Genomic DNA, 57007 nt, shown 5'->3' on the forward strand with positions numbered 1-57007 from the left:
GCCATGCCGCATGAGGCCGCCGCACCGCATACACCCCACTTGGCGCACGCCGCTCCCGGCACGCAGCATGCGCGGCTTACAAGCTCATCGAATGCGGAATCGAGCTCGAACTCACCCTCAACCGTCTGCGCGCACGCCAGCAACGCCGCACCGACCAGGACATGGTGCACGGGACCGAAGGCCGGGCATTCACCTTGAGCCATAAGATGCTCCAAGAGCTCTGCCGGGTCATTGCCCTCCCACGACGAGCACGTCTCGCGCACCCACTCGTATTGTGTCTCGGTCGTCATTATTGTCCTCCTTCATATATCGACCTATATCAATATGATTATATCGACAATAATCGATATAATGCAATCTATCAGGTGGAAGGAGTAGGTTCATGAAACGGCCGACCGTCGCATTCGTATGCACGCACAATGCGTGCCGTAGCCAGGTCGCACAGGCGATGGCGCAGGCCCTCGCGGCGGACGCCCTTATCGTCTATTCCGCGGGGACCAACCCCGCCAACCGCATCAACCCCGACGCGGCGCGCCTGCTTGCAAGTGAATTCGGCATCGCATCGGACGATCTTCGCCCCAAGGCGCTTTCCCAGATTCCCGAACCGGACATCCTCATCACCATGGGCTGCGGCGTCGAATGCCCCAACCTACCCGCCGCATACCGCGAGGATTGGGGGCTCGAAGATCCCACCGGCATGAGCGACCGCGCGTTCCTGCACGTGATGAGCGCCATTCGGCAGCGCGTCATCGGCCTGAGAGCGCGCGTCATCGCCGGGGAGTTCGATCGCGAACGACTTGCCAGCAACCTCAAGACGCTGGGAGACGCCAATCGCCTCCGTGTCATCGAGCTGCTATGGGACGGCGAGGAGCGCTGCGCCTGCAGCCTGCTCGAAAATCTTGATATCACCCAGCCCACGCTTTCACATCACATGGCGGCACTGCGCGATGCCGGCATCGTGCGCACGCGTAAGGACGGTCGCTGGATGCATTACCAACTCGACCATGACGTTCTCGATGCCATCGCGGCGCTCCTGGGTCAAAGCCTCGCGTACCGCGTCGAAACGAACGAGACGACGTAAACCTGATCGAGCACCCATCCCCTCCATTGCCTGTCGCAAGGTAGACCGCATCGATGCGGCATGATAGACTCGCAAATGTCCGCCCGATGGATTCGGGCCCTATGCGAGGACGCCGCCACTCAGAGATACGGACGCCATGCGCTTTTAGACATCCACCTCAACGCACCTTTTGACCTCCAGTTTGAACAAGGAGGGGATGTCTGTATGCAGCTCGCACTGAACCGCGTGACCTACACGCACCCCGCGGCGCACGACCCCATTTTGAATTCGATAACCATCGCGTTTCCCCGTGGTTGGACCGGCCTGTTGGGCGACAACGGATGCGGAAAGTCCACACTCGCACGCGTGGCCTGCGGCTTGCTGGCGCCCGATTCCGGCTCTGTGACCAGCGGCTTGCTCTGCGCGTACTGCCCGCAAGAAGCAAGCGACGCACCCGAGACGCTCACGGACTTCGCCTTGGACTTTGGCCGCGAGGCGCGTAGCCTGCGCGAGCGCCTGGCGCTCACCGACGACATGCCCTGGCGCTGGGACGAGCTCAGCTTTGGCGAGCGCAAAAAGCTCCAGATCGCATGCGCCCTCTGGCAACAGCCGGATGTGCTCGCAATTGATGAGCCGACGAACCATCTTGATTGCGAAGCCCGCTCGCAGCTGGAGGCCCTGCTCAAGAGCTTTAGCGGCATCGGCATCTTGGTGAGCCACGATCGAGAGCTGCTCGATGCGCTTGTCGACCGTTGCGCCTCCTTTGAGTCCAGCGGTGCGGATGGGAGCACGCGCGTTGTCGTGAGGCCAGGCGGCTATACACAAGCCCATGCACAAGCCGAGCGTGAGCTCACAGCCGTTGCCGGCGAACGCAGGCGCGCTAAAGATGAGCTCAAACGCCTGAGCGCCGAGCAGGATCAGCGCGCTCGCGAGGCAGCCCGCGCGGATACGCGCCGCTCCAAACGCCACCTCGACCCCAAGGACAAGAGCGCACGGGCCAAAATCGACCTTGCGATTTTTTCCGGGCAAGACGGTGCTCGCGGCAAACTGCTGCGCCAGATGGACGGACGCATGGCCGCAGCGCAGACACGAGTCGACGCCGCTTTTATTCCCAAGCGCTACGACGGCAGCCTGTTCCTCGACGCGCAACCGAGCCCGAGAAAAACCGTGTTCCACATCCCCGCAGGTCGTATCCCGTTCGATGCGAGCGCTGTAGAAATCACCGCAGGGTCACTGGACACTGCGGGCACGAGGGCCTCAGACGCTCCCGGGGCAACGCAAGCCAGGCCCTCCGACAGCACTGAATGTTCCGAAGTCAACGGACTGCTCCTACCGGACCTCTTTGTGGGAAACACTGAGCACATCGGCATTATCGGCCCCAATGGAGCGGGAAAGACGACGCTGCTCAACCACGTGCGGCGCCTTCTCGCTCGCGAAGCCCCTAAAGGGACCGCGCCGCTCACCGTTCTCGATATCCCGCAAGAGCCCACAAAGGCGGAGCGTGACCGCACGCTTGCAGAGGTGCGGCGCCTCTCCCCCGCCGATCGCGGGCGCGTCCTCAGTTGCGTGGCGCAACTCAACTCCGACCCCGCTCGCATTCTGGAAGGCGCCGTAACCAGTCCAGGTGAGCTGCGCAAGCTCATGATCGCGCAGGGACTTTTACGTAAGCCCGCCCTCATCATCATGGACGAGCCCACCAACCATTTGGACCTGCATTCAGTCGAGGCGCTCGAGCATGCCCTGACCCAATTTGCCGGAGCGTTGCTCTTGGTGAGCCATGACCGTGCGTTTCTACACGCCTGCACGAACGTAACGTGGGAAATTGAAAACGGAGTCCTCCACCAGAGGTAGAACCGCCATCGATACTGGCTTTGCGCGACTCTATAATCTTTAGTAATAGAACATTTGTTCGTGTATAATAAGAACATGTGTTCGCTATAAAGAGTTGCCGATACTTATCATATATGGTAACTTTAGGAGTGTGATTCCGTGGAGGTTCTGTACTACGAAGATGACAAAGGGCGTCAGCCGGCACGTGAGTTTATCGATGGGCTTGACCCAAAGATGAAAGCGAAGACCTTCGGTAGATTGCTCCTGCTCGAAGAATATGGCGAGAGGCTCCCCATGCCTTTCGCTCGGCACCTTGAAGACGGCATCTACGAACTGCGAACTCCCCAAGGATCAAACATCACGCGCCTGCTCTATTTCTTTTTTCTCGGCAACCGCGCAATTGTGACAAATGGGTTCATTAAAAAGACCCAGCGCACGCCGAGGAAGGAAATAGAAAAGGCAAAACACTATAGAGAAGACTGGAGGTCGCGCCATGACTAACATGAGAGAGCATCTCGAGGACGCCCTCAACGATTCCTCATTCCGCGCCGAGTGGGACGAGCAACAAGCCGAACGCGAAGTCATGAGAAGCATTGTTGAGGCGCGGCTTGCCGCAGGATTGAGCCAGAAAGAGCTTGCAGAACGCTGCGGAATGCGGGCCTCAAACCTATGCCGGCTGGAAAATGGCAACGGCAATCCTTCCGTTGCCACACTGGCAAAAGTTGCGCACGGGCTCGGGAAGAATCTTCGCATTAGCTTTGTGTAATCACACGCAAAAAGGCCGGCCCCATAAGGAGCCGGCCTGAGTTATATGCTCACGATGCGCATGCCAAGCGCGAAGCGATAATGTTACTCGAACTCGATCGTGCCGCAGGGCTTCGGAGTGAGGTCGTAAAGCACACGGCAGATGCCGTCGACCTCGGAGGCAATGCGATCGCCGATCTTCTTGAGAAGCGCCCAATCGAGCTCGGGCACCTCGGCGGTCATGGCATCGACAGTGTTGACAGCACGGATGAACGCCGGCCACTCGTAGAGGCGCTTGCCTTCCTTCACGCCGGTGACGCGAAAGTCAGGCACGGACACGAAGTACTGCCAAACCTTGCCCTCGAGGCCGGCCGCGGCGAACTCCTCGCGCAGGATCGCGTCAGCCTCGCGCAGGGCCTCCAGGCGATCGCGGGTAATGGCGCCGAGGCAGCGCACGCCCAGGCCGGGGCCCGGGAAGGGCTGGCGCTCGACCATATTCTCGGGCAGGCCGAGCTCGCGACCAACCACGCGGACCTCGTCCTTGTACAGCAGGCGGACGGGCTCGCAGAGCTCGAACTGCAGGTCATCGGGCAGACCGCCCACGTTGTGGTGGGCCTTCACGCCGTCGGACTCGAGGATATCGGGGTAGATGGTGCCCTGGGCGAGGAAGGAAACCTCGTCGCCGACCTTGCGGGCCTCCTCCTCGAACACGCGGATGAACTCGGCGCCGATGATCTTGCGCTTGGCCTCGGGCTCGGCAACGCCGTCGAGCAGGGACAGGAAGCGGTCGGTAGCGTCAACATAGACGAGGTTGGCGTCGAGCTGGTTGCGGAACACGTCGACGACCTGCTCGGACTCGCCCTTGCGCATGAGGCCGTGGTTCACGTGCACGCAGATGAGCTGCTTGCCGATGGCCTTGATCAGCAGGGCCGCGACCACGGAGGAGTCCACGCCGCCGGACAGGGCCAGAAGGGCCTTCTTGTCGCCGATCTGCTCGCGGCAGGCGGCGACCTGCTCGGCGATAAAGGCCTGAGCGAGCTCAGGGGTGGTGATGCGGACCATGTCGTCGGGACGCTTGTTGAGATCCATAGGGTCTCCTAGGACAAGATGAGGATATACGAGCCCTATTGTACTTGAAGAGGCAACGCGAACGGAGCTGCGACCCCATTGGCGAGCAAGCCCGTACCAGACCGGAACTCCGACCCATCGGGCACACCGTTACCAAGCCGATACCCTCTTGCAAACGAGTGGCAACGGCTCTGCAACGCCGGAGTTCTATACTCGCTGCAACGGGCGCGTGCGCCCACACGCATCAAGAGGGAGACACCCATGGAGAGCCACACCAACCGCAACTCAATCAACAGTGCAAACGAGCGTGCAGAGAACGCTGGCTCAAAGGAAATGGCCAAGCGCATCCGCCATCTCGAGCGGATGCTGGAGACGCGCATCGACATCGACCACGCCAAAGCCATCCTCATGCAGAAGGGTCTGTGCGAGAACGAGGCCTACGGGAGCCTGCGGCATGTGTCCATGATGACCCGCACGCCACTTCCCGAGATTGCAAAGGCCGTCATACTCGCCGATCTCGTCGAGCATGACGGCCTCCGTTAGTCGCAGGGCGCCCGCAGCGCCCGCCTCCGTAGGCATCCACAGGCATCGCGTCAGCGTTGAACATTCGCGAGAGCCCACCCCTGTGGACCTGCCGCACCTCGCCTCCGCGCCGTCTACAGCGCCTCGTCCCCTCGCTCGCCCGTGCGGACGCGGACCGCGTCCGTCACATCGCGAATGAAGATCTTTCCGTCGCCGAATGTCGCGCTCCCCAGCTCGGCGACCAGTCGATCGACGATCGGCTCGATTTTGTCGTCGCTCACCACCGTGCGCACCGAAACCTTGGGCAGCACCTTCACGCCGCGATTGTCGTCACGCGTGTATACCTGGTGGAATCCCTGCTGGTGCCCGTAGCCGAACCCCTGTGTGACAAAGATACCGCTGCGGCTGAACCGTGAGAGCAGCTGCTCCACACGGTCGAGCTTGTCACCGTTGATGATGATCTCGAGTTCCTTCACCGTATCCCCCTCTTATCCAAACAGCCTGAGATAACGCTTGACGAGACCCATCGTCCCCTCCAGGAAACCCTCCATGTACCCCTGGACGGGCGTCGAGTCCTGATGACTGCCGAGCCACGCCATCATCTGGATCCTGCGTTGCAGGATGAACGTGTCGATCTCGACGAAATCCGTGTCAGTGAACGGCAGAACCTTGCGGTAGCCGTCCAGCCAGGCGTTCACCAGATCGGGAACGTCCTCTCGATCCTCGATGAAGGAGAGCGCGCCGGCCAGGTCGTGCAGATGCCAGCCGAAGCCGAAGTCGTCAAAATCGATGACCTTGATGACGTCGCCCTCCACGATGATGTTCGTGTCGCGCAGGTCGGCGTGAATCACGCCGTAGTTCTGCGGCGTCTTGCCATAGCGTTCGAGACGTTTCCTGATGATCTCGCAGCACCGGGCAATCGCCACCTCCGCCTCGGGCGTCATCTCGGGGTAGTCGCGCCAGTCGCCCCAGATGCCATCGGGCCCGATCATGGTGTCCACATCCCAATGCGGGCGCTTAATGTCCTTGGTGCCGTTCCAGATCTCGGTCTGGCGATGCAGATAGGCCGTGGTCTCACCAAGAAGCTCAAAGTGGCGCGGTGCGGCATCCGGCGCGTTATCGTGCTCGAGCGTCTCGCCGGTCAGAAACTCCGTGCCCATGCAATAGCACGTCAAATCCTCCTCCGGCACCTCGACGACCTGGATGTAGGAGCCGTCGCGCGCGGCGATGGGATTCGCCACGGTGAGCGGCGTGTAGTCGTTGATCTGCCGCAGCCAGGCGATTTCGCTCTCATACTCCTCGTAGGTGTGATAACCCGGTCGTCCCACGCGCAGCACGAACAGCTTCTCGTCGGTCTCGGGGTCGTACACCAGGTAGGTCGCGTTCTCGGAGAACGCCAGCAGGCGGCAGGCAGTGAGCTCGTAGGGATATCGCGATGCCGCCTCGCTCGCCACCCGCTGGAACATCTCGGGATTCTCGAAATTCGTGGCCATAATGGGGCCTCCTTCCTATACGTGCTCGATCTCGCTGAGTGAGGCCTCGAGAGCGTCAGCGAACATGTCGAGGTCATCCGCACCAAACACGAGCGGCGGACGGATCTTGAGGACGTTACCGTACGGCCCGCACAGGGACACGAGCACGCGGTGCTCACGCAGCACCTCGATCAGACGCACGGCGCGGGCGCGGTCCGCCTCGGTAGTGCCGGGCTTGACGATGTCCACGCCCACAAACAGTCCCGTCCCGCGGATGTCACCAATCATGGGATGGCGCTCTCCGGCTTCGTTGAGCACCCGAACGAGGGCCTCGCCCACCTCGGCAACATGCTCGAGCATGTGCCCCTCGCGCAGGTAGGATAGAACCGCCTTGGCCGCCGCCATGGCAACCGGGTTGCCCGCGAACGTGTTGAAGTAGGGGTTGCCGTCCGCGAACGCTTTGAGCACCTCACGCTTAATCGCCATTGCGGAGCAGGCGATGCCGTTCGCCATAGGCTTGCCCATGGTGACGATGTCGGGGACGATCCCGTGGCGCTCGAAGCCCCAAAACGCCGCACCCGTGCGGCAGAAGCCGGGCTGCACTTCGTCGGCAATATAGACGCCGCCCTCCCGGTGCACTAGGTCGATGACGGGCTTCAAAAACCCGGGGTTGCCCGGGATGACACCGTCGGAGGAGAAAATGCTGTCGAACAGGACGCCGGCGAACTCGATGCCATGACGGCGCATGTCGTCGATCTGCTCCTGGATGCGGGCGCACATCCATGCGCCCAGGTGATCGGTGCCCAGCCGGTACGTGTCGGGCGTGGGGATCATGCGCATGGTGCGGCCCATGGGCACGTCCTTGCCGATTGACGGCGAGAGTCCCGAGATGAGCGCCGTGTTGCCGTGATAGGCCTCGGCGGTGACGATGATGCCCTCGCCCCCCGAATACAGCTGGGCACAACGCACGGCGAGGTCATTGGCCTCGGACCCGGAGCACATGAACATGATCTGGTCGATCGCGCGCGGGAGCAGCCCGAGCAGCTCATCCGCATAGTCCAGGATGTTCTCGTGCACGTAGCGCGTATGCGTGTTGATGAGCTGCAGCTGCTCGGTCACCGCCTTGGTCACGCACGGGTTGCTGTGCCCGATCGAGGGGATGTTGTTGTACATGTCGAGGTACTCGGTGCCGTCCGCGTCAAAGAGGCGGCAGCCGCGACCACGCACCAGATGCAGGGGCTTTTGATAGAACAGGCGGTAGCAGGGACCCAAGGCGGCACGGCGGCTCACCAGGCTCCGCAGGTCGGGGGCAAGCTCGTCGATGTGCCCCATATCGAAGCTGTTCGACTCGAGGATGCCAACGTTCTCATGCACCGGGCGCGCGCCCGCCGCGGCGGGACCCTGCCCGGCGGCACCGCCCAAGTTGTTCGCGATCATGATGCAATCCTTTCCATGTTGCGGGCACAGGCCCTTACGCGAGGTCGGCCTCGGCCACCTGAAGGGCAGCGAACTCCTCCTCGGGAGCGTTGCCCACGAGGTAATGGCGCGAATAGAGGGCGAAATAGGTCATGAGCACCACGAGGACGCCGAGGGTGCACACAGCGGCGAGGACGTCAACGACGAACGTCGAACACATGGCCACCAACGAGAGCACGAGCGAGATCACGGTGGTTGTGCTGCCACCCGGGGCGCTGAAACCGCGCTCCATCTCCGGCTCGTTCTTGCGGAGCAGAATGTGGGAGAGGTTCATCATGGCGTAGGACACGCAGGCGGAGAAGACCGCCATGTTCAGCAAGATACTGCCGTTGCCCACGCCCACAGCGAGCGCGTACCCGAGGATGCCAAGCATGAGCAGGGAGGCATGGGGCGTCTTACGCGACCCGGTGACGGAGAGGAACTTGGGCAGGTAACCGGCGCGGGACAGCGCGAAAGCCTGCCGCGAGCCGCTGTAGATGGTGGAGAAGAACGAAGCGACGAGTCCAGCCAGACCGGCGTAGTTCACAAAGGTGGCGAGCATGGGTTCCCCCACCGCATTCAGCGCGTCCACCAGCGGTGCTGCGGCGGAGCCCGTGAACGCCGCACCGGCACCACCCGCGGTGAGCACGAGCACCAACGAGCCGGTGAGCAACAGCAGAAGCATGGCGCCGATGATGCCGCGGGGCATGTCGCGCTTGGGGTCGCTCGACTCCTCAGCGGCCAGCGGCACGCCCTCGACGGCCAAGAAGAGCCACATGCCGAACGGCAACGCCGAGAGCACGCCCACAATGCCGTGCGGCAGGGCGACGCTCGAGCCCGCGCCCTCCGGGGCGATGTCGAACAGGTTCGCAGCAGAGAAATGGGGTGCTATGCCCGCGACATAGACACCGAGCGCCACGACGGCGATGAACGTGATGCCGAAGATCACCTTGAGCGCCTCGCCGACGCCCAGGATGTGGATGCCCACGAACACCGCAAAGAACACGGCAATGATGAGCGCAGAGGGGACTTCGGAAAACAGACCGAGCGCATGCACATAATCGGCGATGAATGTCGAGATAGCCGCCGGACAGATCGCATACTCTACCAGGATGGCGAAGCCCGTGAGCGCGCCACCGGTTTTGCCGAGCGCACGGCGAGCGAAGCCGTAGCCCGCACCGGCGACGGGCATGGCGGAGGACATCTCGGCGAGGCCCAGCACCATGAAGAGGTACATCGCGCCCATCACGAGAAACGCGATAACCATTCCCAGCCAGCCGCCTTGGGCGATTCCGTAATTCCACCCGGAAAAGTCGCCGGAGATCACATAGGCGACGCCAAGGCCCATGAGCAGCACCCAGTTTACAGAACCCTGCTTGAGCGAGCGTTTCTCGAAGTACGCGGCGCTTTCCTCGGACGTCCCGGACGCCGGCGTTCTCGCGGCGGTCGTACACACTGTGTCGGACATATCGATCACTTCCCTGGTCGTGTTTACGTCCGGCGAGTCTCCGTCGAAGTCAGCGACCCGCCGGGGTGCGCACATATGCGCCCCCACTTGCTCGGTTCGCCGTTGAACCAGGTGCGTCGGTCAAGGCAACCGTGTGCCGACCGCGCCGCCGCCTGCTCCGTTGCGAGGCGACACGGGAGATGGTACGCCCATGTTCGGCACGCGTGGTCGCGGGCGCGGCCGATTTATCTCAAGGAAACATCGGGGCAAACAGCCTGCAACGGCGCCGAAACGCCCCCGCTATAATGCATGGGAGCAAGAACCCTGCAACCATGGAGGACCGATGGTCACCCTGTCCGACGCCCGCATCGACGAGCTCATCACCGAGGACGTACCTTATATCGACCTGACCAGCCATATCCTGGGCGTCGACGCCCAACCGGGAGAGATGGAGTACTTCACCCGCGAGGCCTGCGTGCTCGCCGGAGGCGAGGTGGCCTCCCGCATCGCCTCCAAGCTCGGGTGCACCGTCGCATGCATCCTGCCCGACGGCACGGAGCTCGAGGCGGGCCAGACCTTCATGACGCTTCGCGGAACCGCCGCCCAGCTCCATCAGGCCTGGAAGGTCTGCCTCAACGTGTTCGACCACCTCTCCGCCGTGGCCACCAAGACCCGCATGATGGTCGATGCCGCGCATGCCGCCAACCCGTCCTGCGAGATCCTCACCACGCGCAAGAGCATGCCCGGCGTGAAGGACCTCCTCGTTGAGGCCACCATCGCCGGCGGCGCGTTCCCCCACCGCCTGGGCCTGTCCGAGACCGTCCTCGTGTTCGACCATCACCTCTCGTTCATGGGAGGAATCGACGCGTTCATAGAGCGACTGCCCCAGATCCGCTCTCGCTGCATCGAGAAGAAGCTGTTCGTCGAGGTGAACGCCGAGCAGGCTCTCGCCCTCGCATGGCACAACGCCGCCTGCACGCGCGCCTGCGCCGCCTCGCGCGGGGCTGTTGCCTGGGCCGGCGTCGACGGCGTCCAGCTCGACAAGGTTGCCATCGACGAGCTCGCCGAACTGGTGGACAACCTGCGCGCTCTCGATCCGCGCCTCACCATCATCGCCGCCGGCGGCGTCAATCCGGGCAACGCCGGGGAGTACGCGGCCACCGGCGTGAACGGACTCGCCACCACCGCGCCCTTCACCGCCAAGCCCATCGACATGAGCGTCCGCATGCGACGCCTTGGGTAGGAAACCATGACCCCCTCTTCTGAACCCGCCCCTTCCGCCGCCCGTAAGGGCATCGCCGCCGACGAAGGCTCCCCTGCTGGCACGGACGCCGCGGGCGTCGCCGAAGGCTCCTCCGCCAACGCGGGCATCGCCTTCAACGCCGATGCGACCCCGGTGAAGCGCTACTCGCTGTTCACCGCCATCTGCCTGATCGTGGGTATCTGCATCGGATCGGGCATCTTCTTCAAGTCCGACAACATCCTCATCGCCACCGGCGGCAACGTCGCGCTCGGCGTCGCCATGATGCTGCTCGCCGCCACGACCATCATCTTCGGCGGCCTCACCCTGGCCCGCTTTGCCGCGCGTACCACCGGACATGGAGGCCTGATCGCCTACGCGGAGGAATTCCTGGGCCCGCACCGAGCCGCGTTCATCGGCTGGAACTTCACCTTCCTGTACATGCCCGTCGTCTGCTCGGTGCTCAGCTGGGTCGTGGGCGTGTACGCGTGCATGACCTTCAACCTGCCTGGGACGTTTGCCTGGCAGATGGGCATCGGCCTGGTGTTCCTGCTGGCCTGCACCGCGTGGAACATCCTGTGGCCCACCTTGAGCGGCTACTTCCAAAACCTCACCACGCTGGCCAAGGCCCTGCCGCTGGTGCTCGTGGGCGTCATCGGCCTCATGGTGAACGACCCGGTCGCCCGGCTGAGCTCCGACATCGCCGCCGCGCCGGCAGCCGGCACCGCATGGATCGCCGCGGCGGCGCCCGTCGCCTTCGCCTTCGACGGCTGGAGCTCCGCAGTGAGCATCGCGCCGGAACTTAAGGATGCACACCGCAACCTGCCCCGCGCGCTCATCGCCGCCCCCATCATCATTCTCGCGCTTTACCTGGGATACTTCGTGGGCATCTCGTGCTTCCTCGGGCCGCAGACCGTCATCGAGGCGGGCGATGCGAGCCTCTCGCTCATGTTCGTCAAGCTCTTCGGCGAGCAGGCCGGCGCGCTGCCCAACGTCATCGCGCTCATCGCCGTGCTCGGAGGTGCCAACGGCATGGTGCTCGCCACCCTGCGCATGCCCCAGTCCCTGGCGCTCCACCACATGATGCCTTGCGAGCGCACCGTGAGCCGCATGAACGCGGCGCTGCGCTTCCCGGTGGCGAGCGCCATGATCGCATTGGCCACCACGTTGTTCTGGGTTGGCGTGCATACCGTGGTGAGCGCCCTGGGACTGCTTCCCAACGGTGACATCTCCGAGGTCGTGGTGGCAATGACCATGCTGATCCTGCCGCTGTATTACGCCGAGGCGCTCCGCGGGGCGCTGTGCGAGGACGCCCCCGCGCTCATACGCGTACGCCGCGCCATGGCACCCGCCATCGCGCTCGCGAGCTCACTCACCATCGGCCTGTCGAGCATCTCCGATCCAACGCGCTGGCCGTTCGTCATGGCCTTCACGGCGCTGCTCCTCGTGATGACCTTCGCGCTCACGCCCAAGCGGGACGCGTAGACGTCCGGGAGCGCACGCTCCTCTCGGGCCTCGGCAAACGCGGCCTTCATGGTGGGGTTGTTCCGCGTGAGCTTGCGGATGCTGGGCCCCTGGGCCTTGTCGTTCGCCAGACGCAGGTTGTTCTCGCTCGAGATCAGATTGTTTCTTCTATCGCGATGAGCGGATGCGCCGTCGCTCGCGCTGCGACTCAATCATATGGCATATCGCCATCACGGGATGATGGAAGAGCATGCGCGGACCCGCGTACCGCATCACCGTGCGGATGCGCTCGAGCATCTCGGGTCGGTAGCAGTGCACCGTGCAATTCGAGCAGAACGTCTTTTCCTCCATGAACGGGCAGTGCTCGCTGCGCGCGTGGGCATACGCCTCGAGCTCGGCGCATTCGGGACAGAGGTCCCGCCGCTCCCCGAAATCCTGCTCCCGAAGGGCCGCCCCCTCCCGCATCTGCTGCATCTCGCCGCCCCGCTCTCGCAGCGGCGCCGAACGATGCGCGGAATGATTGCCCTTGCAATACAAGGCGATCATCTGGCTTACGATTTCCTGCTCGCGCTCGCGCTTGCGCTTCAGCGCATCGGCCGTCAGGCGCGCCTCGCTCTTCACCATCGTCCGCTACACCTCGTAACTATCCGTAAAATCGGGATCGACGCCCGGCGCCTCCTCGACGGCGACGCCCTCGCGGGCAGCGCGCTCCGCCCCCTCGCGGGCCTCGTCGAACTTCGCCTTCATGGTTTTGTTACCCCAGGTAAGCTTGCGGATGCTGAGCCCCTGGGCTTTGTCGTTCGCCAGACGCAGGTTGTTCTCGCTCGAGATCAGATTGTCCTTGACCTTCTGCAGGTGCTTGATGGTGGCGTCGATCTCGTCGATAGCCGTCTGGAACTTGCGGCTTGCCAGGTCGTAGTTGCGGTTGAAGCCCTCCTGGAATCCCAGCAGCTTTTCCTCAAACTCCGTGACATCGATGTTCTGTTGGCGCACGAGCTCGAGCTCCTGCTTGTAGGCAAGCGCGTTCATGGCGGCGTTGCGCAGCAGCGTGATCATGGGAATGAAGAACTGTGGGCGGATCACGTACATCTTCTCGTAGCGATAGCTCACGTCCACGATGCCCGCGTTGTACAGCTCGCTCTCCGGCTCGAGCAGAGTGACCAGCACCGCGTACTCGCAGCCCTTCTTCTTGCGGTCCGAATCGAGCTTCTTGAAGAAGTCCTCGTTCTTGTGCTTGGTGGCCGTGGTGTCGTTCTCGTTCTTCATCTCGAACATGATCGAGACGATCTCGTTACCGGCCTCATCGCACTCGCGGAAGATGAAGTCACCCTTGGTGCCGTCGGAGGCGTCGTTGTCCTTCTCGAAGTAGGCATGCGGGAACGCCGTGGCACGCAGCTGGTTGAACTGGGTCTCGCAGTGCTGCTCGAGGGTCTCGCCCACCATCTTGGTTGACAGGCGCGCCTTCATGTCGCGCAGACGCTCGATCTCCTCGTCCTTGTAGCGGATGAGCTCCTGCGCGCTCTTGCGGGCCTGCTCGATCTCGAGCGCGTGGGCGGTCTCGATCTGCTGCTTCTCGGCGGCGCGGACCTCCTGCTCATGGGAGAGCTCGAAGCGGGCGGCGTCCAGGTCACGGGCGAGCTTGGCGCGCTCCTCCTCAAATGTTGTACGCGCCTCGGTCACCGCCCGCGTCACCGCAAGGTCGCGCTGGGTGGCACCAGCGTCCAACTGGGCCTTGAGCGAGGCGATCTGCGCATCGCGCGCGGCCAGCTGTTCGCGGAGCTCATCCTTTTGATCGGCAGCGTCCTGCTGGGCGACCATGCGCTCGCGCTGGGCGGCGACCTTCACCGCAGACTCGCGCTCCTCAACGGCGGACTCGAGCTTGGCGGAGAGCTCGGCGATGCGGGCATCCGCCTCGGCGCGAACGCGCATGAGCTCGGCCGTACGCTCGCTCTGCTCCTTTGCGAGCTGAGCGGCCCCGGCAGACTGGGCCTGCTGCAGAGCCGCGGCGCCGGCGGCACGGGCCTCCTGCAACTCTGACGCACTGCGAGCCTTGACCTCCTGCAGCTCGGCTGAGCTGCGGGCGAGTGCCTCCTGGAGCTGCGCCTTTTGGGCGGTCACCACGCGGTCGAGTTCGGCCTTGGCCTGAGAACGGGCAAGTTCGAGGGCTTGCTCGTGCTCGCGGCGCAGCGAGGCGGCGCGCTCCTCCACCTCATGGGCGAACTGATCGTCACGCACCTGGCGAACGATACCCTCGTAATCGCTCTCATCGAGATTGATGACCGTCCCGCACTTGGGGCACGTGATCTGGTTCATATGCGCTCCTCGCTCCGCCACAACGCCCGGGCGCGCCCTACGCACGCCGCTGCATATTCCTTACCGTCAGACTATACCCGCCCGTGCGGACAAAAGGCCGCGCAGGTCGTTCGAGACCGGGAGAACGGGTTGCGATACCTGCGACGACCCAGGACGTCGAACGCGACTTCCGCAGCTACAGTCGCCTTTCGAGTATGACCATGTCCTTCAGCTGAACTCCAGCCTCAACAATGGGGTGATCGTAATTCTCGATGAAGAAGTTCGGCAGCACATGCGAACGCGTGAAGCCACACGCCTCGTAAAAGGGAACGGTCAGAGGACTGTCGCCCGTACCGACCCGCAATATGTCGTACTCGCGGGTCGCATGTCGAGCGGCGAATTCCAGGAGAGCCCGGCCAATACCGCTGCGTTGATGTGTCGGATCGACGGCAAGGCTCTTCACCTCGGCGATGTGAAGTCCCCGCTCATCGATGCCTTCGTCAGTCACGATCATGCACCCGAGCGCTCGATCAGGCACGAGCGCGGAGCCTGCCTTGGTGCGGGTCTCATCCTCCGCATACGCCGCGAACATCTCGCCTCGGTGGAGGTAGCGCTCGACCATGTCCCACTGCTCGTCGGCGAGCAGCAGCAAGTCGCGATATCGTTCGCGGTCGCGGTGGACCGGCCCGATGCGCATTGCCAGCGTCACGCACTCCTCCAAAGGGCTCGAATGGACTCATGCCGCCATTCTATCGTGCGTCGCGCACGAACACGGCGGCGCGGATCTGATGCCAGGGGCTGCGCTCAGGAGCGACCTGGAGCACGCGGCACTCGAAGGCAGCGCCGTGCCCATAGAAGAACAGGGTCGAAAGCGGACCGACCGAGTCAGCGGGAATATAGCCGAGCATAGTGCCATGGAATTTGACCGCAATGGCCTCCGCGTCGTAGGGATTGTCTCGCTCGGGCACGAGCTCCAGGGTGTCGCCGGCCTTGAGCTCGCCCAGGGCCAGCGCGCCATCGTGGTGCTGGAACCCGGCGATATGGAACGAGAACAGATTGCGGGACGGCTCGTACATGATGGACCCCTTTCAAGCCCCATGCCGCGCCCTGCGAGCGCGGCCGTTTTCATGGCTTAAAGGTACGACCCCGTGCGGACAAAACGCGCGCGGGGCCGGGCAAGTCGTCTCAAAGCAGATGTGTGGGCTGATATGGAGTTCGGCCGCTATCCATTGACCGCATCCGTACGCCCTTCATCGCCTCCGCCCATGTACTCCTTGTGCAGGGCCTCAAGATCGGCGATGGCATCGTTCGCGAGCTCCTCGGATGACACGTTGCGGTCGAGTTCTGCCTCGATGAACTGGAAACCGCCGTTCGCATACTCCTCGAATATCCCGAGTGCGGCGGAGTAATCCCTCAAGACCTCGACATCGCCCTGCATGCACCCCGAGCACTATCACGCGCCAGTCAGTGAAGACATTCCACACCCCTGAGGAAGCCGTCCACGCTCATCGCTTGATCTGACTCCCGATAGCATGATCTAATGAAGTGGGCACGGACCTGGGAGGCAACATGTCAAATTACAGAATTGAGACGATTAACTTTGTCGATCTTGAGAACCAAATGACCATCCCAACGTACCAGCGGCCGATCGTATGGTCAAAATCTCAAAAACTTGCCTTCATCGACAACATCAGCAGGGGATTTCCCTTCGGGTCCCTACTTTTATACAAGTACGATAACGCTGAACAATACTCCCTTATCGACGGTCAGCAGCGTTTTACCACCCTTCGAGAGTATCAGCGCAATCCTCAGGAGTACTTCCCCATCGAAGCAAACGCCTCATGCCACATCGAATCACTCATGTCGCTCACTGGCGCCAACCAGCAACCAGAAGACGCACAGGCCAAATTGAAGAGCCAATTTGTTGCTGCCATAAAGGAGATGCTGCGTCTGCACGCCACCACACGCAACCTCTCCAGCTCCTATCTGGCAAAAAAGATAAAGGAAATCTATCCGGCGTCAAATTCCGCCAGTGACCTGGATATTGTCGACATCCAAGGAAACCTCATCAAAGCCCTCGATGAGTACGTCAATCTCTCTACGCTTCAGATTCCCTGCGTTTTCTTCACAGGTGACAAATCAGAACTTCCCGAGGTCTTCGCGAATGTGAACCTGGGCGGCAAGAAACTCACGAAATATCAGGTCTTCGCCGCCCAATGGAATCGCTATAAAATCCAGCTCTCCCAGGAGAAATATTCCAACGAAATCCTTGAGCGCACCATCTCCCGCTATGAATCCCTCACAGATGCACGCGAGGGGCTCGAAATAGAGGACTTCAGCTCCGAAGAAATGAGGCGCGAGCGAGTCGTCACTCTTCCGGAGTTCTGCCGCGCCCTCGGGGAGCTAGTCATAGAGCAGTGCAGTGCCTGCTGGCCAGCGAAAACCATCGAGCAAGACGACACTGTCGACACGATCGGCTACAACACGCTCGCCATAGCCTTTGGAATTCGTCCCCAAGAAATCGCGGGAAGAAAGGGGGACAACCGGGTCTGCCTGACATCTTCGCGAATGCCGGATTCGAAAACGCACCCGCAGCCATTGAGCGACTCATCGAACGCACACTCTCGGAATATGGCGAGATTAACGGTCGTTTTGCAAGATACCTACGTAAACCTGGTCCAAAGAAGCATATGAGACTTCAAAGTCGAGTGGACAGCTACAGTTCCTCTCCTTCTTCGCGGCACTGTGGTTCATACGCTATGGCGCGATCCGTTCAACCGACTTCGAGCCCAAGCCCGGCTACAAGAAAATGGGCTATGCTGAAACGACGCGAAACCTCTTTAGGTGTTTCGTCCTAGATATGCTCACCAATCAGTGGAAAGGATCCGGCGATTCCCGCCTCGGCAATTACATCGATGGCACATTGACCTATGCGAACAGCTCTGCGTTCTCCAAGGCAAAACTGGAATCGGCAGCTCAATCGTATCTGGAGTCCATCGATAATAGCGAGTCGATCAACGTCGACCCCATCGCCAAAACCCTGCTAACCGTTTTGGCAAACAACAATGCACATGCCTACTGCGAAAGCTTATATGATATCGAACATCTGATATCACGTGAAACCCTCCGAAGCAAAAAGAGCGGTCAATACGCCTACAAAGCGTACAAGCTTCCCGGCGGCAATCTTGGAAACATCGCCTTTCTATCCTCCTCTGAGAATAGATCGAAAGGTTCGACAACGTTGCCCGCCTCAGGCGGCGAGCTTTTCGCCTTCAATGGAGAAAGAGAATACATCTTTGACGGAAAATGCCTCCTTGACGCCGACATCGATTTAAAAACCGGCAAACCCGAAACAGCAAGGAAGTTCCTACACGAACGCGCACAAATCATGCTCGAGGCTCTCGTCAAGATGCTGACCCAAGATTAGTTAATCAGCTGGCTCCAATAGATAGAAGTGCATTGGAGCCAGCTCGTTACTCAGAGCCCTCCGCACCGTCGAGACTCGATGCGATTACCTGGCCTATCAAATGCGGGATCCCCACCACGAGCGCGTTTCCCATGCAGAACGCACGGTTGATGTCGGTCATGCCCGTGTCCGTCCAGCCCTTGGGAAAGCCCTGCAACTGATCCAACTCGTCGGGCACCAGACGGCGGAAGCGCCCATCCGGCGCGGCCACGATGTGCTTGCTTCGAGAAGCGGCACCCCCCCTCACTTGTGAGGATCGTTCGCGCCGGCGCGTCCACGAGATCGGGGAACGCCATGGCCCCCTCGGCATACCGGTACTCGTGCCCCGTTTTCTTGTTCACGCGGGGCTCGCTTTTGCCGCCCTTGAAATAGCGCCATTTGGCGAGCTTCTCCTCATCGACGTAGAACTCATCCGGAACCTCGCCGCTCGCGACGAGAACGTCGCCCAACACGGCGCGCGGGCCGTCATACGTCGCCTCGACCTTGGCCGTCACCACCTTGCACCCCTGCATCGCGCCCGCGTTTTGGAATGGCGAGGTCTTGCGGTCGACGCCGAAACGCTCCGTGTTCTCATAGGGATCCGCGAAGACGGAGAACGCCTCGCTGCCGCCAACCGCGCGCACAGGCAGAGCCGTCGCCATGACGCCAGACGTCAAGCGCCCCTCGAGGTCCCAGGGCTCGTCCGTTCTCTCTGCATAGATGTATACGCGGCGCCGCTTCTGCGGGAATCCATAGTCCGCCGCGTTCACGACGCGCCACTCGACCGCGTACCCCAGCGACGCGAAGCACGAAAGGATGATCGCGAAGTCCCTCCCGCGCTGCGAGGCAGGGCTCTTGAGCAGGCGGTCGACGTTTTCCAGAAGCACGTAGCGGGGCGTGTTCTTCAGACGCAAGAAGCGGTAGATCTCCCACCAGAGCACGCCCTTCTTGCCCTCGATGCCGCTGGCTTGCGACAGGGGTTTTGCCACGGAGTAGTCCTGGCAGGGAAATCCCCCCACGACCATGTCCACGTCCGGGATGTCGATCTTGCCCGCCTCATACGCGTCCAGCACCACATGGATGTCCTCGTTGACCACGGAACCGTAGCCGAAGCGCTCCTCGTAGCAACGCGCCGCGAACTGACGCGTCGGCGCGCCCTGCGGCTCCCACTGGTTTGCCCAGACGGTCACGAACGGGCCGGCAGCGGGCATGGAGAACTCGGGGCGATCCTCGTTGCTATAGCCCTCAAGGCCCAAGCGAAAGCCCCCGACGCCCGCGAATAGCTCTGCAACCCGAATCACGCTTCCACTCATCCTGCCCTGTTCCAGCCTTTCCTCCAGCGCCTCGTTGGTCGGGGCGCGCAAATCCCGCTTTACTCTATCGATCTCCGCGCCGATATAGCTCGCATTGAGCCAAAAGCATTTCTTTGTCTCGAACGATCCATAAGGCGTCGGTAGCACATCCGCCTTGTTCCTGCCGTGCGGGCGCACGTGGCAGCAGCGATTCTCGGTCGATCGCACGGAGCGCTCAGCGTGGCCCTCCCTCACCCGACGCCGCATCTCCTCATAACAACGCCTGGCCTCGAGCAGGTCGGCGTCGGGCATCTGCCAGAACATGACCTCGGCAAGCCTGAAGACGCCCTTCTCGCGCTCGTCCTCGCGATACACGACAAAGAGGTACTTTTGAGCCAGATAGCTCCGAAAGTCGCTCGAGTCGAACTCGCACGCCACCAGATTGCAGTAATCAAACGTCGGGAACGATATGGATTCCTTGAGCACGCCGTTGCGCTTGATGCGCATCGTCTTGGCCTTCACGCCCGCCTTCTCAAACTCTGCGATGCGCGAGTCTTCGTCCACGCCCAGAATGTGCTTCGTGATGAGCGCGCAGAGATTCTTGGGCTTGCGCGAACCCTCCCACGAATAACCGCACACCTGTGCAAGCTCGTCTTCCGTGAGGCCGATGTACGGTTCGAAACGCCTGCGCACCAATGACAGCAGGTCGAGCCCGCGGTCCTTGCCATCCCTGCGAATCGCCTGCACCTCGATCATCCCGTTGAGCGCCGTCGTCATATATGAGGGCTTGATCGCCCATGCGCGAGGTTTTGCGGGCACGCTCGAGTACGGTTGCTCGGTGCGCTTCGATGCATTGGCCGCTTTTGTCGCCGCCTCGAGATACAGCGTGTCAGATCCCGACAGTTCGTGGGCCTTTCCCCGGCGGATCTTGCTGACGACGGTGTCCCAGTCCTTTTTGAACGTGGGCACGTCCTCTTCGGGGATGCCCCACAACTCGACCAGCCTCACGAGGTAATCCACAGGGTTCAGCTCTTTGTCGTACTGGTAGGCGATCAGCAGGATCCTCTGCAGCTTCTTTTGCAGCGAGCTGGTCTCCCATGTCTCGTCAACGACACTCATGTAGTTGATCATGCTGATGACCAGGCGCTCTTTTGCCGAAAGGCTGCCATCTTTTAGCTGCTTGAGGGGCGTGGTCTTGAGCTCCGTACTAACCTCGGCGAAATCGGCATTCGGGTCGCTGTTGATCTCGTAGTGGAAGAAATACTGCTCGACGGCGTTGCCAAATGACCCGCGCCGCCGATGCGGGTCGTCGACGTGCTCCAGGCCCGGACACTCCTCCCTCAGCGTATGGCCCTCAAGCTGCTTTGCGTACGCGAGGATCGACTCGATGGAGGAGTTGTCGTATTCGAGAATCGCGCCCATGACCGCCACCTTTAAGAACGCCTGTTCGATCGCTGTATTGTATCGATCGAACAGGCGTTCTTCAAAGGACGGACCGCCGACACGGCGCTCACGAAAAGCTGCGCTCACGTACAATTGGGCATGAACCGTCACGACACGCCAACCGCGCCCCCCCGCGTCGAGGCGCCCTCAGCCCAAAAGCCTCTCAAGCAAAGGAGCCCCACCATGCCCAACTCCTACCTCATCGTCATCGACATGCAAAACGACTTCATCGACGGGGCGCTCGGCACCCCCGAGGCGCAGGCAATCGTCGAGGCCGTCGTTGAGCGCGCCCGCGCATTCGAGGGCTGCGTCGTCTTCACCCGCGATACGCATGGCCCCAACTACGCCGCCACGCAGGAGGGACGCAACCTGCCCGTTCCCCACTGCATCAAGGGCACTCAGGGCTGGGAGCTCGCACCCGCGCTCGATGAGCTCCAAAGGTTGCTCGATGCCCCGGTCTTCGACAAGCCCTCGTTCGGCTCGCTCGACCTCGCCCGCTGGCTCGTCGCGCAAAACAACGCCGCGCCCATCGACTCCATCGAACTCTGCGGCCTGTGCACCGACATCTGCGTGGTCAGCAACGCCCTCACCATCAAGGCGCACCTGCCGGAGGTGCCGCTCATCGTGAACCCCGCCCTCTGTGCCGGCGTCACCCCCGCCGCGCACGACGCCGCGATCGCCACCATGGCGTGCTGCCAGGTGCAAATCCTGTAACCGGGCTCGGGCCTCGTCTTGCGGCGGCTTTTCGCCCCGATGACCCGCTGGAGACAGGCCCCATGCCCACGCACGGGCCTCACCCCGCGCCGCCCTTCGCGAGCTCGCGATTGGCGGCGTTCTTGTATTTTGGCCAGCTACCGTGCCAACGCCGCAGCGTACCGTTTGAATGCGGGGATGAGCTGCATGCGCAGTACATTGCGACGAGCATCGAAACTGCCACTGCGGATTCTCAGCCGAATGCCCATCGCACGTGCAACGTCCGCGACGAGCTGATTGTACAGATGCTCTTGGACAATGTCCTCGTACCACACGTTCAATATGGTCCAACCTGAGCCGACCAGCTTATTCTGCCTGCGGTCATCGCGACCGGCCTGCTCGATTGCATGGAACTTGCGGCCCTTGTACTCGAGACCGACCTTATGACCGGGGAATGCAACGTCCACATAGCGGTCCCCGTCGGCAGTTGAGACGCGATGGTTGAGCGAGACAGGCCCGAGGGCATAGCCACCGAGTCGCCGCGGCCAGGTAAGCAATGCGCAAAGAACGGATTCCATGGGCGAGTTGGAGCCGTCACCGACCAGCACAAGCGCCTCACGGGCCCGGACGACCCCCGGCGCTCCGGGCATCGCATCCAACACGCGGGTGATCTGCTCGACGGAAGTCAGAGGCTTCGCCGTGTTGGTAAGACCATCCCATGAGTCATCAAGGAGGTAGGTTCCGCACAGCTCGAGGCCGATCATCGCCAGCTCCTCGACGGTGCGCTGCCGCTTCTTGTGCAGGTCCACTGTTGCAAGATGCAGAAATGTCAGAGCCGGGCTCGTCACTAAAACATCCCTATTCACGTAGATAAGCGAACGAGGTGGCAACTCCGCCGCGCTGCGGTGGCACACGATGTCGTCGCGGCTACGGGCGCCCGACTCTTTGGACACCAGGATATGCACGGGGCGCGTTTTCACACCCAAACGCTCCATGTCGTCCGCAAACATCGCTTTTGGCGATATGCCGCAGCCATCCAGCTTTTGCGTGCGCGGCCTATCCAAAAACTCCGGCGCTAATCGCCCGCTCGATCGCATAAATTCGAGCGCTGACTCTCCAAAAATGCATACGCTCATGACCGTCGCCCCCTCGGCCCGATACGTTTTGCTCAGTGTGGTCAAAATACCCCGATTGTGCGCCGAGCAATCAGTGGCGCAGTCACGTTTGCCCAGGATTGGCCAAACCGATTCCGCCAACCACGCGTCGTGGCACCCATTGCTTCCAGCCGCCATCGACAAAACCCCAGGATTGCTCTGCGCGAGAAAATATGCACGAGTGTTTTGATTCCGCTTTCAGCGCACAATCAGGGTATTTTGACCAGTTTCTCGGAAACGCATATTTTGTGACCCCCTTTCTGAGGGATTGAGCGCTTTTTCGCGCGCCACGTTGCCGCTGCAGAACCACCCGCCGCCACCCCTCCCTGAGCGCCAAGACAAAAGCAGGGGCACAATCAGCGCTTGACCTGCCCGTACGAGCTGCCTGGACGCCCCATCTGCCCCGTCAACACGTCGATCGCCATTCCATAGCCATCGTCGCAAGGCCTTGAACTGCACGTTCGTTCATTTGTGAACTATTCGAGAATGAATCCTAATATGTTTTCGTTTTAGGCTCATATGAGTCCGGGAGTGTGACATAATGCAGTTGTCCAAGCGCGAGCCTACTCAAGGGTTCGCCCGCGCAATCGCCTGTGTTCAAAGGAGAACAAACATGAAGTTCGTTTGCCCCGTTTGCGGTTACGTTGAGGAGTTCGACGGCGAGGAGCTGCCCGCCGATTTCAAGTGCCCCCAGTGCGGCGTCTCCGGTGACCGCTTCACCAAGGTCGAGGAGGGCAAAATGACCTGGGCCGCCGAGCACATCGTGGGCGTTGCTCACGAGGAGGGCGTCTCCGAGGACATCATCGCCGACCTGCGCGCCAACTTCGAGGGCGAGTGCTCTGAGGTCGGTATGTACCTGGCCATGGCCCGCGTTGCCCACCGCGAGGGCTACCCGGAGATCGGTCTCTACTGGGAGAAGGCTGCTTACGAGGAGGCCGAGCACGCTTCCAAGTTCGCCGAGCTCCTGGGCGAGGTCGTGACCACCTCCACCAAGAAGAACCTCGAGATGCGCGTTGAGGCCGAGAACGGCGCCACCGCCGGCAAGTTCGATCTGGCCAAGCGCGCCAAGGCCGCCGGCCTGGACGCCATCCACGACACCGTGCACGAGATGGCTCGCGACGAGGCCCGTCACGGCAAGGCCTTCGCCGGCCTGCTCCAGCGCTACTTCGGCTAATTCCCCGGTTTAGCCTCGCGCACAGCGTATACGGCAAGCGCCGGCCTCCTTGGAGGCCGGCGCTTTTTCTTTAGGGCTGCACACACGGACGCCGCTTTATGTGGGCGCCGCCGCATGCAGACGCAGCCTTGTGCGGGCACCGCCGTGTGCGGGCACCGCCGTGTGCGGGCGCAGCCGTGTGCGGGCGCAGCCGTTTGCAGCCGCAGCCGCTCACAGGCACTACCGTTTGCGGCCGACGCCACATGCGAGCGTTGCTGCGTGCGGGCACCGTCGTTTGAGAGCACCGCATCGACGAGCGCTACTTGTGGTACGGCTCGCCGCGCATGATCTTGAAGGCGCGGTACACCTGCTCAAGCAGCACCACGCGCGCCAAGTTGTGCGGCAACGTGATACGCCCGAACGAGAGCCGCTCGTCGGCGCGAGCGCGCACCTCGGGCGAGACCCCGCACGACCCGCCAATCACGAACGTGATCGAGCTCTCCCCTCGCAGCATGAGGTCGTCCAGATGCGCCGCGATCTCCTCGCTCGAACGCTCCTTGCCCCCGATATCGAGCAGCACCACATGTGAGCGCTCGGGGATCGCTGCCAGGATGCCCTTGCCCTCGAACTCTCGGCCCGCCTCCTCGCCGCCGGACTTCGCCGGGTCGCGATCCGCGACCTCGACCATCTTGACGGTCGCATACGCACCCAGGCGCTTTACGTACTCCGCGCAGGCGTCCGCCCAGAATCGCTCCTTGAGCTTACCCACCGCGACCACGGTGATTTTCATCTGATGTCCCCTTGTCCCGCGGCTCAGGCCTTACCGAGCGGCACACCCGCAAACACAGCCGGAGCCGCAATTCAAATACCCTAAAGCTCTCCTTGCACCATGACCCTCAAGCTTCCTTGCGCTATGGATGCCGCCGCCGGCGAACATGGCCAATGCCCTCATGGGCAGTCGATGCCATATCCCGACGACGCCCGCCTCGGCAACCAACACCCGTTACCACAGCGACATGCTTCAAGGAGGCCGCCAGCGCCCCTACGCCTGGCGATAGGTCTCAAAGAACTCAGCCAGATCTTCCATCGCCTCGCGCAGCACACCCATGCGCGGGAGATACACGATGCGGAAGTGATCAGGCTCGGGCCAGTTGAAGCCGCCGCCGCGGGTGATGAGAATGCCCTTCTGGTGCAGCAGGTCGAGGGCGAACTGCTCGTCGTCGTGAATGTTGAACTTCTTCACGTCCATCTTCGGGAAGATGTAGAACGCCGCCTTGGGCTTGACCGCCGTAATGCCGTCGATCGCGTTCAGCGCCTCGTACACGTAGTTGCGCTGCTCGTACACGCGGCCGCCGGGCGCCACGTAATCCTTGACAGACTGGTGCCCGCCCAGCGCGGTTTGCACGATGGACTGCGCCGGCACATTGGAACACAGGCGCATGTTAGAGAGCATGTTCACGCCGAGCATGAAGTCGCTGCCGAGGCGCTTGTTGCCCGACACGACCATCCACCCGATGCGGTAGCCGGCGATCATGTGGCTCTTGGACAGCCCAGAGAACGTGACGCAGAACAGGTCGGGCGCCAGGCTCGCAATGGAAACGTGCTCGGCGTCGTCCATGCACAGGCGATCGTAGATCTCATCGGCGAAGATCATGAGCTGGTGCCTGCGTGCGATCTCGACGATCCCCTCGAGGACGTCCTTGGAATAGACCGCACCCGTGGGGTTGTTGGGGTTGATGATGACGAGCGCCTTGGTACGCGGCGTGATCTTGAACTCCATGTCGGCGAGGTCGGGGTTCCAGTCTGCCTGCTCGTCGCAGAGATAATGGACCGGCGTGCCGCCCGCGAGCGTGGCACAGGCGGTCCACAGCGGATAGTCGGGCGCGGGGATGAGGATCTCGTCGCCGGTGTCGAGCAGGGCCTGCATGCACAGGTTGATGAGCTCGGACACGCCATTGCCCGTGTAAATGCCGTCCATGCTCACGTTGGGCAGGCCCTTGAGCTGCGCGTACTGCATAATCGCTTTGCGTGCGGAGAACAAACCGCGGCTGTCGGAGTAGCCCTCGCAGTCGGGAAGCTGTTCGCGCATATCCTGGATGACCTCGACAGGAGTGCGAAAGCCAAACGGTGCAGGGTTGCCAATGTTGAGCTTGAGAATGTGAGCGCCCTCGGATTCGAGACGCGCGGCCTCGTCGACCACGGGACCGCGAACATCATAGAGAACGTTGTCGAGCTTGGAAGACTTGCTGAAGGTGCGGATGGCGTCGGACATGATAATCCCTTCGGGGTGCGAGCTGGCCGAGTTGACGGAGTTGGTGTTCTTGTCGAGGCGGCTCATGTGGATGCGGGGCTCGGGAGCGGCGGCAGGCCGCGCCTCGGCTCGCCCGGGGGGATCGGGAATGGAGATTGCGGAAGAACCTGCCGGGATGACGGTCGGGAAGGATCCCATCGGCTCTGCGTCAAGCCCGGTCAGCTCTGCAGCGGACTCTGTCGCCGCAGCGGCGGACGACGCAGCGCTCACGGCGCTCACAGCGGGCGTGCCCTCCCCCATCAGGAAGCTAGGTTCAATTTCCAAAATATCGGACAGCAGCTGCACAACCGCGCGGCGCGGCAAGGTTTTGCCGCTCACGTACTGGCTCACTTGGCTCTTTCCGAGCTTGGCCCCTCGCTGGCTCGCCATCCGAATCAAGTCGGCCTGCTTGAGCCCTCGACGGTCCATGCCCTCACGCAAGTGCTGCGCGAACGATTTCGCCGTGGCAGGCGAATCGACAGATATGCGCTTTTTCTCAGCCATCGGCACTCCCAACATATCCATTGAACTTATAGTTCAATTTCTGGGAGTTTACCATATGAGTTCAATTCTAAGTTCAATTAGTTCAATTTAAACGAAAGCAACGCCCCGCACGGCATCGGTGCCACGCAGGGCGCGAGGCGCGGCGCCCGCGCAGCCCGGCAATCCAACAGGGCTCGCCCCCACTCCGGATGAAGCGCTGCCCTATGCGCGGCGCTCCTTCACGCCGAGCGTGAAATAGGCGAGGTGGAACACCCAAACGCACACGAGGATGATGCGCCCGACGGGCACCTGATGCATCAGGGCAAAGCCAATCGACATCAGCACCGTCACCACCGCCATGAGGCGCACCTTCGCCGCGCGCGTCATGCCTTGACCCGACACGTGGCCCTCAAGATTCTCCTTGTACAGCTTGGCCCCCAAAAACCACTGGCCGAGGCGTTCCGAAGCCCGAGCGAAGCAAAACGCCACCAACAGTAGAAATGGAAACGCCGGCAACAGGGGAAGCACAGCGCCGACGGCGCCCAGAGCCAGAGCAAGGCACCCACACGTCGCATACGCGCATCGTCTCAAGTTCATTGGGCATACTCCTCGGCATTGGGCAGATGGTGGTGCCAGCCCGCCTTGTTCTCCAAAAACGTATCGCCCAGCTCGGTGTACTGGCCCCAATACCTGCTCAACAGTTTTTTCGCCCACGTCTGCACCGCAGCAATCGACACGGGGATAAGCGGCACGCACACGAGTAGGACAAGTGCCGCGCGCAGGCTCGCGGTGGAAAGGACCGCGAAAAGCGTGAGTGGAGCGAGCATCGCGTAGAACAGCTGGAGTAGGTACGCCGCGAAATAAGTCTCGAGCTGCTCCACGCCTTCAACGGCGACTTGCACGACCTCGGAGGTCGCCGCGGTCTGCCGGTACGTCGCCCCAAGGCGCAGGAGCTTCTCGTAGAGTTGGGTGCGCAGCGTGCGCTTGACGGCGCGCGAGGAACGCACGGCGAGCAGTGATGCTCCGAGTGAACAATGCGTCGCGCTTATACCTCTGCACGGCGGCGGCCCCTGTCGATATGAAAAACGCTCCGATCCGAAGAATCGGATCGGAGCGTTTTCATGCAAGCATCTCACACTGTGCCCACTCTGCCGTCAGACAAGCGGCTATGCGGGCCGATGCGATTAGTAGCGGCTACCACCGCGACGATCACCGTAGCCACCACGGCCACCACGGTCGTCACGAGAACCGTACCCACCGCGGCCGCCACGGTCGCCGTACCCACCGCGGGCGTTGCGATCGTTGAACTTGCGATCGCGGTCGCGATCGCCGAAGCCGCCGCGGCCACCGCGGTCGTCACGACCACCACGGCCACCGCGGTCACCGAAGTCGCGACGAGGGCCGCGATCGCCAAAGTCCTTGCGGGGACCACGGTCGCCACCACGGCCGCCGAAGCCACCGCGACCGCCACGGTCACCGCCGCGGCCGCCGAAGTCCTTGCGGGGACCACGGTCGCCACCGCGAGCACCAAAACCGCCACGGCCACCGCGGTCATCGTTGTCCAGACCCATCTCGGTGAGCGGGCCGATGAGCTTGTCCATGAGGGCCACGATGTCCTCAGCGTCAAGCTGAGAGAGCTGGGGGATGAGTTTCTTGCGCTTGCCGCCCAGAGAAGCGGCAATCTCCTCGGCGTTCTCATTCGCGGAGACGAGGATAGCGCGCATGTCCTCTTCCTCGGGCATGACGCGGGTCACAGCACCGGCCTCCTCGGCCTCGCGCAGAATGCCGTCGAGCTCACGCAGACGCATGCCCAGCAGGTCGGACATCTCCTTCTGCTCCATCTGGGGCTTGAGCTCAAGGAGCTTGAGGGCGCGCATCAGCTCGCTGGCGCGGGCGGCGTCGGCCTCAGCCTCACGGCCCATGGCGAACTTACGGTTGCGCAGCAGGCGAGCGGCCTTCTGCACCTTGTCGAACAGCTGGTCGTCGAGGGAGAGCTCCTCGACGGCCTCCTCGGCGTCGGCGTCCTCGGCCGCGGCAGCGGTCCCGGCCTCGTCGTCGACGGCCTCCTCGACCTCGGCAACCTCGGTGGCCTCGACGGCCACAGTGGCTTCGTCCATGATCTCGTTCTCGTTCTCGATGTTCTCGGACATTGCGTCCTCCTTCTGCGCCCGCAGGCGCGCTATCGGGGGCTGATCGCCCCGGTGCCACTCACGTCTTTCAAAAATGTCTGGCACCATCTCCACGCCTTCCGGCGTCTCATGCGACACGCTCCATCTGAGCCTCGAATGCCGCCGTGAACCAGTGTACGCGCCGCAGCCTTGATTCCCGCGTGCACATTTAGTAACACACAGGTTCCGCATTCGCTCCGTTTGTGAACAAGCACTGCCCCCTCCGCGATGGCACCGACGCTCCGAGACGAAGCAGGGCTAAAACGGATCTGCCGCCCTCCGAAACGGCACGGCAGCGCACCCAAGTCAGCACCGGAGCCCTCCAAGACGGCACCGCGCGTGTAATGTCGAAAAAATCGCGATAGTAGCGCTTCAATTTCGACATCACACGCGCGGAACTTCAGCGTTCGGGTTCACCGTCGCAGGCCATGCATGCCCTGCGGCAACGTCAGGTGTTCGGACCCGCCATCTCGCCCGTGCACGCCTCATACCAGCGTCGGCACTCGGGGTCGTCATCACGCCCGCGCACGCCTCACGCAAGATAGCGCTCGAGCGCCGGAAGATGCGCTTCGCCGTCGCGCCTGCCCACCTGGTACACGCGCTCGAGCTCCTCGGGCTCCTTCGTCACCAGCGGCACCTGAACCGACTCGCTCGGGCGGATGACGAACAGGTGCCCCTCGCGCTCGAGCTCAGCCACCTCGTCGAGCTGCGCGTTGTAACGCTCGTGGCGATTTGCCAGCAGCTCGATGAGCCTAGGGTACTTGCGCAAGGTCAGACGCAAGATGGGCATGAGGCCGTTTGGCTCCTTGCGAAAACCCGCCGGCTGCGTGAGAATCGCCACATTGCGGTCGTATCCGTGGCGAACCATCCACATCGCGGGGATGGAGTTCGCGATGCCACCGTCGAGCAGGATGTGCCCGTCGAGGCGGACGGGACTTGCCAGCATGGGCACGGATGCCGAGGCGCGGATCCAGTCGAGGTCCTCCTCATCACCGCGCTCGATGTCATGGTAGATGGCCTCCCCCGTCACGATGTCCGTGCACACCGCCGTGAACCGCATGGGGTTCGCCCGCAGCGCCTCGGTGTCGAAGGGATCCAGCTCGATGGGAACCGTGCGATAGGCGAAATCGACGCTATAGAGGTCGCCCGTGCGCAGCAAATTGCGCATGCTGGCGTAACGTGGATCGGCGCAGAATCGCTTGTTGTAGCGGATTGCGCGACCGACCTGCCGTGACTTGATGTTCACGCCGAACGCGGCGCCGGCCGACACACCCACCGCATGGTCGAACTCGATCCCGTGCTCCATAAAGACGTCAAGGACGCCAGCCGTGTACAGGCCGCGCATGCCGCCGCCCTCAAGTACCAATCCCGCCGTCATCTGCGCCTCACCCCTCCTCGTATCACGTCTCTTTCGACAGGCAATTCTACGCCCATCGCGAAAAAGGGGGCGAGCGCGTTTTCGCACTCGTCCCCTCCGGCTGGGCCGCTTTCCGGGCAGGAAACCCTACAGGTCGCGATAATCGATGAGCTCGAGATCGTCCCGGCCCTCCAGCCACGCACGGAGCTCGGGGTCGATCAACGCATCGACCTCCTTGGTGCGATCCTCGGTAAGCGACGAGTGCGTGAGGATGTAGTGGTCGAGATACCCCGGATGGCAAACGAACACGGCCGTCTCGCTGTCCTTCATCTCCTCGACCGTCTCGCGGATGGCGGCGGCGGGATCGTAACCCGGCATCTGGGAACGCATGACCATACGCATGGGAGTATCCCCGCAGGTAACCACAGCGGCTGGGTCGAACGAGGGGACCTGGCACTTGTAGCCATGCTCGCGTGCAACATGGGCGATGGCCGCGTTGAGGTTGTCTGAGAGCACCGCATGCGCCTCGAAATATTCCGGCTCGCGCCCGACGATCTCGATGAACCGCTCGAGCTGCGCCTCGATCTCGATGACCGCCTCGTCGAAGTCGACGAAATCGATGCCCTCCTTGTACTTGGCGCGGTATTCACGGCTGCTTTTGAACTCCCCGTTCGTCTGAAGGAGGCTCGGGATGAGCGCCGGGTCGGCGCAGGGCTTTCCCAGGCAGACATTGGTATGCTGACCCACCGCGATATCGCAGTCGGCGATAAGGCCCCAGCCGCTCTGCGCCTCGGGCATGTTCGGCATCACGCCCACCGAGCGCACGAGGCCCTCGCGGACACTGCGCTCGATGCCCAGGTCGACGGCGTAGGAATAGCCCACATCATCGGCGCGAATAAGCAGGTATTTCATGGAGATCTCCTCTCGTCCGCCAATTGGCGAAACGCTGCACCTGAAGGCCCTCGTCCTCGAGCCCCCTGTCGCTCGGGCACTACTATCCTCGAGCCCCTGTCGCTCGGCATCACCGCCCGTCAGCGGGGCGGGACGATGCAGTCGTAGCGCACGGCCTTGCCTGCGATGGAATGACTGGGCTTGACGCCCGCGAGATGCGGGCCTTTGATCGGGCGTTTGACGACGATCTTGCGCGGGTGGGCAGCCAGGGCGGCCCGCAGCAGGGCGTCTTCATCCAACGGGTCCGTCGGGCGCTCGAGGCCGTGGATGAGCTGGAACTTCTTCTTGACCGCTGCGCTTTTCGTGCGACCGGGAAACATGGGGTCGAGATAAACCACATCGGGTCGCGCGCCCGAATCCGCACCTGCGGGGCCGGCGGTAAACGATGCCAGTACATCGCGGCTGTCGCCCTCCACTAAATGCATACGCGCGACGATGGAGGCGAACGCGGGATCGAGGGCAGCGCGCTCGAGCGCATCCGCCAGTAGCGCGGCGATCACCGGGTCCGCCTCGCACAAAGTCACATCGAACCCGGAGGCGGCGAGCAGGAACCCGTCCTCCCCCAAACCGGCGGTCGCGTCCACGGCGCGCGGACGGTCAACGCCCTTGACGCGCGCCGCCTTCACCAGCATCTCCCGTTGCAGGGCCCCCTGCTTGACGCGGGGCAGCAGCTCCGCGAAATCCGGTCTGAGCTCCATGCCGTCGCGGGCAAGGACAAGACCCTCCCCCGTGACCCTGAGATGCAGAGCGCCGGGCTCGGGCTTGTCGACCAGCGATGCGTCCAGATGCGCCGCAAGGGTCTCCGCCTCATCGCGGCACGCGTCGTCCTCACACAAGACAACAAGCGCCGGAGCCTCTATACAGCGCCCCTTCACCTCAGATTGGCGTCTGTCCCCTTTCTGAGGTTTTGTCATACGCGGTCCCCGCCCTTGAACGCGCCGAACGCGCGACGACGTACCTTGCGCGGGCTGAGCGCGGAGGCTGTCGCGGGAATGTCGATGTTCACTCCCAGCAAGATCTTGGCGATCCAAAAGTAGAACAGCAGCACAAGAATCGGAATCAGGCACGAGGTCACAAGCATAACCGCCAGCGACTCGATGAACTGGTTGAGCGACTCCTGCGCGCCCTCGGCGGCACTCGCAATGCCACCCGTCACCGTGTCGATAGCGTCTTGGAAGAAGCCCAGAATACCACCCTCGTTTTGCTTATCATCGCTCTTCTCCGCCTCGGCCGCTCCCTCTGCCAGCACCTCCGCAGACTCAATCGACTCTTGCATCGATGCCTGGTACGTTGCGTCGATGCGGTTGGTCACCCACGAGCTCGTGGGTATCGCCAACAGCAGCACGGCTCCGAGCACCGCCAGCTTTGCGCTCACGCCGAGGGAAATCTTCACCCAAGGGCTCCTACCCCACTGCCACACCACGACGATGCCGAGCAGTGCCGCGATGGGAAACGCGAGCCCCAGCGCCGCCGCGCTGAAAATGGTGATGAGGTATTTCTCGAGGAAGAGGGCGGCGAGCACGATAAGGAACCCCGTACTGAGGTCCATGAGCTTGTCGGCGATAGGCGAGCCCGCGTCGCCGGGGATGGCGGAGATGAGGGCCGAGGCGCCTGCCGATCCCGCCGTGAGCGTGAGCACATTGTCGATCTTCTCATCAATGGTTGCGATCACGTCCGCGTGCGCCTCCGGCGACGAGAAATGCGGCAAAAGGACGAGCCAGGAGATGAGCACGGCGACGATGAGCCCCGCCGTGATGACCCAACGCGTGCGGCAGGACATCCCGGCACCCGGGAGCATCACAGCGCCCAAAGAGGCATCGGGGTCCGGGGACATCGCGGCCCGACCCCCGCCGAAGGGATATCCCTCGCCAAGATCTTCTTCGACCTCGACACACTCATGCGCGTCCAACTCGCGCGTGCGGTCGCGGCTCGCATCGCGACGATCAAGCTCGTTCATATGCGCCTCGCAATCATGCGACCTGCCCCCATGTGCGCATCCATGGGAGAAAGATACGCCGTTAGGACGAATTCCGACAACCCGGCCATCCCACGTGGCCGAACCTCTGCCGCCATTCTAACAGCCGCCCCGCGCACACGGCAGCCCAACGTGTGCAGCAGCGCCGCATGCGGACGAGTGACGTTACGCGCGGTCGGCAACCTCCAGCACGAAACGCTCGGTCTTCTCCCAACCGATGCACGGGTCGGTGATCGACTTGCCGTACACGCCGCCGTCGACGGGCTGGTTGCCGTCCTCCAGGTAGCTCTCCACCATGAAGCCGCGCACGATCCCGTCGATCGCTTCGTTGCGGCGGCAGGAGTCGAGCACCTCCTTGGCGATGCGCAGCTGCTCGAGCGGGCGCTTGCCGGAGTTGTCGTGATTGCAGTCGACCACCACGCCGGGATTAGCGTAACCGGCCTCTGCCGTGTAGCGCTCGGCGAGGCGCTCGAGGTGCTCGTAGTGGTAGTTGGGGTAGGTGCGGCCGTCCAGCCCGATGTAGCCGCGCAGCACGGCATGGGTGAGCGGGTTACCCGGGGTCTCGACCTCCCAGTTGCGGAAGATGAAGCCCTGCTCAGCCTGGGCGGCGTAGATGGAGTTGAGCATGACGCTCGTGGAGCCGGCGGTGGGGTTCTTCATGCCCACGGGCACCGAGATGCCCGACGCAACCAGACGATGCTCCTGGTTCTCAACGGAGCGCGCGCCCACGGCGACGTAAGAAAGCAGATCGATGAGGTACTGGAAATTGCTCGGGTAGAGCATCTCGTCGGCGGTGAAAAAGCCCGTCTCCTCAATCACGCGCAGGTGCATGCGGCGGATGGCCTTGACTCCCTCGAGCAGGTCGTCGCCAGCCTCCGGGTCGGGGTTGTGGAGCAGGCCCTTGTAGCCGGTGCCCTTGGTGCGCGGCTTGTTGGTGTAGACGCGCGGGATGATGAGCAGGCGCTCGCGCACGCGCTCCTGCAGCCCGGCGAGGCGCGTCATGTACTCGAGCACGGAGTCCTCGCGGTCGGCCGAGCACGGACCGATGATGAGCACGCGGCGGCTATCCTCCCCGCGGAAGATGGCGGCGACCTCGGCGTCGAAGGAGGCCTTGGCGTCGACGAGGTCGGCACGCAGGGGCATCTCCTCGCGGATCTCCTTGGGGATGGGAAGCAGGCGCTTGAAATGCATGGCCATGGAGGGCTCCTATCAGATCGCGCGGCACGCCGCATGGACACGTTCGTTGGGGAGATTATCGCGCGCGGCACGCGGGCGCGCGAAGGTGGTCAAACGATTTAACCTGTGTGTCATACGATGCGCGACAAAGGCTGCCAACAGACGTGGCGGAGGCGACTAACGGGCGCGCGAACCGCGGTTCGCCCGCCAGATCAGATGGAGCCCACGCAGGGTGAGGGTCTCGTCGACGACGGCCTCGTGCTCGATGAGGGCCGCCACCTGCGTGGCGCCGTCGCCCGTCATCACCGCGGGGGCGTCACAGCCGAGCTCGCCCATCACGGCGTCGAGCAGGCCGTCGATGCGCGCCGCCTCGCCCAGCACCACGCCGGACTGCATGGCGGCACGGGTGCTGCGGCCAATCACCCGCTCAGGCGCGCGCAGCTCGATCATGGGCAGGCGCGCCGCGGCGGCCGTGAGCGAGCGAGCGCCCAAGGCCACGCCGGGGGCGATGATGCCGCCCGCGAACGCCCCGTCCTCGTCCACGACCTCGATATTCGTGGTGGTCCCCAAATCGACCACCACGACGGGCACCCCGTACGCCTCGCGCGCCGCCACGGCATCGGCCACGCGGTCCGAGCCAACCTCGGACGGATCGTCGTAGCGCATGCGAATGCCAGTCTTGAGCCCGGGGCCCACCACATAAGGCCGCGTACCGCACAGCTTTTCCAGCGCCGTTCGCCACACATTGGCCAAACTGGGAACCACACAAGACAGAATCGCATAGCCGGGCTCCGGCGCGTCCAGCATGTCGATAGCGCGGGCGGCATGCGCCCATGCCTCATCGGCCGTGCACGAATCGGGCGTGGTGATCTCCCACGTGCCCATCAGCTGGTCCTCGACAAACACGCCGAACTTGGTGACGGTGTTTCCCACGTCAACGGCGAGCAAGCAGCCCTCCGCAAACGCGGGGCGAATCGAAGCCGAGCCCTCTGCAGCCCTTTCGTTGGTACCCATGGCGCCCTCCAAGTTCTCAGGCAGATTTCTTGCCATTGAGCTTACACTATAGCGGTCCTACTGCCGTAACCCGACTCCCCGCTGAGGGGGAGCGGATATACGAGGGAGCTACAAATGAGTTCTATAAACGAGCGCACGCCGTGGCGCGGGCAAATCAGTGCCGCCGGTATCCTCATCGGCTGCATCGGATGCGTCATCATCACGGCATCTTCGGTGTATACAGCCCTCAAGATGGGAGCCCTCCCCTGGCCCACCATCTTCACCTCCATCACCGCCCTGGTATTGCTGCGTGCCCTCGGCCACACGAGCCTCAACGAGGCAAACGTCACTCAAATCATCATGTCCGCGGGCTCTATGGTAGCCGGCGGCCTGGCATTCACCATCCCCGGCATTTGGATGCTCGGCTCAGGGCATGATGTCAGCTGGATCGAGATGCTCGGCGTGGCGCTGGCGGGCACCCTGCTTGGGCTGGTGTGCACGGCCCTCATTCGCCGCAGATTTGTGGAGGAGTCCGACCTCGAATACCCCATCGGCACCGCCGCAGCGGAAACCCTCATGGCGAGCCGCGCAGGCGGGGCTACGGGCAAGAAGCTCTTCGGCTCCATGGCGGCCGCAGGGCTGTGGTGCGCCCTGCGTGACCTTGCGGGCGTCATTCCAACCATGCTGTGCGCCCTGCCCATTCCGGGCGTCGCCTTTGGCATCTACAACTCCCCGATGCTTCTCTCCGTAGGCTTTCTGGTGGGCGGAGCGGCGGTCGCCTTCTGGCTTGCTGGAGGGTTCATCGCCAACCTCGGCATCATCGTGGGCGGCAGCGCTGCAGGGCTATGGGACGTCACCGTAGCACAGGGCATCGTGTCGAGCCTTGGCATGGGCCTCATGATGGGCTCTGGCCTGGGCGTGGTCGTGCACGACATCCTGCCCAAGGCGGCCAACCTGTCATCCGTGTCGCTGACGCCGGGGGCAAATGGCACGAGGGCGCAGGGCGGTGCCCTAGCGCTGTTCGTCGCTGCGGCGGCGCTCCTCATCTGCTTGATCCTTGGCATCGCGCCGTTGCACTGCATCATCGTTGTCGTGCTCACATTTGTCACCACCATCATGAGCGCGCAGTCGGTTGGCCAAACGGGCATCGATCCCATGGAGATCTTCGGGCTCATCGTGCTGCTCATCATCGCCGCCCTCGGAGAATCCAACCAGGTCAAGCTGTTTTTCGTCGCGGGCGTGGTCGCCGTGGCATGCGGCCTTGCGGGCGACGTGATGAGCGATTTCAAAACCGGGCACATCTTGGGCACAAGCCCTCGCGCAATGTGGATCGGCCAGGCCATCGGCGCGCTGCTGGGCGCCGTCGTTTCTGTCGCGGTTATGGCAGCCCTTCTAACCGCATACGGACCGGAATCGTTCGGCCCGGGTAAGCTGTTCGTCTCCGCGCAGGCCAGCGTTGTGGCCACCATGGTCTCGGGCATCCCCAGCGTGCCCGCCTTCCTCGTGGGCCTCGGGGCGGGAACGGTCCTGTACTGCCTGGGCATCCCTTCCATGATGCTCGGCCTCGGCGTGTACCTGCCGTTTTACATGACCATCTCGGCCACGCTCGGCGCATGCGTCAAGTGGGCATACGACCGCATCGCCGCACACCGCGACAACGCGGCTAACGCCCGCTCGGCCACCTGCGCGCCGGCCAATACAGCAGCGAGCACCGGAAACCTCCGCAGCGCAACCGGCGACAACACGAGCGCGGACAACGCGCCCGAAATCACACATGAAGAGTCGGGCATCATCATCGCCTCCGGCGTGCTGGGCGGCGAGTCGATCGTCGGCGTGATCATCGCGCTCATGTCCGTCGCGGGCGGGCTTATGGGCTAGCGTCTGCCACCCACCGAGAAGTCCACATCTCAACAGGGCTCCAACGGTATGCTGAATGCGCCTAAGGGTCCTATCGCCGGGGATGGGTTCGTTGGCGCGCCAGTCGAACCCATCCCTATCATTTTGAGTTCAGGGGTGCTCGACATGTGGGTTTTCGACACAACGCTCTACCAGATGTATCCGCTCGGCATGCTCGATTGCCCCTTCGATGCGCCCGCCATCGATGACGCCGAAGGGCTGGCGCGCGAGCGCGACCTGCACCGCGTGTGCTCGCTTATCGAATGGGCCCCGTACCTGGGCAAGCTCGGCGTGGGCGCGATCCTGCTCAACCCCGTCTTCGCCAGCGACACGCACGGGTACAACACGCGCGACCTGACCGAGATCGACTGCCGCCTGGGCACCAACAAGGACTTCGCCCGCGTGGTCGACGCCCTGCACGCATGCGGCGTGCGCGTGATTCTTGACGCCGTGTTCAACCATGTGGGCCGCAACTTCTGGGCGTTTCGCGACGTGCGCGACCACATGTGGGACTCGCCGTACAAGGATTGGTTCAACATCAGCTTCGACGGCGACACCCACTTCGGTGATGGATTTTGGTACGAGGGCTGGGAGGGCAATCAGGACCTCGTGAAGCTCAACCTGAGAAATCCCGAGGTCATCGACTACCTGCTCAACGCGGTTCGTATGTGGAAACATGACCTGGGCGTGGACGGCCTGCGCTTGGACGTCGCGTACAGCCTCGATCGGAATTTCGTGAAACTGCTACGGGGCCTCGCGTGCGAGCTGGGCCGCGAACCGCGCTTTGACGGTGAGCCCGGCGATGGCTTCCCGCTCATCGGGGAAGTCCTGCACGGCGATTACAACCTCATCGTCAACGACGAGATGCTCGATTCGTGCACGAACTACGAATGCTACAAAGGGCTGTACTCGAGCTTCAACTCGATGAACATGTTCGAGATCGCCCATTCGCTGCACCGCCAATTTGGCGGCGACCCGTGGTGCATCTACCGCGACAAGCACCTGGTGAACTTCGCAGACAACCACGACGTCTCGCGCCTGGCAAGCATCCTGACAGAAAAACGTCACCTCGTCCCCGCATATGGCGTGCTCTTTGGCATGCCGGGCATCCCGTGCCTGTACTACGGCAGCGAGTGGGGGCAGCTGGGCGCAAAGGGCACCGGGTACCTGGCGGACGTGGAGCTGCGTCCCGCCATCAGCGCCCCGTCGCCCGACAGCCTCGACTCGCCCGCAAGCGGCTGGGCAGGCGGCGAGGAGCCCAATGAGCTCACCGCGCTCATCAATCGCCTAAACCACGTGCGCCGCGAGTCGCGCGCCCTGTGCCACGGCGGCTATCGCAATGTGGTGATCACCAACAAGCAGCTGCTGTTCGAACGCCGAGTTGAGGCATTTGGCGATCAACCTGCCGAAGAGGTGCTCGTTGCGGTCAACGCCGAGAGCGCGCCCTTCACCTTTGGCGACGGCACACTCACGGGGCCGTTCGAGGTGCTGCTCGCCTGCGCGCCCCACGGGTTCGACAACGGCATGGGAAACGGCAGCGGTGAGTTCGAGGGCCGTACAGAAGAAGACGCGACAGGCGCCGCTGCGAAGGGCTTTGTTGCTGAGGGCTCTTCCGCAAGCGGCAACACTGCCGAGGGTTCCTCCCCCACCGTACTCGCCCTTGAGGGGTCGCTTGAGATTCCACCCTTTAGCGTCCTCTACCTGCGTCGAATGTAGGGGGCAGCCCTAGAGCCCTACAAGAGGGCGGATCGACAAATCGCCTTTCTCGAAGGGTGCCTGACGGGCCTTCCTGGCATCGCGGGCATCCCGGCGAACATCGCACTCGCGACGCTCCTGGGATTTCGCGCGACCCAATCGGTCGCCTCCTTCTATGGAAACGACGTCAAACGCGATCCTGCCGAGCTCGACCTGGCGGGCGAAGTCTTCATCCACTCGATGGAGCATCATGCCCCCGCGGGCGAAAGCGACGAGGGCGCCCGTTTTGAAGCGGCGACATCTCCGGTTGAGCGCGTCTTGCTCATCAGCAAGGGCGTCGCCGTGAAAATCGGTGTCAAAAGCGGATGGAAAGAATTGGCCATGCGCGGCAGTGTGGCAGCCCTCATGACAGAAATGCGTTCGATAGCCCTCCGGGCTGCCGAAGAACAGATTGTCCTCACGGCGGCGGTCAGCAGCAACTGACTGCGGCAACGCCCCGCGGCAGCGGCCGGCAACGATGGACCGCGCCAGCAGCCAGCAGCGACGCGCCGCGGCAGCGACCAGCAGCGACGACATGCGCAACCAGGCCGCGACAACGACGCGCCCGCCCCGCAAGACGCGCGGGGCGGGCGCAAACCGTTATCGATCCATGCGGCCCTCAACCATGGTGAGCGAGATCTTCTTGCGCGTGCGATCCACACCGGTGACCCACACGGTCACCGTATCGCCCACGGCGACAACCTCGCTCGGATGCTTCACAAAGCGGTCCGCGAGCTTGGAGATGTGGACCAGGCCATCCTGGTGCACGCCGATGTCCACGAACGCACCGAAGTCGACCACGTTTCGAACGGTGCCTTTGAGCTCCATGCCCACCTCGAGGTCCTCGATGCTGCGCGCCGCCTGGGAGAACACGACCTCCGGGGCGTCGTCGCGCGGGTCGCGGCCGGGCTTCTCGAGCTCAGCTACGATGTCGCGCAGGGTGGGCACACCGCATCCCAGCTCGGCGGCGATTGCGCCGAGGTTGCCGATCTTGGCGCCGATGCCCGGCACGCCGCCTGCCGCCAAGGCGCTCGGCTCCACACCCGCACGGCGCAGGAGCTCACGTGCGATCTCGTAGCTCTCAGGGTGCACGCTCGTGGCGTCGAGCGGGTTCGAGCCACCCGCGATGCGCATAAAGCCCGCCGCGTTGAGATAGGCCTTAGGCCCCAGCTTGGGAACCTTCTTGAGCTGGCGGCGATCGGTGAACGCACCGTTCTCCTCGCGGTAGGCGACGATGTTTTTGGCGACCGCCGGCGTGATGCCGGAGACGTACCCCAGCAGGCTCGCGCTCGCGGTGTTCACGTCGACGCCCACGCGGTTGACCACATTCTCCACCACGTTGCCCAGCGCGCGGCCGAGCTCGCCTTGGTCGAGGTCGTGCTGGTACTGGCCAACGCCGATGGACTGGGGCGGGATCTTGACCAGTTCCGCCAACGGGTCCTGCAGGCGGCGGCCCAGGCTCATCGCGCCGCGCGTGGTCACGTCGAGGTCGGGGTACTCCTCGCTCGCCAGCTTGGAGGCCGAGTACACCGACGCGCCCGCCTCGTTCACGATGGTGTAGCGCAGCTCGGGTGCGGACTCGGCGATGAACGCCGCCACAACCTCCTCGGTCTCGCGGCTCGCCGTGCCGTTGCCCACCACGATGGTGTTGATGCGGTGCTTGCGCGTGAGGCGCAGCAGCTCGCGCTTGGTTCCCGCGACATCGCGTCGCGGGGGCGTGGGGTACAGGATGGTGTGGTCGAGGAGCTTGCCGTACTCGTCCAGCACGGCGACCTTGCAGCCCGCCCGGTAACCGGGGTCGAGCGCGATCACGCGGGCACCACGGACGGGACGCTGCTGCAGCAGGCCCTCGGTGTTCTTGGCGAAGACCTTGATGGCGTCCTCCTGTGCGCGCATGGTGAGGTCCACGCGCAGCTCGCGCTCAAGGGAAGGTGCCATGAGGCGCTTGTAGCCGTCGGCGATGGCGGCGTTGAGCTCCGGCGCGAACGGCCCGCGACGGCGCGGGTACCGACGCTGCAGACGCTCGGCCGCGGCCTCGCCGTCCACGCGCACGCGCACGCGCAGCTTGCCCTCGCGCTCACCGCGGTTGATGGCGAGGATGCGGTGGTTGGGAATGGAACGCACGGCCTCGGAGAACTCGTAATAGGGCTCATACGGCGTCTTCTCGTCCGCGTCCACGGCCTCGGATTCGATCGCGGCGGTCTTATGCGTGTAGTCGCGCAGGTCCGCTGTGTTCTCGGGATCCTCCGCCACGAGCTCCGCCACGATGTCGCGCGCGCCGGCGAGCGCCGCCTCCGCCGTGGCGAAGCCGCCCTCGGCGTTGACGTAGCCCGCGGCCGCCGCGAGCGGACCCTCCCCCTGCACGGGCTGCATGAGAATGAGGTTCGCGAGCGGCTCGAGGCCTGCATCGCGCGCCTTCGACGCGCGGGTGACCCGCTTCTTGCGGAAGGGCTTGTAGAGGTCCTCAACGCGCTGGAGCGTGGGCGCCTGCTCGATGCTCTCGCGGAGCTCGTCCGTAAGCTTGCCCTGGCCGTCGATCACCGCGATGACGTCGGACTTGCGCTGCTCGAGGTTGCGCAGGTAGGACAGGCGGTCGTCAAGCGCACGCAGCGCGACGTCATCCATACCGCCCGTGGCCTCCTTGCGGTAGCGGGCGATGAACGGGATCGTGGCGCCCTCGTCGATGAGGGCGATGACGGACTCGACGCGCGCGGCAGGCTGACCGAGCTCGGAGGCGAGCGCCGCCACGATGCGCTTGTTCATGGCGGCGATGTCCTCCGGTGAGGGCTCCGCGCGCCGCGTTGCCGGGGCATCCGCCAAGTCATCGGCCGTGAGGGAGCCCGCAGAGCCCAGGGGGCGCATCGCGCCCGCCGTTCTTGCGGTCGATACTGCGGGCGCGACGGATACAGCGGACGCGACGGCAGGGCGCACCCCAGTCGATGATTCGGGTGCAACGCCGGACCCAGACGTCATTGAGACGGGCTCGGCTCGTCCCGAATCAACCTGTGCCGTGGCGACCACATCCTTGCGCACGCCGCTCCCTTCGGGGCTCAGCGCGGCGACCATGTTCATGATGGCGGCAACGTCGACGTTGTTCGAATCTGCCATACGACAACTCTCCCATCAAAATCGGTTAGGCACTCCATCCTACCCGACCACGCGGACAGCGCACGCAATCACTATGCACCGAGCGGCGTCCCGCAACCGCTCGACACCCCGCGACCGCTCTGGGCATCGGGGCGCTCTGCCCGGCACGCCGAAACGCCTCGCCCACGCATCGAGCCACTTCACCCATGTGCACAGGCCTATCCATGCGCCGCACGTCGAGACGCACCGTCTGAACAACCTGCGCTCTGCTATGCTTAGCAGGGAAAATAACCTAAACGAAAGGCCCGCGCGGAATGCATCGCGTCCTATTCATCTGCCATGGCAACATCTGCCGATCGACCATGGCACAGTTCGTCTTTGAGGAGCTCGTGCGACGCGCGGGGCTCGAGAACGAATTCGTCATCGACTCCGCCGCAACCTCGCGCGAGGAGATCGGAAACCCGCCGCACCATGGGACCGTGAACATGCTTCGCGAGGTCGGGGTACCCGTTGGTACGCACCGCGCCCGCCAGATCACGCGCGCCGAATACAATGACTGGGATATCATCGCCTACATGGACGCGGAGAACGAGCGAGGGCTCGGGCGCATCCTGAAAGGCGATCCTCGCGGCATTTGCCACCGGCTGCTGAGCTTCGCCGGAAGCACGCGCGACGTCGCCGACCCATGGTATACGGGCGACTTCGACGCCACCTACCGCGATGTCCTTCTGGGCTGCTCCGCCCTCTTTGAGCATCTCACTGGAACACATGCACCAGCGCTTCCCGGCACCGACCCACGCTAGGAGCGACCCATGATCGGACTCGGCACCCTCATCGACGGCGGCTTCATCCTTGTGGGAGGCCTCGCCGGGTTGGCCTTTGGCCGCTTCCTCACGCCCCGCATTCAAGACACCCTGCTCAAGGCAACAGCGGTGGCTATCCTCTTCGTCGGACTCTCTGGCGCCTTGGCGGGCATGTTGTCCCTTGAGGGCGGCAAGCTCGCAGCCGTCAACTCGGCGCTGGTGGTGGGATCGCTCGCCCTTGGGTCGCTCATCGGCGAGGTGTTCGACCTCGAACGGCAGCTCGACCGGTTTGGCGAATGGCTCAAATATGCCACGCGCAGCAACGGCGATTCCGCCTTTGTCGACGCGTTCGTCACCGCATCCCTGTCGGTGGCCGTGGGCGCAATGGCAATCGTGGGCTCCATTCAGGACGGCCTCACGGGAGACTGGACCACATTGGCGCTCAAAGGTGCCATCGATGCGCTGCTCGTGTGCACCATGACGGCATCCATGGGCAAGGGCTGCATCTTCTCGGTCATTCCCGTCGTCCTCCTGCAGGGAGGCGTCACCGTCCTTGCGCAGATCCTGAATCCGCTCATGACTGCTGCAGCGATCGCAAATCTCTCCACCGAAGGGATCAATTCTCATCTTCTGCGTTGGCGTCGACCTCATCTGGGGCAAGACCTTCCGCGTGGCCAACATGCTACCCTCCGTGGTAATCGCCATGACGGCCGCACTCTTTATGTAAATGTAGACGCTAACCCGAGCTCGAGCCTCCAGCCCAAGCTCGTGCCCACCGCGTCAAACCATCCAGCCAACATATCCCCGGGCCAAACCGCCCAGCCCACAACGAACGCGCGCATGCCGCCCAGCCCACAACGAACGCGCTTCTACTGCTTGTTGGAAAGTCCATCGCGACCGAGCATGCCGACGCGCGACTCACGTCCAGCCTTCCATAGCAAGATTCGCGCGGACCGCACCAAGCCCCGTTTGGCACGCCCCGGTACCAGGCTCTCCATTGCGCGATTCGTGCGGCACGCGTCGAGCCATTTGGCACGCGGCACGCGTCCCCACATCCCCTTTGAACGAAATGAGGGGTTATTAATTAAAATGTGTGGGGTTTACCGCGGCACCCAAGATATACGCGGCTTTTTGATCACAAAACCGCAGGTTGTATTCAAGGAATTTGACCGTCTACGCGACTGCCCCTATTTAAACCCCGCACATTTTATTTAATGACCCCTCTTTTAGCATATTTGAGCGCCCCGGCACGCCCAATACGTGTCCCGGCACGCCCAACGCGCGCGCCGGCACGCCCGATGCGCATCCCGACATGCCCAGCACACGCCCCAGCGCGCCCGATGCGTGCCCTGGCACGCATCAAGCTATGTACTTAAAACTCCACGTTACCGAACTCGGACAGCTTGAGTTCCTTGTTGTGGTCCTTCGCCCAGTCGATGTTCCACGGACTCGTGAACAGCAGCAGCTTGCCGCCGCGCATGTCCTCGACGCGCAAGGTATCGCGCGTGAGGGAGAGCGCCGGGATGTCAATGGTGCCCGGCTCGTTCACGATCCAGCGGATGTCGGTGTAGGGCAGCGGTTGGCGGCGCACCTCGACGTGGTACTCGCTCTTGAGGCGCTGCTCGAGCACCTCGAACTGCAGGGTGCCCACCACGCCCACGATGACCGACTCCATACCGGCGCCAAGCTCGCGGAAGATCTGGATGGCGCCCTCCTGTGCGAGCTGTTCCATGCCCTTGACGAACTGCTTACGCTTGAGCGTGTCCACCTGCGTGACGCGCGCGAAGAGCTCGGGCGCGAACGTGGGGATGCCAGCGAACTGCACCGGCTTCTTGCCCGTGCAGATGGTGTCGCCAATGGAGAAGATGCCGGGGTCGAACAGGCCCACGATATCGCCGGCGTAGGCCTCGTCCACGATGGCGCGGTCGTCGGCCATCATGGTCGTACCCGTGGCGAGTTTGATCTTCCGACCGCCCTGCACGTGCGTTGCCTCCATGCCGCGCTCGAACTTGCCGGAGCAGATGCGCACGAAGGCGATTCGGTCGCGATGGTTCTTGTCCATGTTCGCCTGGATCTTGAAGACGAAGCCAGAGAAATCCTCGCGTGTGGGCTCGACGGGCTCGCCGGTGAGCGCGTCGGTGTGCGCACCGGGGCCGGGAGCCAGGCGCAGGAAGTCCTTGAGGAAGGGCTCCACGCCGAAGTTGGTGAGGGCGGAGCCGAAGAACACGGGCGAGAGCTTGCCGGTGAGCACGGCGTCGAGGTCGAACTCGGAGTCGGCGCCGTCGAGCAGCTCGATATCGTCCATCAGGTTGTTGTGGTTGTGCTCGCCGATGAGCTCGCTCAGGGCGGCATCGCCGAGCGTTGCCTCGACCTCGTCCACCTTCTTGGTGCCGTTGGCACGGCCGTCGCCCTCGAACGCCAGGACCTTGCGGCTCGCGCGGTCGAACACGCCGCGGAAATCGCGGCCGTTGCCGATGGGCCAGTTCATGGGGTACGTGCGGATGCCGAGCACGTTCTCGACCTCCTCCATGAGGTCGAACGGGTCGCGCGTCTCGCGGTCCATCTTGTTCACGAACGTGAAGATCGGGATGCCGCGCATGGCACAGACGCGGAAGAGCTTCTTGGTCTGGGCCTCGACGCCCTTGGCGCCGTCGATGACCATGACCGCGGCGTCGGCGGCCATGAGGGTGCGGTAGGTGTCCTCGGAGAAGTCCTGGTGGCCGGGGGTGTCGAGGATGTTCACGCAGCAGCCGCCATAGGTGAACTGCAGCACCGAGGAGGTGACGGAGATGCCGCGCTGCTTCTCGATGTCCATCCAGTCGGAGACGGCGTGACGGGAATTCTGCTTGCCCTTGACCGAGCCGGCACTCTGAACCTGGCCGGTGTAGAGCAGGAGCTTCTCGGTGAGGGTGGTCTTGCCGGCGTCGGGGTGCGAGATGATCGCGAATGTGCGACGAGAGGAGATCTGGTCTGCAAGAGATGCCATGGGCGCGTGCGTCCTTTTCTGACGTGGCGACGCGTTCTGAGACGCGCCGTTCGATATGACGTGATTTGAACCGCTCGTATTGTAGCGGCATACGAGGGCGATCCGGGTCGTCGTGGGCGTCATGGAGCATTATGCAGCGGATTTCCACTGCAAGGCGTTCGCCTAGGCTCACATGCGAGGCCCGCCGAAAACGGCACCAGGGACGCTCCACCCCCATGGTGCATTTTATGGTGCATTTTGCACCCGTCCCCAATTGCACCAATTTGCATGTTAAGAGTTGGGTGCAGCGGCCTCCCACACACTCCATCATGCTAAAGTGTCCGCACGAAGACAACAGGCACCCAGATGATGAGAGAGGGACGACATGGCAACGGCACCGCGCGGATTCAGAGATATCCTGCCCGACGAGGCGGAGATGCGCGAGCATATCGTCGCGACGGTGAAGGCCCGTCTCGTGCACCATGGCTACCGCCCCATCGAAACGCCCCTCATCGAATCGGCGAGCGTCGGCGGGGCCAACGCCTGGAGCTCCGATGCGCCGTTCAATCTCTTCGACGACAACGGCGCACTGCTCGCCGTACGACCGGACAACACCACCTCGGTGGTCCACGCCATCGCCGCACGCATGAGCGAGCGTGACCTGCCGCTGCGCCTGCGCTATGAGGCGCCCGTCGTGCGCCAGCAGCCCCGCGGCACCGCGCAGGCACGCCAATTCACCCAACTCGGGTATGAACTCGTGGGCGAGGGCGGGGACGCCGCAGACGCCGAGATGACCCTCATCGCCGCCGAAGCACTCGATGACCTGGGGCTCAATTCTTGGCAGCTCGTCTGCGGCAGCGTCGTTCCCTATCAAGCCCTCCTCGAGCTCGGCGTCGATGAGGCACTCGCCAACGAGGCGCTCGCGCTCGTCCACGCCAACAACTACATCGACCTTGACGAGCTCGCCGTCACAAGCGACCTACCCGTCGCACTCCAGTGCGCCATGCGCGAACTTCCCCGCATCACGGGTGGCCCCGAGGCGCTCGACCGCGTTGACGCCCTGCTGCGCGCCGCCGGCTCCACCACCTCCACGACGACGGAGCTGCGATCGCTCGTCCAGCGCCTGACCTCGTGCAACGCCGAGCTGGCGAGCCATCTCTCTTTCGATTTCTCCCTCATGAGCTCATTTGGCTACTACACCGGGCTGGTACTCAAAGCCTACGCAGGCGACCTCGCCGATCCCGTGGGGTCGGGCGGCCGTTACGACGCGGTGCTCGACGCCGCCCTTGAGCAGGGTGCGGCAGCCGCTGGCTTCGCGTTCTCCCTCGAGCGCCTCACCGAGGTGTTGGAGGCGCAGGCCGAGCAGGCACCGTGCGGTGACATCCGCGTGGGCGAATCGGCAGGTACCGTGCGCCCCGGCTCCGCTGCCACCACGAATCCCGGCGCATCAGCGACGGTCGGCGAGCAAGCGCCCCTGCGCATCGCCGTGCCCAAGGGTTCGTTGAAGGACGACACCATCGCCGCGCTCGAGGCCGTCGGCATCGACGCGAGCGGACTGCGCGACCCCGGGCGTCACCTGATCATACGCACGCGCGATACGCGCGAGGGCGAGGGCGCGATCGGTCCGGTCGAGCTCGTCATCGTGCGCGCCACAGATGCCCCCGCCTTCGTCGCGCTCGGAGGGACCGACTGTGGCATCTGCGGACGCGACTCGCTCATCGAGGCGGATCTCGACCTGCTGCAACTCGTCGATTTGGCGTATGGAACCTGCCGATTCATCGAAGCCGAACCAGCAGGACGTGCCGAGGCGACCAAGCGCTCCTATGCCCGACGCGGATGCCTGCGCGTGGCGACCAAGTACCCGCGCATCGCGAGCGCCTGGTACGAGGAGCGCGGCGTGAATGCCGAGGTGGTGACCTTGCACGGTAATATCGAGCTCGGTCCCATCGTGGGGCTCGCCGATCGCATCGTCGACATCACCGCCACCGGTACGACCCTGCGCGAGAACGACCTCGTGATCACCGGCGAACTCATGACCTGCACCGCACGCTTCTTCGCGAATCCCGGCCGCGCACGACTCGACCCGCGTGTGCGTGAGCTCGCCCGGCGTCTCGCTGCCTGGCGCGACGAGAGCGCCTGCGACGACGCGCATTAAGGCCGTCAACGCGCTCGATACGCACGTTGAGTTCCCGCCCCTCCCCCATCGACTCGGGGCATCGGTCCATCGGACCCCTCCGCGCCCCAGCCCCAGAAAGGCCCGCATATGAACACCGTCACCCTGCTCCCCGGCGAGCGTCTCACCGTATCCAACCTTGGGCGCGAGGGCGCTGTTCCGGCAAAGATCACCCAAGCTGCCGCGAACATCATCGCCACCGTGCGCGCGAAGGGTGATGCAGCACTGCATCGGTACGCCGCCGAGTTCGATGGTGTCGACCTCACCGACTTCCGTGTGCCGCAGGAGCGCATCGACGCCGCCCTCGAGCAGGTGGATGCGTCCCTCATCGCTGCCCTCGAGAAGGCCGCCGCGCAGATCCGCGACTTCCACCAGCGCCAGGTCCGCCAGTCATGGTTCACCACGCGCGCGGACGGCACGCTGCTCGGCGTGCAGGTGACGCCCGTGCGCGCCGCCGGCATCTACGTCCCCGGCGGACGCGCCCAGTACCCCTCGACCGTGCTAATGAACGCCATTCCCGCCAAGGTCGCCGGCGTGGAACGCGTCGTGATGGCCACGCCTCCCCAGCGCGACGGAGGAATCTCGCCCGCCACGCTCGCCGCGGCCAAAGTCGCCGGCGTCGACGAGATTTACCTAGTGGGCGGAGCCCAGGCCGTCGCCGCGCTCGCCTACGGCACCGAGAGCATCCCGCGCGTGGAGAAGATCACGGGGCCGGGCAACGCCTACGTGGCAGCCGCGAAACGCCTTGTCTCGGGCGATGTGGGCATCGACATGATCGCGGGGCCCTCCGAGGTCTGCGTGCTCGCCAACGCGAGCGCCGAGGCAGCCGTGGTCGCCGCCGATCTCATGGCCCAGGCCGAGCACGATCCGCTGGCGGCGTGCTACCTCGTAACTGAGAGCCCCGAGCTCGCGCGCGGTGTCGAGGCGGCGCTCGAGGTCCTTCTCGCCCAAAGCCCGCGCGCCGAAATCACCCGCACCTCCCTCACCGACCAGGGGACCATCGTAATCGCGCCCGATCTCGCGACTGCGATTGACGCCGTGAATACCATCGCCCCCGAGCACCTCGAGCTCCACTGCGCCGATGCCCTCGGGCTCGTCGGCTCCATCCGCAACGCGGGTGCGATCTTCGTGGGCGCTTGGAGTTCCGAGCCGCTGGGCGATTACGTGGCGGGACCCAACCACACCCTGCCCACCGGCGGCACCGCGCAGTTCTCCAGCCCGCTGTCCGTCGACGACTTCGTTACGAGCTCGTCAGTCATCTGCTACACGCCGCAGGGCCTACTCGCCGACGCCCCCGCCACCCAGACCATGGCGCAGGCCGAGGGCCTGTGGGCGCACGCGCTCTCCGCGGGGCTGCGCCGCCGCCTTATCGACGAGGGCGCCCCTGCCGTGGCGACCAAGGTCCTCGCCGAAGCGGACCTCACCGCCATCGCCTGGCCCGCCGACGATGCCGCAACGGTGGCGTCCGGCGTCGGACGCCCCACCGCTCAAGGGGAGGTGAGGTAACCGTGGCAGAGCTCTCCACCCGTGTCCAACGCCTCATGCAGCCGCACCTGCGCTCCATCGAACCGTACGATCCGAACTTCACGGCCACACGCATCAACCTCTCCGCAAACGAGAACACCCACCCCCTGCCGGCGAGCGTCCGCGAGGCCGTGGACGAGGTACTCGCCGCGACCCCGCTCAATCGCTACCCCGACCCCATGTCGGATGCGCTACGTGACGAGATTGCCGCCGTGAACGACGTCTCGCGCGCCCAGGTCTGCGTGGGCAACGGCGGCGACGAGCTTCTCTATAACTTCCTGCTCGCTTTCGGCGGCCGGAATCGCTCCGTCCTCATCTGCCCGCCATGCTTCTCGGAGTACGCGTTCTTCGCCCAGCTCACCGAGACGAATGTCCGCACTGCGGGCCGCGATCCACGCACGCTCACCTTGGACGAGGAGGCGCTGCTCGCCTGCGCGCGCACCTGTGACCTCGTGATTGTCACCTCGCCCAACAACCCAACCGGCGACCTGGCCGACCTCGGCCTCATCGAGCGCGCCTGCCACGCGTGCCACGGTCTGGTGATGGTGGATGAGGCGTATATCGAGTTCGCCGGTGAGGATGCCTCGGCCCTGCCCCTCCTCGCGCACCTCGACAACCTCGTCATCCTGCGCACGCTCTCCAAGGCCTACGGTGCGGCCGGGACGCGCTGCGGCTACGTAATGGCCGCCACGGACATCATCGACGCGCTCTCCGCCGTGCGCCAGATCTACTCCGTCAACGTCCTCACACAGGCAGCCGCACTCGCCCTTGTGCGGAAGCGCGGCGCCCTCGAGCCGCTCACCGCCTCCATCGTCACCGAACGCGCACGGCTGCAGCGTGCCCTCGAGGAACTCCCCGGCATCACCGTATGGCCGAGCAGCGCGAACTTCCTTTTGGTGCGCATGGCAGGCGCCACCGCCATCCGCAACCGCCTACGCGACGAGTACTCAATCCTCGTGCGCGACTTCAGCGCCGCGGCTGGTCTTGAGGACTGCCTGCGCATCACCGTGGGAACGCCCGAGGAAAACGACGCCGTCATCGCGGCGCTGACCGAACTTCTGCCTTAAGGAGGACCGATCGCCATGACCGATTCCGCCAACCGCCGCGCCGTCGTCACGCGCGTCACCGGGGAAACCGACATCACCGTCGAGCTTGACCTTGACGGCACCGGCACCTGCTCAATCGATACCGGGGTACCGTTCTTCGACCACATGCTCAACGCCTTCGGGCGCCATGGCCTGTTTGATCTCACCGTTCGTGCCACAGGAGACATCGAGGTCGATGCACATCACACCGTCGAGGACACCGGCATCGTGCTCGGCCAGGCATTCACCCAGGCGCTCGGAGACAAAGCGGGCATCACGCGCTTTTCCGACGTGTGCATACCCATGGACGAGACGCTCGTCCAGGCGGCCGTTGATATTTCGGGACGCGGGCAGGCGTACTGCGACCTTCCCATTCCCACCGAGCGCGTGGGCTCCTTTGACACCGAGCTCGCCGTCGAGTTCTTCTACGCCCTCGCCCGCGACGCGCGCGTGACGCTGCACGTACGCGAGCTCGCCGGAGCGAACTCGCACCACATCATCGAGGCAGCCTTCAAGGCGGCTGGCCGCGCGATGCGCTACGCCTGCGAACTCGACCCCCGCGTGAACGGCGTGCCCTCCACCAAGGGCTCGCTGTAAGGGAGGCATCCGTGAACGAACCGAGCATCGTGGTGGTCGACTACCACAAAGGCAATCTGTCGAGCGTCGTGCGCGGGCTCACGCGCGCGGGGGCGCGTGCCTTCGCGTCCGATGACCCCGATGCGATCGCGAGCGCCGATGGCATCGTCCTGCCGGGCGTCGGCTCGTTTTACGACGCGATCTCGTACATGGCCGAACACGGTCAGGACCGCGCCGTGATCGAAGCCACACACGGCGGCAAGGGCACGCCGTTTTTAGGCATATGCCTGGGGCTGCAGTTACTTTTCGAACGCGGTGACGAGGGCGTTCCCGCAGACGCGCCAACCGTCCCCGCACCCGACCCCCGCGGCACGGGCCTCGACGCCGGTTCGATTTTCGAGGCCGACGGGACGCGCTGGGTGCGCGGGCTCGCCATGCTTCCCGGCAGTTGCACGCGGCTCGAATCGGCGCGTCTCAAGGTTCCCCATGTGGGCTGGGATCAGGTGCACCTTACCGAGCACGGGCACCCGTGCCCCTTGCTGGAGGGGTTCGCCGAGGGGTCGAATGTCTACTTTACCCACTCCTATGCCCTCGGGGCCGACGTCGATGAGGACGACGTGGCGGGCGTCACGCACTATGCACGCAACTTCGCCTCCGTTGCGGCGCGCGGCAGCGTCTTCGGCTGCCAGTTCCACCCCGAGAAGTCCTCCGCGCATGGGCACACGATTCTTCGCAACTTCGTGCGCCTGTGCTCCTAGGAGCTCACAGCGTGCCCCGGGAGTTACACCTCTTCGCATCGCCCGCACCGCATCCCCCTGCGTCGCACCCCACCACGCCCGCACCGCATCATCCACCCTCTACCGAGGAGGCCCCTCGTGATCCTCTTTCCCGCCATCGACCTGATTGACGGTAAGGTCGTACGCCTCGAACGAGGCGACCGCGGCCGCATGAAGGTCTATTCCGACGACCCCGTCGCCATCGCACGCGAATTCTCGCAAGCGGGCGCGCGCTGGATCCACGTCGTCGACCTCTCCGCGGCGTTCGGCGAAGACGACGGCGCATGCGCCGCGAACATGCGCGCGATTCGCTCGATTTGCTCCATAGGGGGGCTATCGATCGACGTCGGCGGCGGCGTCCGCTCCCTCGCACGCATCGACCAGCTCGCCGCGGCGGGTGCCAAGCGCATCGCCCTCGGCACCGTCTTGGTCACTGAACCCGGGTTTGCCGAGGTCGCAGCGCGTGGATTTGGAGAGTTGCTCGTTGCAGACGTCGCTGCCCGCGACGGGCAGGTCAAGGTCAACGGCTGGCGCGACGGTGTTGGGCGCAGTTGCGACGAAGTCGTGTCCGAACTCGCCTCGCTGGGATTCAAGCACCTCGTGTTCACCGATATTGCCCGCGATGGCATGCAGACGGGCATCGATGTCGATGCGTATCGCTCGGTCGCCAGGGTGGCCGGATTTCCCGTAGTCGCCTCGGGCGGCATCTCGACACTTGAGGACATACGGGCCCTTGCCGCCGCCGGACCGGAAGTCATCGAGGGAGCCATTACCGGACGCGCCCTGTACGAAGGCTCCTTCACGCTCGATCAGGCGCTCGATGCGGCGACTGGGAGGTAGATCATGCTCACCAAACGTGTTATCCCCTGTCTTGATGTGCGCGACGGGCGTGTGGTCAAGGGCGTGAACTTCGTCGACTTACGCGACGCCGGCGATCCCATCGAGCTCGCCGCCGCCTATGACCGTGAGGGTGCCGACGAGGTGGTTTTCCTCGACATCACCGCCACGAGCGACAACCGTGTCACGACTATCGACATGGCTGCCCACGCCGCCGCCGAACTCGCCATCCCCTACACCGTGGGCGGCGGATTCCGCGACCTTCCCGGCATGCGCACCATGGTTGCCGCCGGCGCCGACAAGGTCTCGGTTAATTCGGCTGCGGTGCGCGACCCCGATCTCATCACGCAAGCCGCGGCCGCATTCGGCAGCCAAGCCGTTGTGGTGGCGATCGATGCCAAGCGCGTGGGCAAGCCCGGAGCGCCCGGTGCCGATCGGTGGGAGGTGTACCTTGCCGGTGGACGCACCCCCACTGGCATCGATGCCGTTGCCTGGGCAGAGGAAGCGGCTCGCCGCGGGGCTGGTGAGATCTTGCTCACCAGCATGGACCGCGACGGCACGAAAGCCGGGTTCGATCTAGCGCTCACCCGTACCGTGGCACGCGCGGTGTCCATTCCCGTCATCGCCTCAGGCGGCGTGGGCACGCTCGAGCACTTCGCCGAGGGCGTACTCGAGGGCGAGGCCGACGCCGTACTCGCCGCAAGCGTCTTCCACTTTGGCACCTACTCGATCCGCCAGGTGAAGGAATACATGGCCGCCCAGGGCATTCCCGTGAGATTGGACTTCTGATGAACATCGATGACCTGCGATTTGACGACCGTGGCCTCATCACCTGCGTGGTGCAGCAGCACGATACGGGCGAGGTACTCATGGTCGCCTGGATGAGCCGAGAGTCGGTGCGCCTCACGCTCGAGACGGGCACCACCTGGTTTTGGAGCCGCAGCCGGCAGGAGCTCTGGAACAAGGGCGCTACCAGCGGCAACATGCAGCGTGTAATCGAGCTGCGAGCCGATTGCGACGCCGATACGCTGCTCGCGCTCGTCGACTCGCCCGGCCCCGCGTGCCATACCGGAAACCGAACCTGTTTCTTCAACGCGCTCGAGGCGGAATAACGTCATCCGTCGGCGCGGCGCAACGGCGAACCACCGTCCCACGTCATCGCATCATCGAACAGGAGACCAACATGGGAGTCAGAACCGCCAACGTACAACCCGGTAACATCGGCGAGACCCTCGAGGGGCTGGCCGCTACCATCCACGCGCGCCGCGATGTCTCTCCTCAGGAGAGCTATACGGCACGCCTGCTCACGGATGTCGAGGACGAGCTGCTTAAAAAGCTCGCCGAGGAGGCCAGCGAAATCATCATGGCCTGTAAGGATCGCGATCACGATCACATTCGCTACGAGGCGGGCGACCTGGTATATCACCTGCTCGTGACCCTCGAACGCTATGGCATCTCGCTCGACGAACTCGCCGGCGAGCTCAATGCCCGGATGAAGTAGTTCCCGTCATTCGCCCGCAGGCGTTCAGGCGTCGGGGCGGTTAAAAAGGGCCTCGGCGCGCAGCCGAGGCCCAGGGACAATGGAGCAACGATTACTTGCAGAGCGACAGGGCCGCGTCGTCGGCGATGACCACGCAGTTGGGGTGCAGCTGCAGGATAGACGCCGGGCAGGAAGGCTGAATGGGACCGAAGCACATGTCGTGCACGGCCTGAGCCTTCTTCTCGCCATTGGCGATCACGAGCACCATGTAGGCGTTCATGATGGTCTGGATGCCCATGGTGTAGGCCTGGCGCGGCACGTCATCGATGTTGTCGAACAGGCGGCTGTTGGCCTCGATGGTGCTCTCGGTGAGGTCGACGCAGTGCGTGCCCTTGGAGAAGCAGGTGTCGGGCTCGTTGAAGCCGATGTGGCCGTTGTTGCCGATGCCGAGCAGCTGCAGGTCGGGGTAGCCGGCCTCCTCGACGATGCGATCGTACTCGGAGCAGGCGGCGTCGGCGTCGGGGTCGGAGCCGTCCGGCACGTGGGTGTTGGCCTGGTCGATATTGATGTGATCGAACAGGTTCTCCTTCATGAAGTAGTGGTAGCTCTGCGGATCGTCGTGGGACAGGCCGCGATACTCGTCCAGGTTGTAGGTGCTCACCTGGGAAAAGTCCAAGTCGCCGGCCTCATAGGCCTTGATGAGGTTCTGGTAGGTGCCGATGGGCGTGGAGCCGGTGGCAAGACCCAGCACGCAGGTGGGGTCGGTCACGACCTGAGCGGCGATGATGGCCGCCGCCTTGCGGCTCATGTCCTCGTAGTCCTTGGCGTGGATGATACGCATAGCGCGCTCCTTTCCTCCGGGAAATCAAATCCCGATCAATGCGGCCCCGTCGGCCGCAACCAACGAAAGACGCGCACCATCCAGGGCGAGGGCGCGTATGTTAAGAGTCCCCACCGTGTCGAGGCCCCTGCCCGTCCACAGCGACTTGGGCCCCTACACCCAAGTACCTCTATTGTGAAGCATGCCGCGGGAATTGCAAGGGGTCGCAGCTCGTCCGGCACCGCGCTCGTCGCGTACCGAATGCACCCAGCAGAACTCCAACGTCGCGCGCGACCCCAGCATCGCGCGCACCGCGCCGTCCATGCGCCAAGCACGCAAGGCGCCCCGTTGCGACTTGCTCGCAACGGGGCGCACAGAAGATATGCGCGGGGAACGCCGGCGTATATGCATGGGATCGGAGCGACCGTGGTCGCCGTCCTGAAGACGGCCCCGGACTCGCAGTGGGTGCAGTCCCGAAGGCGGCCCCGAACTCACAGCTGACGCCGTCCTGCCCAAATCCGCACTTATCGCGAGCGCGTCACGATGAGCTGATCGAGCTCAGCCACGTCCGCACCCTCGCAGCCCTTGATGCTCGCGTACTCCGCGGAGTTGCAAATCAAAATGGGAACCGTCAGGTCATAGCCCTCGGCGGCGATCGCGGGTCCATCGAACTCGATGAGCACGTCCCCCTGGCTCACCACATCGCCCACGGCGGCATTCACCTTGAAATGCCTGCCGTCCAGCTTGACCGTCTCCAGGCCAACATGAATGAGGACATCCAAGCCCTCGGCGGTGTGAATCGCCACGGCGTGACCCGTGGGGAAGATCGCCTCGATCTTGCCGTCGGAGGGCGCGACCACGCGATTACCCGAGGGCTTGATGGCCACACCTTGGCCAAGCAGGCCCTTGGCAAACATTTGGTCGGCAACCTCGGAAAGCGGGATGACCCGACCTGCGAGCGGCGAGGGCAGCATGCTCGTGCGACTGTTCACATTCAGCGATTTGAGAAATCTGTCGAACATCTATCTCCCTTAAGGATTTCCGTGCCCCTCCATTCTATCGAACAGCGGGGCCGAAAACCAATACCGGAACGCAGAAGCCGCCTTAGGGAAGCTCGCACTGGACGACCGCGACGATCGAGTCGACGGCCGCCTGGGCGGCGTCCTCCGTCTCGGCCTCGGCCATGACGCGCACGAGCGGCTCGGTACCCGACGTGCGCACCAGGATGCGGCCGCGCTCGCCCAGCTGCTCCTCGGCAGCGCGAACGGCATCCCAAACCGGCTTGCAGTCGTCGAGCTCCGCCTTGCGCTCGCTGCGAACGTTCACGAGCACCTGCGGATAGATCTTCACCGGCGAGCACAGCTCGGAGAGCGACATGCGCTCGGCGCGCATGACCTCCATGATGCGCAGGGACGTCATGATGCCGTCGCCCGTGGTCTCGATGTCGCCGAAGATCACATGGCCGGACTGCTCGCCGCCTAGGCTGTAGCCCTTCTCGCGCATGCAGGCCGTCACGTACTTGTCGCCCACCGGGGTGATCTCGTACTTGAGGTTTGCCTGATCGAGCGCCTTGAACAGGCCCAGGTTGCTCATGACCGTGGGGACGACGGTGCCGGCGGTGAGGCGGCCGTGCTTGTGAAGATACGTGCCGCACACATAGAGGATCATGTCGCCGTCGACCACGTTGCCGCGGTCATCCACCGCCAGGCAGCGGTCGGCGTCGCCATCGTAGGCAAAGCCCACGTCGAGCCCCTGCTCAAGCACATGGCGACGCAGGCGCTCCATGTGCGTGGAACCGCAATCGACGTTGATGTTGAAGCCGTCCGGCGCGTTGGAGATCACGCGGACGTCGGCGCCCAACGCGTCGAACACGGGCTTGGCCACCGAGGAGGCGGAGCCGTTGGCGCAGTCGAGGCCGATCTTGAGGCCCTGGAGGGAGAAGTTCGCGCTGGCGATCAGGTGCGCGATGTAGCGGTTGCGTCCCTGCATGTAGTCGACGGTGCAGCCGATCTCATCGCCGGAGGCGAACGGGATCTCGCTCTTGCCGTCGATGTAGTCCTCGATAAGCTCGAGGACCTCCTCGT

Annotated in this window: 54 protein-coding genes and 1 pseudogene (2 of these 55 cut by a window edge); 24 read left to right on the top strand and 31 right to left on the bottom strand. The window is 63.7% G+C overall.

Features of this window, described 5'->3' with window-relative positions:
- Window positions 1–290, bottom strand: partial view of a DUF5714 domain-containing protein gene (locus LK434_RS05420; RefSeq protein ID WP_006720238.1) — the 5' portion only. 280 nt of this gene lie to the left of the window's left edge; 290 of the gene's 570 nt are visible here — the first part of the coding sequence; it begins with the start codon at window positions 288–290; the stop codon falls past the left edge of the window.
- 92 nt (window positions 291–382) lie between these two features.
- On the opposite strand from LK434_RS05420, the gene LK434_RS05425 reads away from it, so the two are divergent.
- The 4 genes from LK434_RS05425 (at window position 383) to LK434_RS05440 (ending at window position 3656) form a co-directional block, all read left to right on the top strand.
- A complete protein-coding gene (locus LK434_RS05425; RefSeq protein ID WP_040360527.1) occupies window positions 383–1081 on the top strand; it encodes a metalloregulator ArsR/SmtB family transcription factor in 699 nt (232 codons plus the stop codon).
- Between the two features lie 204 nt (window positions 1082–1285).
- Complete coding sequence (locus tag LK434_RS05430) at window positions 1286–2911, top strand: ATP-binding cassette domain-containing protein (RefSeq protein WP_040360710.1); 1626 nt, start codon at window positions 1286–1288, stop codon at window positions 2909–2911.
- A 138-nt stretch (window positions 2912–3049) separates the two neighbouring features.
- A complete protein-coding gene (locus LK434_RS05435) occupies window positions 3050–3391 on the top strand; it encodes a type II toxin-antitoxin system RelE/ParE family toxin (RefSeq protein ID WP_006720234.1) in 342 nt (113 codons plus the stop codon).
- On the top strand, window positions 3384–3656 hold the full coding sequence (locus tag LK434_RS05440) for a helix-turn-helix domain-containing protein (protein WP_006720233.1): 273 nt from the start codon (window positions 3384–3386) through the stop codon (window positions 3654–3656). The genes LK434_RS05435 and LK434_RS05440 overlap by 8 nt, the downstream gene beginning before the upstream one ends.
- A gap of 83 nt (window positions 3657–3739) precedes the next feature.
- On the opposite strand, the gene guaA is transcribed toward LK434_RS05440, so the two are convergent.
- A complete protein-coding gene (gene guaA / locus LK434_RS05445) occupies window positions 3740–4723 on the bottom strand; it encodes a glutamine-hydrolyzing GMP synthase (protein ID WP_006720232.1) in 984 nt (327 codons plus the stop codon).
- 240 nt (window positions 4724–4963) lie between these two features.
- Between guaA and LK434_RS05450 the strand changes: the two genes are divergently transcribed.
- On the top strand, window positions 4964–5245 hold the full coding sequence (locus tag LK434_RS05450; RefSeq protein ID WP_006720231.1) for an ANTAR domain-containing protein: 282 nt from the start codon (window positions 4964–4966) through the stop codon (window positions 5243–5245).
- Window positions 5246–5358: 113 nt separating this feature from the next.
- Here the strand turns inward: LK434_RS05450 and LK434_RS05455 are convergent, their stop codons facing one another.
- From LK434_RS05455 to eat, 4 genes are read right to left on the bottom strand one after another with little or no spacing between them, the layout of a single operon-like run.
- Window positions 5359–5700, bottom strand: a complete 342-nt coding sequence (locus LK434_RS05455; protein ID WP_006720230.1) for a P-II family nitrogen regulator — start codon at window positions 5698–5700, stop codon at window positions 5359–5361.
- Between the two features lie 12 nt (window positions 5701–5712).
- The gene (locus LK434_RS05460) at window positions 5713–6717 is read right to left on the bottom strand and encodes a phosphotransferase enzyme family protein (RefSeq protein WP_006720229.1); all 1005 of its coding nucleotides are present in this window, start codon (window positions 6715–6717) and stop codon (window positions 5713–5715) included.
- A 15-nt stretch (window positions 6718–6732) separates the two neighbouring features.
- The gene (locus tag LK434_RS05465; protein WP_006720228.1) at window positions 6733–8133 is read right to left on the bottom strand and encodes an aspartate aminotransferase family protein; all 1401 of its coding nucleotides are present in this window, start codon (window positions 8131–8133) and stop codon (window positions 6733–6735) included.
- Between the two features lie 34 nt (window positions 8134–8167).
- The gene (gene eat, locus LK434_RS05470) at window positions 8168–9619 is read right to left on the bottom strand and encodes an ethanolamine permease (RefSeq protein WP_040360526.1); all 1452 of its coding nucleotides are present in this window, start codon (window positions 9617–9619) and stop codon (window positions 8168–8170) included.
- 322 nt (window positions 9620–9941) lie between these two features.
- On the opposite strand from eat, the gene modD reads away from it, so the two are divergent.
- On the top strand, window positions 9942–10841 hold the full coding sequence (modD, locus tag LK434_RS05475; protein WP_006720225.1) for a ModD protein: 900 nt from the start codon (window positions 9942–9944) through the stop codon (window positions 10839–10841).
- A 6-nt stretch (window positions 10842–10847) separates the two neighbouring features.
- Window positions 10848–12323 carry an APC family permease gene (locus LK434_RS05480; RefSeq protein ID WP_006720224.1) on the top strand — a complete coding sequence of 492 codons (1476 nt, stop codon included), beginning with the start codon at window positions 10848–10850 and terminating at the stop codon, window positions 12321–12323.
- A gap of 147 nt (window positions 12324–12470) precedes the next feature.
- Here LK434_RS05480 and LK434_RS05485 read toward each other — a convergent pair whose 3' ends face one another.
- From LK434_RS05485 to LK434_RS05505, 5 genes are all read right to left on the bottom strand, one after another.
- Window positions 12471–12926, bottom strand: coding sequence for a nitrous oxide-stimulated promoter family protein (locus LK434_RS05485; RefSeq protein WP_006720223.1), 456 nt, complete (start codon window positions 12924–12926; stop codon window positions 12471–12473).
- 6 nt (window positions 12927–12932) lie between these two features.
- Window positions 12933–14615, bottom strand: coding sequence for a DUF2130 domain-containing protein (locus LK434_RS05490; protein WP_006720222.1), 1683 nt, complete (start codon window positions 14613–14615; stop codon window positions 12933–12935).
- Between the two features lie 175 nt (window positions 14616–14790).
- Window positions 14791–15303: a GNAT family N-acetyltransferase gene (locus LK434_RS05495; RefSeq protein ID WP_198002263.1), complete on the bottom strand. Its 513-nt coding sequence runs from the start codon at window positions 15301–15303 to the stop codon at window positions 14791–14793.
- Between the two features lie 40 nt (window positions 15304–15343).
- Window positions 15344–15670: an HIRAN domain-containing protein gene (locus LK434_RS05500; protein WP_006720220.1), complete on the bottom strand. Its 327-nt coding sequence runs from the start codon at window positions 15668–15670 to the stop codon at window positions 15344–15346.
- Between the two features lie 146 nt (window positions 15671–15816).
- Complete coding sequence (locus tag LK434_RS05505) at window positions 15817–16032, bottom strand: hypothetical protein (RefSeq protein WP_006720219.1); 216 nt, start codon at window positions 16030–16032, stop codon at window positions 15817–15819.
- Between the two features lie 131 nt (window positions 16033–16163).
- Here LK434_RS05505 and LK434_RS05510 point away from each other — a divergent pair, with 131 nt between their 5' ends.
- Together LK434_RS05510 and LK434_RS05515 are read left to right on the top strand one after the other, a co-directional pair.
- Window positions 16164–17288 carry a DUF262 domain-containing protein gene (locus LK434_RS05510; RefSeq protein ID WP_006720218.1) on the top strand — a complete coding sequence of 375 codons (1125 nt, stop codon included), beginning with the start codon at window positions 16164–16166 and terminating at the stop codon, window positions 17286–17288.
- Window positions 17289–17454: 166 nt separating this feature from the next.
- Window positions 17455–18021 (top strand): hypothetical protein, encoded by a 567-nt coding sequence (locus LK434_RS05515; RefSeq protein ID WP_148334464.1) that lies wholly within the window; start codon window positions 17455–17457, stop codon window positions 18019–18021.
- 46 nt (window positions 18022–18067) lie between these two features.
- On the opposite strand, the gene LK434_RS10555 is transcribed toward LK434_RS05515, so the two are convergent.
- Both LK434_RS10555 and LK434_RS05525 read right to left on the bottom strand, forming a co-directional pair.
- Window positions 18068–18370 carry a DNA cytosine methyltransferase gene (locus tag LK434_RS10555; RefSeq protein ID WP_227917908.1) on the bottom strand — a complete coding sequence of 101 codons (303 nt, stop codon included), beginning with the start codon at window positions 18368–18370 and terminating at the stop codon, window positions 18068–18070.
- A gap of 400 nt (window positions 18371–18770) precedes the next feature.
- Window positions 18771–20753, bottom strand: a pseudogene (locus LK434_RS05525) (Sau3AI family type II restriction endonuclease); the annotation flags it as partial.
- Window positions 20754–20957: 204 nt separating this feature from the next.
- Between LK434_RS05525 and LK434_RS05530 the strand changes: the two are divergent.
- Window positions 20958–21488 (top strand): cysteine hydrolase family protein, encoded by a 531-nt coding sequence (locus LK434_RS05530; RefSeq protein ID WP_040360525.1) that lies wholly within the window; start codon window positions 20958–20960, stop codon window positions 21486–21488.
- Between the two features lie 137 nt (window positions 21489–21625).
- Here LK434_RS05530 and LK434_RS05535 read toward each other — a convergent pair whose 3' ends face one another.
- Window positions 21626–22603, bottom strand: coding sequence for a hypothetical protein (locus tag LK434_RS05535; RefSeq protein ID WP_227917656.1), 978 nt, complete (start codon window positions 22601–22603; stop codon window positions 21626–21628).
- 631 nt (window positions 22604–23234) lie between these two features.
- Between LK434_RS05535 and LK434_RS05540 the strand changes: the two genes are divergently transcribed.
- Window positions 23235–23795 (top strand): ferritin family protein, encoded by a 561-nt coding sequence (locus LK434_RS05540; protein WP_040360524.1) that lies wholly within the window; start codon window positions 23235–23237, stop codon window positions 23793–23795.
- Between the two features lie 298 nt (window positions 23796–24093).
- On the opposite strand, the gene rlmH is transcribed toward LK434_RS05540, so the two are convergent.
- The 11 genes from rlmH to LK434_RS05595 form a co-directional block, all read right to left on the bottom strand.
- A complete protein-coding gene (gene rlmH / locus LK434_RS05545) occupies window positions 24094–24564 on the bottom strand; it encodes a 23S rRNA (pseudouridine(1915)-N(3))-methyltransferase RlmH (RefSeq protein ID WP_006720210.1) in 471 nt (156 codons plus the stop codon).
- A 252-nt stretch (window positions 24565–24816) separates the two neighbouring features.
- Window positions 24817–26568 (bottom strand): aminotransferase class I/II-fold pyridoxal phosphate-dependent enzyme, encoded by a 1752-nt coding sequence (locus LK434_RS05550; RefSeq protein WP_148334462.1) that lies wholly within the window; start codon window positions 26566–26568, stop codon window positions 24817–24819.
- A gap of 201 nt (window positions 26569–26769) precedes the next feature.
- On the bottom strand, window positions 26770–27144 hold the full coding sequence (locus tag LK434_RS05555) for a YbaN family protein (protein WP_006720207.1): 375 nt from the start codon (window positions 27142–27144) through the stop codon (window positions 26770–26772).
- A complete protein-coding gene (locus LK434_RS05560; protein WP_083784182.1) occupies window positions 27141–27683 on the bottom strand; it encodes an ABC transporter transmembrane domain-containing protein in 543 nt (180 codons plus the stop codon). Before LK434_RS05560 ends, LK434_RS05555 begins: the two co-directional genes overlap by 4 nt.
- A gap of 48 nt (window positions 27684–27731) precedes the next feature.
- Window positions 27732–28697: a helix-turn-helix domain-containing protein gene (locus LK434_RS05565; protein ID WP_040360523.1), complete on the bottom strand. Its 966-nt coding sequence runs from the start codon at window positions 28695–28697 to the stop codon at window positions 27732–27734.
- A 550-nt stretch (window positions 28698–29247) separates the two neighbouring features.
- The gene (locus tag LK434_RS05570) at window positions 29248–30093 is read right to left on the bottom strand and encodes a patatin-like phospholipase family protein (protein WP_006720204.1); all 846 of its coding nucleotides are present in this window, start codon (window positions 30091–30093) and stop codon (window positions 29248–29250) included.
- Window positions 30094–30219: 126 nt separating this feature from the next.
- Window positions 30220–30984, bottom strand: a complete 765-nt coding sequence (locus LK434_RS05575) for a ChbG/HpnK family deacetylase (RefSeq protein ID WP_006720203.1) — start codon at window positions 30982–30984, stop codon at window positions 30220–30222.
- Between the two features lie 119 nt (window positions 30985–31103).
- Entirely contained in the window at window positions 31104–31937 is an 834-nt protein-coding gene (locus tag LK434_RS05580; protein WP_006720202.1) for a class I SAM-dependent methyltransferase, read from the bottom strand.
- Window positions 31934–32980: a hypothetical protein gene (locus LK434_RS05585; protein ID WP_006720201.1), complete on the bottom strand. Its 1047-nt coding sequence runs from the start codon at window positions 32978–32980 to the stop codon at window positions 31934–31936. The genes LK434_RS05580 and LK434_RS05585 overlap by 4 nt, the downstream gene beginning before the upstream one ends.
- Window positions 32981–33163: 183 nt before the next feature.
- Window positions 33164–34195: a 3-deoxy-7-phosphoheptulonate synthase gene (locus LK434_RS05590; protein WP_006720199.1), complete on the bottom strand. Its 1032-nt coding sequence runs from the start codon at window positions 34193–34195 to the stop codon at window positions 33164–33166.
- Between the two features lie 156 nt (window positions 34196–34351).
- Window positions 34352–35188 (bottom strand): type III pantothenate kinase, encoded by an 837-nt coding sequence (locus tag LK434_RS05595; protein ID WP_227917657.1) that lies wholly within the window; start codon window positions 35186–35188, stop codon window positions 34352–34354.
- Between the two features lie 114 nt (window positions 35189–35302).
- Here LK434_RS05595 and LK434_RS05600 point away from each other — a divergent pair, with 114 nt between their 5' ends.
- Complete coding sequence (locus LK434_RS05600; protein WP_006720196.1) at window positions 35303–37045, top strand: OPT/YSL family transporter; 1743 nt, start codon at window positions 35303–35305, stop codon at window positions 37043–37045.
- A gap of 144 nt (window positions 37046–37189) precedes the next feature.
- Window positions 37190–38779, top strand: coding sequence for an alpha-amylase family glycosyl hydrolase (locus tag LK434_RS05605; RefSeq protein ID WP_040360522.1), 1590 nt, complete (start codon window positions 37190–37192; stop codon window positions 38777–38779).
- A 9-nt stretch (window positions 38780–38788) separates the two neighbouring features.
- Here the strand turns inward: LK434_RS05605 and LK434_RS05610 are convergent, their stop codons facing one another.
- Window positions 38789–39334 (bottom strand): hypothetical protein, encoded by a 546-nt coding sequence (locus LK434_RS05610; RefSeq protein WP_006720194.1) that lies wholly within the window; start codon window positions 39332–39334, stop codon window positions 38789–38791.
- 63 nt (window positions 39335–39397) lie between these two features.
- Complete coding sequence (locus LK434_RS05615) at window positions 39398–41905, bottom strand: Tex family protein (RefSeq protein ID WP_006720193.1); 2508 nt, start codon at window positions 41903–41905, stop codon at window positions 39398–39400.
- A gap of 293 nt (window positions 41906–42198) precedes the next feature.
- On the opposite strand from LK434_RS05615, the gene LK434_RS05620 reads away from it, so the two are divergent.
- Together LK434_RS05620 and LK434_RS10630 are read left to right on the top strand one after the other, a co-directional pair.
- Window positions 42199–42687, top strand: coding sequence for a low molecular weight protein-tyrosine-phosphatase (locus LK434_RS05620; RefSeq protein ID WP_006720192.1), 489 nt, complete (start codon window positions 42199–42201; stop codon window positions 42685–42687).
- A 9-nt stretch (window positions 42688–42696) separates the two neighbouring features.
- Entirely contained in the window at window positions 42697–43902 is a 1206-nt protein-coding gene (locus tag LK434_RS10630; RefSeq protein ID WP_006720191.1) for a DUF554 domain-containing protein, read from the top strand.
- 157 nt (window positions 43903–44059) lie between these two features.
- On the opposite strand, the gene LK434_RS05630 is transcribed toward LK434_RS10630, so the two are convergent.
- Complete coding sequence (locus LK434_RS05630) at window positions 44060–45673, bottom strand: peptide chain release factor 3 (protein ID WP_006720189.1); 1614 nt, start codon at window positions 45671–45673, stop codon at window positions 44060–44062.
- 364 nt (window positions 45674–46037) lie between these two features.
- Between LK434_RS05630 and hisG the strand changes: the two genes are divergently transcribed.
- The 9 genes from hisG (at window position 46038) to hisE (ending at window position 54124) form a co-directional block, all read left to right on the top strand.
- On the top strand, window positions 46038–47807 hold the full coding sequence (hisG, locus tag LK434_RS05635; RefSeq protein ID WP_006720188.1) for an ATP phosphoribosyltransferase: 1770 nt from the start codon (window positions 46038–46040) through the stop codon (window positions 47805–47807).
- A gap of 108 nt (window positions 47808–47915) precedes the next feature.
- Window positions 47916–49331: a histidinol dehydrogenase gene (gene hisD, locus LK434_RS05640; protein ID WP_006720187.1), complete on the top strand. Its 1416-nt coding sequence runs from the start codon at window positions 47916–47918 to the stop codon at window positions 49329–49331.
- 2 nt (window positions 49332–49333) lie between these two features.
- Window positions 49334–50416, top strand: coding sequence for a histidinol-phosphate transaminase (hisC, locus tag LK434_RS05645; RefSeq protein ID WP_040360520.1), 1083 nt, complete (start codon window positions 49334–49336; stop codon window positions 50414–50416).
- 15 nt (window positions 50417–50431) lie between these two features.
- On the top strand, window positions 50432–51031 hold the full coding sequence (gene hisB, locus LK434_RS05650) for an imidazoleglycerol-phosphate dehydratase HisB (protein WP_006720185.1): 600 nt from the start codon (window positions 50432–50434) through the stop codon (window positions 51029–51031).
- 11 nt (window positions 51032–51042) lie between these two features.
- On the top strand, window positions 51043–51768 hold the full coding sequence (locus tag LK434_RS05655) for an imidazole glycerol phosphate synthase subunit HisH (protein WP_006720184.1): 726 nt from the start codon (window positions 51043–51045) through the stop codon (window positions 51766–51768).
- Window positions 51769–51885: 117 nt separating this feature from the next.
- Window positions 51886–52626 carry a 1-(5-phosphoribosyl)-5-[(5-phosphoribosylamino)methylideneamino]imidazole-4-carboxamide isomerase gene (locus LK434_RS05660; RefSeq protein ID WP_006720183.1) on the top strand — a complete coding sequence of 247 codons (741 nt, stop codon included), beginning with the start codon at window positions 51886–51888 and terminating at the stop codon, window positions 52624–52626.
- Window positions 52627–52629: 3 nt separating this feature from the next.
- Complete coding sequence (hisF, locus tag LK434_RS05665; RefSeq protein ID WP_006720182.1) at window positions 52630–53412, top strand: imidazole glycerol phosphate synthase subunit HisF; 783 nt, start codon at window positions 52630–52632, stop codon at window positions 53410–53412.
- Window positions 53412–53735, top strand: coding sequence for a phosphoribosyl-AMP cyclohydrolase (hisI, locus tag LK434_RS05670; protein ID WP_006720181.1), 324 nt, complete (start codon window positions 53412–53414; stop codon window positions 53733–53735). Before hisF ends, hisI begins: the two co-directional genes overlap by 1 nt.
- 71 nt (window positions 53736–53806) lie before the next feature.
- A complete protein-coding gene (gene hisE / locus LK434_RS05675; protein WP_006720180.1) occupies window positions 53807–54124 on the top strand; it encodes a phosphoribosyl-ATP diphosphatase in 318 nt (105 codons plus the stop codon).
- A 91-nt stretch (window positions 54125–54215) separates the two neighbouring features.
- Here hisE and nagB read toward each other — a convergent pair whose 3' ends face one another.
- The 3 genes from nagB to glmM form a co-directional block, all read right to left on the bottom strand.
- Window positions 54216–54944: a glucosamine-6-phosphate deaminase gene (gene nagB, locus LK434_RS05680; RefSeq protein ID WP_006720179.1), complete on the bottom strand. Its 729-nt coding sequence runs from the start codon at window positions 54942–54944 to the stop codon at window positions 54216–54218.
- A 503-nt stretch (window positions 54945–55447) separates the two neighbouring features.
- Window positions 55448–55945, bottom strand: coding sequence for a PTS sugar transporter subunit IIA (locus LK434_RS05685; RefSeq protein ID WP_006720177.1), 498 nt, complete (start codon window positions 55943–55945; stop codon window positions 55448–55450).
- Between the two features lie 82 nt (window positions 55946–56027).
- On the bottom strand, window positions 56028–57007 hold the 3' portion of the coding sequence (gene glmM, locus LK434_RS05690; protein ID WP_006720176.1) for a phosphoglucosamine mutase. 358 nt of this gene lie beyond the right edge of the window; only the last 980 of its 1338 coding nucleotides appear in the window; the start codon falls outside the window, past its right edge — the gene reads right to left on this strand; the stop codon is at window positions 56028–56030.

The organism is Collinsella stercoris DSM 13279 (assembly GCF_020735465.1).
Taxonomy (GTDB): Bacteria; Actinomycetota; Coriobacteriia; order Coriobacteriales; family Coriobacteriaceae; genus Collinsella; species Collinsella stercoris.

Excerpts from the sequence above, each read along its gene's own strand:
- LK434_RS05465 (WP_006720228.1), bottom strand. The coding sequence starts at position 8,133 with ATGATCGCGAACAACTTGGGCGGTGCCGCCGGGCAGGGTCCCGCCGCG.
- guaA (WP_006720232.1), bottom strand. The coding sequence starts at position 4,723 with ATGGATCTCAACAAGCGTCCCGACGACATGGTCCGCATCACCACCCCT.
- LK434_RS05605 (WP_040360522.1), top strand. The coding sequence starts at position 37,190 with ATGTGGGTTTTCGACACAACGCTCTACCAGATGTATCCGCTCGGCATG.
- modD (WP_006720225.1), top strand. The coding sequence starts at position 9,942 with ATGGTCACCCTGTCCGACGCCCGCATCGACGAGCTCATCACCGAGGAC.
- hisD (WP_006720187.1), top strand. The coding sequence starts at position 47,916 with ATGAACACCGTCACCCTGCTCCCCGGCGAGCGTCTCACCGTATCCAAC.
- LK434_RS05430 (WP_040360710.1), top strand. The coding sequence starts at position 1,286 with ATGCAGCTCGCACTGAACCGCGTGACCTACACGCACCCCGCGGCGCAC.
- nagB (WP_006720179.1), bottom strand. The coding sequence starts at position 54,944 with ATGCGTATCATCCACGCCAAGGACTACGAGGACATGAGCCGCAAGGCG.
- LK434_RS05485 (WP_006720223.1), bottom strand. The coding sequence starts at position 12,926 with ATGGTGAAGAGCGAGGCGCGCCTGACGGCCGATGCGCTGAAGCGCAAG.
- LK434_RS05530 (WP_040360525.1), top strand. The coding sequence starts at position 20,958 with ATGCCCAACTCCTACCTCATCGTCATCGACATGCAAAACGACTTCATC.
- LK434_RS05630 (WP_006720189.1), bottom strand. The coding sequence starts at position 45,673 with ATGGCATCTCTTGCAGACCAGATCTCCTCTCGTCGCACATTCGCGATC.
- LK434_RS05535 (WP_227917656.1), bottom strand. The coding sequence starts at position 22,603 with ATGAGCGTATGCATTTTTGGAGAGTCAGCGCTCGAATTTATGCGATCG.
- LK434_RS05595 (WP_227917657.1), bottom strand. The coding sequence starts at position 35,188 with ATGGGTACCAACGAAAGGGCTGCAGAGGGCTCGGCTTCGATTCGCCCC.
- hisB (WP_006720185.1), top strand. The coding sequence starts at position 50,432 with ATGACCGATTCCGCCAACCGCCGCGCCGTCGTCACGCGCGTCACCGGG.
- LK434_RS05500 (WP_006720220.1), bottom strand. The coding sequence starts at position 15,670 with ATGTACGAGCCGTCCCGCAATCTGTTCTCGTTCCATATCGCCGGGTTC.
- LK434_RS05505 (WP_006720219.1), bottom strand. The coding sequence starts at position 16,032 with ATGCAGGGCGATGTCGAGGTCTTGAGGGATTACTCCGCCGCACTCGGG.
- hisE (WP_006720180.1), top strand. The coding sequence starts at position 53,807 with ATGGGAGTCAGAACCGCCAACGTACAACCCGGTAACATCGGCGAGACC.
- LK434_RS05585 (WP_006720201.1), bottom strand. The coding sequence starts at position 32,980 with ATGAACGAGCTTGATCGTCGCGATGCGAGCCGCGACCGCACGCGCGAG.
- rlmH (WP_006720210.1), bottom strand. The coding sequence starts at position 24,564 with ATGAAAATCACCGTGGTCGCGGTGGGTAAGCTCAAGGAGCGATTCTGG.
- LK434_RS05440 (WP_006720233.1), top strand. The coding sequence starts at position 3,384 with ATGACTAACATGAGAGAGCATCTCGAGGACGCCCTCAACGATTCCTCA.
- LK434_RS05490 (WP_006720222.1), bottom strand. The coding sequence starts at position 14,615 with ATGAACCAGATCACGTGCCCCAAGTGCGGGACGGTCATCAATCTCGAT.
- LK434_RS05615 (WP_006720193.1), bottom strand. The coding sequence starts at position 41,905 with ATGGCAGATTCGAACAACGTCGACGTTGCCGCCATCATGAACATGGTC.
- LK434_RS05515 (WP_148334464.1), top strand. The coding sequence starts at position 17,455 with ATGCTCACCAATCAGTGGAAAGGATCCGGCGATTCCCGCCTCGGCAAT.
- hisG (WP_006720188.1), top strand. The coding sequence starts at position 46,038 with ATGGCAACGGCACCGCGCGGATTCAGAGATATCCTGCCCGACGAGGCG.
- eat (WP_040360526.1), bottom strand. The coding sequence starts at position 9,619 with ATGTCCGACACAGTGTGTACGACCGCCGCGAGAACGCCGGCGTCCGGG.
- LK434_RS05555 (WP_006720207.1), bottom strand. The coding sequence starts at position 27,144 with ATGAACTTGAGACGATGCGCGTATGCGACGTGTGGGTGCCTTGCTCTG.
- LK434_RS05540 (WP_040360524.1), top strand. The coding sequence starts at position 23,235 with ATGAAGTTCGTTTGCCCCGTTTGCGGTTACGTTGAGGAGTTCGACGGC.
- LK434_RS05480 (WP_006720224.1), top strand. The coding sequence starts at position 10,848 with ATGACCCCCTCTTCTGAACCCGCCCCTTCCGCCGCCCGTAAGGGCATC.
- LK434_RS05425 (WP_040360527.1), top strand. The coding sequence starts at position 383 with ATGAAACGGCCGACCGTCGCATTCGTATGCACGCACAATGCGTGCCGT.
- LK434_RS05510 (WP_006720218.1), top strand. The coding sequence starts at position 16,164 with ATGTCAAATTACAGAATTGAGACGATTAACTTTGTCGATCTTGAGAAC.
- LK434_RS05460 (WP_006720229.1), bottom strand. The coding sequence starts at position 6,717 with ATGGCCACGAATTTCGAGAATCCCGAGATGTTCCAGCGGGTGGCGAGC.
- LK434_RS10630 (WP_006720191.1), top strand. The coding sequence starts at position 42,697 with ATGATCGGACTCGGCACCCTCATCGACGGCGGCTTCATCCTTGTGGGA.
- LK434_RS05565 (WP_040360523.1), bottom strand. The coding sequence starts at position 28,697 with ATGTCCGAGAACATCGAGAACGAGAACGAGATCATGGACGAAGCCACT.
- LK434_RS10555 (WP_227917908.1), bottom strand. The coding sequence starts at position 18,370 with ATGCCGAGGGGGCCATGGCGTTCCCCGATCTCGTGGACGCGCCGGCGC.
- LK434_RS05450 (WP_006720231.1), top strand. The coding sequence starts at position 4,964 with ATGGAGAGCCACACCAACCGCAACTCAATCAACAGTGCAAACGAGCGT.
- LK434_RS05610 (WP_006720194.1), bottom strand. The coding sequence starts at position 39,334 with ATGTCGTCGCTGCTGGTCGCTGCCGCGGCGCGTCGCTGCTGGCTGCTG.
- LK434_RS05580 (WP_006720202.1), bottom strand. The coding sequence starts at position 31,937 with ATGACAAAACCTCAGAAAGGGGACAGACGCCAATCTGAGGTGAAGGGG.
- hisI (WP_006720181.1), top strand. The coding sequence starts at position 53,412 with ATGAACATCGATGACCTGCGATTTGACGACCGTGGCCTCATCACCTGC.
- LK434_RS05570 (WP_006720204.1), bottom strand. The coding sequence starts at position 30,093 with ATGACGGCGGGATTGGTACTTGAGGGCGGCGGCATGCGCGGCCTGTAC.
- LK434_RS05620 (WP_006720192.1), top strand. The coding sequence starts at position 42,199 with ATGCATCGCGTCCTATTCATCTGCCATGGCAACATCTGCCGATCGACC.
- LK434_RS05600 (WP_006720196.1), top strand. The coding sequence starts at position 35,303 with ATGAGTTCTATAAACGAGCGCACGCCGTGGCGCGGGCAAATCAGTGCC.
- LK434_RS05590 (WP_006720199.1), bottom strand. The coding sequence starts at position 34,195 with ATGGCCATGCATTTCAAGCGCCTGCTTCCCATCCCCAAGGAGATCCGC.
- LK434_RS05575 (WP_006720203.1), bottom strand. The coding sequence starts at position 30,984 with ATGAAATACCTGCTTATTCGCGCCGATGATGTGGGCTATTCCTACGCC.
- LK434_RS05685 (WP_006720177.1), bottom strand. The coding sequence starts at position 55,945 with ATGTTCGACAGATTTCTCAAATCGCTGAATGTGAACAGTCGCACGAGC.
- hisF (WP_006720182.1), top strand. The coding sequence starts at position 52,630 with ATGCTCACCAAACGTGTTATCCCCTGTCTTGATGTGCGCGACGGGCGT.
- LK434_RS05550 (WP_148334462.1), bottom strand. The coding sequence starts at position 26,568 with ATGGCTGAGAAAAAGCGCATATCTGTCGATTCGCCTGCCACGGCGAAA.